The organism is Paraburkholderia gardini (assembly GCF_907164545.1).
Classification (GTDB): domain Bacteria; phylum Pseudomonadota; class Gammaproteobacteria; order Burkholderiales; family Burkholderiaceae; genus Paraburkholderia; species Paraburkholderia gardini.
The window spans coordinates 57,488-113,674 of the sequence record NZ_CAJQZB010000007.1 but is presented as its reverse complement, the minus strand read 5'-3'; the positions used below and the strand labels follow the sequence as shown (position 1 = coordinate 113,674).

At 63.1% G+C, this 56,187-nt stretch carries 54 protein-coding genes and 4 tRNA genes (2 of these 58 only partly in view); 38 read left to right on the top strand and 20 right to left on the bottom strand.

Annotation, left to right across the window (positions count from 1 at the left end; all coding sequences use genetic code 11):
• From LPA37_RS07765 to LPA37_RS07745, 5 genes are all read right to left on the bottom strand, one after another.
• Window positions 1-211: the 5' portion of a hypothetical protein gene (locus LPA37_RS07765; protein ID WP_090529165.1), read on the bottom strand. The gene continues 65 nt to the left of window position 1, outside the view; 211 of the gene's 276 nt are visible here — the first part of the coding sequence; the start codon lies at window positions 209-211; its stop codon lies beyond the left edge, outside the window.
• Between the two features lie 46 nt (window positions 212-257).
• On the bottom strand, window positions 258-1,556 hold the full coding sequence (gene moeA / locus LPA37_RS07760) for a molybdopterin molybdotransferase MoeA (protein WP_228975586.1): 1,299 nt from the start codon (window positions 1,554-1,556) through the stop codon (window positions 258-260).
• 90 nt (window positions 1,557-1,646) lie between these two features.
• Window positions 1,647-2,261 carry a molybdenum cofactor guanylyltransferase MobA gene (gene mobA, locus LPA37_RS07755; protein WP_229012188.1) on the bottom strand — a complete coding sequence of 205 codons (615 nt, stop codon included), beginning with the start codon at window positions 2,259-2,261 and terminating at the stop codon, window positions 1,647-1,649.
• Window positions 2,262-2,274: 13 nt separating this feature from the next.
• On the bottom strand, window positions 2,275-3,372 hold the full coding sequence (moaA, locus tag LPA37_RS07750; protein ID WP_229012187.1) for a GTP 3',8-cyclase MoaA: 1,098 nt from the start codon (window positions 3,370-3,372) through the stop codon (window positions 2,275-2,277).
• 192 nt (window positions 3,373-3,564) lie between these two features.
• On the bottom strand, window positions 3,565-6,777 hold the full coding sequence (locus tag LPA37_RS07745) for a ribonuclease E/G (protein ID WP_229012186.1): 3,213 nt from the start codon (window positions 6,775-6,777) through the stop codon (window positions 3,565-3,567).
• A gap of 746 nt (window positions 6,778-7,523) precedes the next feature.
• Here LPA37_RS07745 and LPA37_RS07740 point away from each other — a divergent pair.
• Genes LPA37_RS07740 through LPA37_RS07725 form a run of 4 tightly spaced genes read left to right on the top strand, consistent with a single transcriptional unit; the run spans window position 7,524 to window position 10,622 of the window.
• Window positions 7,524-8,573 (top strand): RluA family pseudouridine synthase, encoded by a 1,050-nt coding sequence (locus LPA37_RS07740; protein WP_229012185.1) that lies wholly within the window; start codon window positions 7,524-7,526, stop codon window positions 8,571-8,573.
• Window positions 8,554-9,213 (top strand): HAD-IA family hydrolase, encoded by a 660-nt coding sequence (locus LPA37_RS07735; protein ID WP_090529180.1) that lies wholly within the window; start codon window positions 8,554-8,556, stop codon window positions 9,211-9,213. Before LPA37_RS07740 ends, LPA37_RS07735 begins: the two co-directional genes overlap by 20 nt.
• Window positions 9,210-9,602 (top strand): Rieske (2Fe-2S) protein, encoded by a 393-nt coding sequence (locus LPA37_RS07730; protein ID WP_229012184.1) that lies wholly within the window; start codon window positions 9,210-9,212, stop codon window positions 9,600-9,602. Before LPA37_RS07735 ends, LPA37_RS07730 begins: the two co-directional genes overlap by 4 nt.
• An 18-nt stretch (window positions 9,603-9,620) precedes the next feature.
• The gene (locus LPA37_RS07725; protein WP_228975575.1) at window positions 9,621-10,622 is read left to right on the top strand and encodes a S49 family peptidase; all 1,002 of its coding nucleotides are present in this window, start codon (window positions 9,621-9,623) and stop codon (window positions 10,620-10,622) included.
• 136 nt (window positions 10,623-10,758) lie between these two features.
• Here the strand turns inward: LPA37_RS07725 and LPA37_RS07720 are convergent, their stop codons facing one another.
• Both LPA37_RS07720 and LPA37_RS07715 read right to left on the bottom strand, forming a co-directional pair.
• Window positions 10,759-11,478: an SAM-dependent methyltransferase gene (locus LPA37_RS07720; protein WP_228975573.1), complete on the bottom strand. Its 720-nt coding sequence runs from the start codon at window positions 11,476-11,478 to the stop codon at window positions 10,759-10,761.
• A complete protein-coding gene (locus LPA37_RS07715) occupies window positions 11,475-12,095 on the bottom strand; it encodes a Maf-like protein (RefSeq protein WP_228975572.1) in 621 nt (206 codons plus the stop codon). Before LPA37_RS07715 ends, LPA37_RS07720 begins: the two co-directional genes overlap by 4 nt.
• Window positions 12,096-12,320: 225 nt before the next feature.
• On the opposite strand from LPA37_RS07715, the gene LPA37_RS07710 reads away from it, so the two are divergent.
• From LPA37_RS07710 to nagZ, 22 genes are all read left to right on the top strand, one after another.
• Window positions 12,321-12,974, top strand: coding sequence for a DUF177 domain-containing protein (locus tag LPA37_RS07710; protein ID WP_229012183.1), 654 nt, complete (start codon window positions 12,321-12,323; stop codon window positions 12,972-12,974).
• Window positions 12,975-13,079: 105 nt separating this feature from the next.
• Entirely contained in the window at window positions 13,080-13,259 is a 180-nt protein-coding gene (gene rpmF / locus LPA37_RS07705) for a 50S ribosomal protein L32 (RefSeq protein WP_228975567.1), read from the top strand.
• Between the two features lie 140 nt (window positions 13,260-13,399).
• On the top strand, window positions 13,400-14,530 hold the full coding sequence (gene plsX / locus LPA37_RS07700) for a phosphate acyltransferase PlsX (RefSeq protein WP_228975564.1): 1,131 nt from the start codon (window positions 13,400-13,402) through the stop codon (window positions 14,528-14,530).
• Window positions 14,530-15,519, top strand: coding sequence for a beta-ketoacyl-ACP synthase III (locus tag LPA37_RS07695; RefSeq protein WP_228975562.1), 990 nt, complete (start codon window positions 14,530-14,532; stop codon window positions 15,517-15,519). Before plsX ends, LPA37_RS07695 begins: the two co-directional genes overlap by 1 nt.
• A gap of 100 nt (window positions 15,520-15,619) precedes the next feature.
• Window positions 15,620-16,552, top strand: a complete 933-nt coding sequence (gene fabD, locus LPA37_RS07690) for an ACP S-malonyltransferase (protein WP_229012182.1) — start codon at window positions 15,620-15,622, stop codon at window positions 16,550-16,552.
• A gap of 99 nt (window positions 16,553-16,651) precedes the next feature.
• The gene (fabG, locus tag LPA37_RS07685) at window positions 16,652-17,401 is read left to right on the top strand and encodes a 3-oxoacyl-ACP reductase FabG (protein WP_228975559.1); all 750 of its coding nucleotides are present in this window, start codon (window positions 16,652-16,654) and stop codon (window positions 17,399-17,401) included.
• 150 nt (window positions 17,402-17,551) lie between these two features.
• Window positions 17,552-17,791 carry an acyl carrier protein gene (acpP, locus tag LPA37_RS07680; RefSeq protein WP_014897657.1) on the top strand — a complete coding sequence of 80 codons (240 nt, stop codon included), beginning with the start codon at window positions 17,552-17,554 and terminating at the stop codon, window positions 17,789-17,791.
• 105 nt (window positions 17,792-17,896) lie between these two features.
• The gene (gene fabF / locus LPA37_RS07675) at window positions 17,897-19,135 is read left to right on the top strand and encodes a beta-ketoacyl-ACP synthase II (RefSeq protein WP_229012181.1); all 1,239 of its coding nucleotides are present in this window, start codon (window positions 17,897-17,899) and stop codon (window positions 19,133-19,135) included.
• Between the two features lie 4 nt (window positions 19,136-19,139).
• On the top strand, window positions 19,140-19,628 hold the full coding sequence (locus tag LPA37_RS07670; protein ID WP_228975555.1) for a hypothetical protein: 489 nt from the start codon (window positions 19,140-19,142) through the stop codon (window positions 19,626-19,628).
• 95 nt (window positions 19,629-19,723) lie between these two features.
• Window positions 19,724-20,323: an RNA polymerase sigma factor RpoE gene (rpoE, locus tag LPA37_RS07665; RefSeq protein WP_090529204.1), complete on the top strand. Its 600-nt coding sequence runs from the start codon at window positions 19,724-19,726 to the stop codon at window positions 20,321-20,323.
• Window positions 20,324-20,404: 81 nt separating this feature from the next.
• The gene (locus tag LPA37_RS07660; RefSeq protein ID WP_228975703.1) at window positions 20,405-21,019 is read left to right on the top strand and encodes a sigma-E factor negative regulatory protein; all 615 of its coding nucleotides are present in this window, start codon (window positions 20,405-20,407) and stop codon (window positions 21,017-21,019) included.
• A gap of 3 nt (window positions 21,020-21,022) precedes the next feature.
• On the top strand, window positions 21,023-22,066 hold the full coding sequence (locus LPA37_RS07655; protein WP_228975553.1) for a MucB/RseB C-terminal domain-containing protein: 1,044 nt from the start codon (window positions 21,023-21,025) through the stop codon (window positions 22,064-22,066).
• 19 nt (window positions 22,067-22,085) lie between these two features.
• Window positions 22,086-23,612, top strand: coding sequence for a DegQ family serine endoprotease (locus tag LPA37_RS07650; RefSeq protein WP_228975551.1), 1,527 nt, complete (start codon window positions 22,086-22,088; stop codon window positions 23,610-23,612).
• Window positions 23,609-23,881 (top strand): glutaredoxin family protein, encoded by a 273-nt coding sequence (locus LPA37_RS07645; protein WP_228975549.1) that lies wholly within the window; start codon window positions 23,609-23,611, stop codon window positions 23,879-23,881. The genes LPA37_RS07650 and LPA37_RS07645 overlap by 4 nt, the downstream gene beginning before the upstream one ends.
• 173 nt (window positions 23,882-24,054) lie before the next feature.
• Window positions 24,055-25,848, top strand: a complete 1,794-nt coding sequence (gene lepA / locus LPA37_RS07640) for a translation elongation factor 4 (protein ID WP_228975547.1) — start codon at window positions 24,055-24,057, stop codon at window positions 25,846-25,848.
• Between the two features lie 18 nt (window positions 25,849-25,866).
• A complete protein-coding gene (gene lepB, locus LPA37_RS07635) occupies window positions 25,867-26,760 on the top strand; it encodes a signal peptidase I (RefSeq protein WP_228975544.1) in 894 nt (297 codons plus the stop codon).
• Window positions 26,761-26,913: 153 nt separating this feature from the next.
• The gene (gene rnc / locus LPA37_RS07630) at window positions 26,914-28,065 is read left to right on the top strand and encodes a ribonuclease III (protein WP_228975542.1); all 1,152 of its coding nucleotides are present in this window, start codon (window positions 26,914-26,916) and stop codon (window positions 28,063-28,065) included.
• A gap of 67 nt (window positions 28,066-28,132) precedes the next feature.
• Entirely contained in the window at window positions 28,133-29,032 is a 900-nt protein-coding gene (gene era, locus LPA37_RS07625; protein WP_229012180.1) for a GTPase Era, read from the top strand.
• Window positions 29,019-29,912: a DNA repair protein RecO gene (gene recO, locus LPA37_RS07620; protein ID WP_228975538.1), complete on the top strand. Its 894-nt coding sequence runs from the start codon at window positions 29,019-29,021 to the stop codon at window positions 29,910-29,912. The genes era and recO overlap by 14 nt, the downstream gene beginning before the upstream one ends.
• Window positions 29,909-30,673, top strand: coding sequence for a pyridoxine 5'-phosphate synthase (pdxJ, locus tag LPA37_RS07615; protein ID WP_228975536.1), 765 nt, complete (start codon window positions 29,909-29,911; stop codon window positions 30,671-30,673). The genes recO and pdxJ overlap by 4 nt, the downstream gene beginning before the upstream one ends.
• A 31-nt stretch (window positions 30,674-30,704) precedes the next feature.
• Window positions 30,705-31,115, top strand: coding sequence for a holo-ACP synthase (acpS, locus tag LPA37_RS07610; RefSeq protein WP_228975535.1), 411 nt, complete (start codon window positions 30,705-30,707; stop codon window positions 31,113-31,115).
• A gap of 63 nt (window positions 31,116-31,178) precedes the next feature.
• Window positions 31,179-32,207, top strand: coding sequence for a beta-N-acetylhexosaminidase (gene nagZ / locus LPA37_RS07605; RefSeq protein WP_229012179.1), 1,029 nt, complete (start codon window positions 31,179-31,181; stop codon window positions 32,205-32,207).
• A 91-nt stretch (window positions 32,208-32,298) separates the two neighbouring features.
• On the opposite strand, the gene LPA37_RS07600 is transcribed toward nagZ, so the two are convergent.
• The 3 genes from LPA37_RS07600 to earP all read right to left on the bottom strand — a co-directional run bounded on the left by LPA37_RS07600 (window position 32,299) and on the right by earP (window position 36,010).
• On the bottom strand, window positions 32,299-33,681 hold the full coding sequence (locus LPA37_RS07600) for a sigma-54-dependent transcriptional regulator (protein ID WP_228975531.1): 1,383 nt from the start codon (window positions 33,679-33,681) through the stop codon (window positions 32,299-32,301).
• 370 nt (window positions 33,682-34,051) lie between these two features.
• Window positions 34,052-34,609, bottom strand: a complete 558-nt coding sequence (efp, locus tag LPA37_RS07595; RefSeq protein ID WP_090529246.1) for an elongation factor P — start codon at window positions 34,607-34,609, stop codon at window positions 34,052-34,054.
• Window positions 34,610-34,825: 216 nt separating this feature from the next.
• Window positions 34,826-36,010 carry an elongation factor P maturation arginine rhamnosyltransferase EarP gene (gene earP, locus LPA37_RS07590; RefSeq protein ID WP_229012178.1) on the bottom strand — a complete coding sequence of 395 codons (1,185 nt, stop codon included), beginning with the start codon at window positions 36,008-36,010 and terminating at the stop codon, window positions 34,826-34,828.
• A 110-nt stretch (window positions 36,011-36,120) separates the two neighbouring features.
• On the opposite strand from earP, the gene uvrC reads away from it, so the two are divergent.
• The 5 genes from uvrC (at window position 36,121) to LPA37_RS07565 (ending at window position 39,490) form a co-directional block, all read left to right on the top strand.
• A complete protein-coding gene (gene uvrC / locus LPA37_RS07585; protein WP_229012177.1) occupies window positions 36,121-38,238 on the top strand; it encodes an excinuclease ABC subunit UvrC in 2,118 nt (705 codons plus the stop codon).
• Window positions 38,239-38,372: 134 nt separating this feature from the next.
• Window positions 38,373-38,966 (top strand): CDP-diacylglycerol--glycerol-3-phosphate 3-phosphatidyltransferase, encoded by a 594-nt coding sequence (gene pgsA / locus LPA37_RS07580; protein ID WP_228975524.1) that lies wholly within the window; start codon window positions 38,373-38,375, stop codon window positions 38,964-38,966.
• Window positions 38,967-39,081: 115 nt separating this feature from the next.
• A tRNA-Gly gene (locus LPA37_RS07575) sits at window positions 39,082-39,157 on the top strand.
• 63 nt (window positions 39,158-39,220) lie between these two features.
• Window positions 39,221-39,296 (top strand) — tRNA-Gly (locus LPA37_RS07570).
• 120 nt (window positions 39,297-39,416) lie between these two features.
• Window positions 39,417-39,490, top strand: a tRNA-Cys gene (locus tag LPA37_RS07565).
• A 146-nt stretch (window positions 39,491-39,636) separates the two neighbouring features.
• Here the strand turns inward: LPA37_RS07565 and LPA37_RS07560 are convergent.
• The gene (locus LPA37_RS07560; RefSeq protein ID WP_229012176.1) at window positions 39,637-40,851 is read right to left on the bottom strand and encodes a DUF2252 domain-containing protein; all 1,215 of its coding nucleotides are present in this window, start codon (window positions 40,849-40,851) and stop codon (window positions 39,637-39,639) included.
• Between the two features lie 205 nt (window positions 40,852-41,056).
• Between LPA37_RS07560 and LPA37_RS07555 the strand changes: the two genes are divergently transcribed.
• Window positions 41,057-41,536 (top strand): GNAT family N-acetyltransferase, encoded by a 480-nt coding sequence (locus LPA37_RS07555; protein WP_228975520.1) that lies wholly within the window; start codon window positions 41,057-41,059, stop codon window positions 41,534-41,536.
• A gap of 54 nt (window positions 41,537-41,590) precedes the next feature.
• On the opposite strand, the gene LPA37_RS07550 is transcribed toward LPA37_RS07555, so the two are convergent.
• Genes LPA37_RS07550 through LPA37_RS07540 form a run of 3 tightly spaced genes read right to left on the bottom strand, consistent with a single transcriptional unit; the run spans window position 41,591 to window position 43,579 of the window.
• Window positions 41,591-42,475, bottom strand: coding sequence for a cytochrome c oxidase assembly protein (locus tag LPA37_RS07550; RefSeq protein WP_229012175.1), 885 nt, complete (start codon window positions 42,473-42,475; stop codon window positions 41,591-41,593).
• A 9-nt stretch (window positions 42,476-42,484) separates the two neighbouring features.
• Window positions 42,485-42,946 carry a copper chaperone PCu(A)C gene (locus LPA37_RS07545; protein WP_228975517.1) on the bottom strand — a complete coding sequence of 154 codons (462 nt, stop codon included), beginning with the start codon at window positions 42,944-42,946 and terminating at the stop codon, window positions 42,485-42,487.
• 21 nt (window positions 42,947-42,967) lie between these two features.
• A complete protein-coding gene (locus LPA37_RS07540) occupies window positions 42,968-43,579 on the bottom strand; it encodes an SCO family protein (protein ID WP_407672499.1) in 612 nt (203 codons plus the stop codon).
• A gap of 437 nt (window positions 43,580-44,016) precedes the next feature.
• Between LPA37_RS07540 and otsB the strand changes: the two genes are divergently transcribed.
• Both otsB and otsA read left to right on the top strand, forming a co-directional pair.
• Complete coding sequence (otsB, locus tag LPA37_RS07535) at window positions 44,017-44,766, top strand: trehalose-phosphatase (protein WP_229012174.1); 750 nt, start codon at window positions 44,017-44,019, stop codon at window positions 44,764-44,766.
• A gap of 58 nt (window positions 44,767-44,824) precedes the next feature.
• Window positions 44,825-46,258 carry an alpha,alpha-trehalose-phosphate synthase (UDP-forming) gene (otsA, locus tag LPA37_RS07530; RefSeq protein WP_228975511.1) on the top strand — a complete coding sequence of 478 codons (1,434 nt, stop codon included), beginning with the start codon at window positions 44,825-44,827 and terminating at the stop codon, window positions 46,256-46,258.
• Window positions 46,259-46,381: 123 nt separating this feature from the next.
• On the opposite strand, the gene LPA37_RS07525 is transcribed toward otsA, so the two are convergent.
• Window positions 46,382-48,217, bottom strand: coding sequence for an ABC transporter ATP-binding protein (locus tag LPA37_RS07525; RefSeq protein WP_228975509.1), 1,836 nt, complete (start codon window positions 48,215-48,217; stop codon window positions 46,382-46,384).
• Between the two features lie 747 nt (window positions 48,218-48,964).
• Here LPA37_RS07525 and LPA37_RS07520 point away from each other — a divergent pair.
• Both LPA37_RS07520 and LPA37_RS07515 read left to right on the top strand, forming a co-directional pair.
• Window positions 48,965-50,029, top strand: a complete 1,065-nt coding sequence (locus LPA37_RS07520; protein ID WP_229012173.1) for a glycosyltransferase family 4 protein — start codon at window positions 48,965-48,967, stop codon at window positions 50,027-50,029.
• A 242-nt stretch (window positions 50,030-50,271) separates the two neighbouring features.
• Window positions 50,272-51,129: a hypothetical protein gene (locus LPA37_RS07515; RefSeq protein ID WP_228975506.1), complete on the top strand. Its 858-nt coding sequence runs from the start codon at window positions 50,272-50,274 to the stop codon at window positions 51,127-51,129.
• A gap of 69 nt (window positions 51,130-51,198) precedes the next feature.
• On the opposite strand, the gene LPA37_RS07510 is transcribed toward LPA37_RS07515, so the two are convergent.
• A complete protein-coding gene (locus LPA37_RS07510; RefSeq protein WP_228975503.1) occupies window positions 51,199-52,200 on the bottom strand; it encodes a LacI family DNA-binding transcriptional regulator in 1,002 nt (333 codons plus the stop codon).
• Window positions 52,201-52,353: 153 nt separating this feature from the next.
• On the opposite strand from LPA37_RS07510, the gene LPA37_RS07505 reads away from it, so the two are divergent.
• Both LPA37_RS07505 and LPA37_RS07500 read left to right on the top strand, forming a co-directional pair.
• On the top strand, window positions 52,354-53,184 hold the full coding sequence (locus LPA37_RS07505; protein ID WP_229012172.1) for an NAD-dependent epimerase/dehydratase family protein: 831 nt from the start codon (window positions 52,354-52,356) through the stop codon (window positions 53,182-53,184).
• A complete protein-coding gene (locus LPA37_RS07500; protein ID WP_229012171.1) occupies window positions 53,184-54,113 on the top strand; it encodes an SMP-30/gluconolactonase/LRE family protein in 930 nt (309 codons plus the stop codon). Before LPA37_RS07505 ends, LPA37_RS07500 begins: the two co-directional genes overlap by 1 nt.
• 119 nt (window positions 54,114-54,232) lie before the next feature.
• On the opposite strand, the gene LPA37_RS07495 is transcribed toward LPA37_RS07500, so the two are convergent.
• The 4 genes from LPA37_RS07495 to LPA37_RS07480 form a co-directional block, all read right to left on the bottom strand.
• Window positions 54,233-54,307: transfer RNA gene (locus LPA37_RS07495), tRNA-Val, on the bottom strand.
• A gap of 48 nt (window positions 54,308-54,355) precedes the next feature.
• The gene (dnaQ, locus tag LPA37_RS07490) at window positions 54,356-55,102 is read right to left on the bottom strand and encodes a DNA polymerase III subunit epsilon (RefSeq protein WP_228975497.1); all 747 of its coding nucleotides are present in this window, start codon (window positions 55,100-55,102) and stop codon (window positions 54,356-54,358) included.
• Between the two features lie 48 nt (window positions 55,103-55,150).
• Complete coding sequence (gene rnhA / locus LPA37_RS07485) at window positions 55,151-55,597, bottom strand: ribonuclease HI (RefSeq protein ID WP_228975495.1); 447 nt, start codon at window positions 55,595-55,597, stop codon at window positions 55,151-55,153.
• Window positions 55,594-56,187: the 3' portion of a class I SAM-dependent methyltransferase gene (locus LPA37_RS07480; RefSeq protein WP_228975492.1), read on the bottom strand. It continues 234 nt past the right edge of the window; the window shows 594 of its 828 coding nt (coding positions 235-828); the start codon falls outside the window, past its right edge; the stop codon is at window positions 55,594-55,596. The genes rnhA and LPA37_RS07480 overlap by 4 nt, the downstream gene beginning before the upstream one ends.

Here is a 56,187-nt window from a genome sequence, read left to right as displayed (position 1 = left end):
TATACGCGTGGCACGCGATCCACAGCAGGATGAAACCGAGAATCGCGTTCAGCAGCAGCGCGCTGAACACGGTGCTCAGTTCGACGGAGCCATAGCGGAAGAATGCGACGAGCACGCCTAGCAACACGATCGGCACGCTGAACGTCAGATAAACCAGAATCAGCGCCTTGGCGGTTTGTCCCGGCGCGATGAAGGAGATCTGCTTTTTCATTTGAATCAAACCTGCTAGTCGTGATGGTTTCGTTGAGATGGGGTGTTCAGACGAGGCCGTCGAACAGCATGATGTCGACAGTGTCGCCTTCATCGATGTCAGATTGCTCGTGCGCGAGCATGAGGAAACAATTCGCTTCGCTCATCGAACTGAGCACGCCGGAGCCTTGCGAACCGGTTGGCGTGACGTGCCACTGGCCGTGCGGGTCGCGTGTCGCGATGCCGCGCTGGAATTCCGTGCGGCCAGGGCGTTTGCGGATCGCCTGCGTGCTGGTCGCCGAAATAACAGGTTGCGGCGAAACCGTCGCGCCGGACATGACGATGAGCGCTTCGCGCACGATCTGGTAGAAGGTCACCATCACCGCGACGGGATTGCCCGGCAGGCCGAAGAACAGCGCGGGGTGACCGGCGCCGGGCCGGCCGCCGGACCATACGCGGCCAAACGCCAGCGGGCGGCCTGGGCGCATCGCGAGACTCCAGAACGCGACGTCGCCGAACGTGCGTACCAGCTGCTTCGTGAAATCTGCTTCGCCAACCGAGACGCCGCCAGACGTCAGCACGACGTCCGCGCTTTCGGCAGCGTTGCGCAGTGCCGCTTCGAGCGCGGCTGGTTCATCGCGCACGACGCCAAGATCCAGCGCGGCGATGTTCATCCGGCGCAGCATCGCGAACAGCGTGTGACGGTTACTGTCGTACACGCAGCCGGGGTCGAGCGGCTCGCCGAGCGAGCGCAACTCGTCGCCGGTGGAAAAGAACGCGACGCGCAGTCGCCGGCGCACCGGCACTTCGCCGATACCCAGCGAGGCAAGCAGACCGAGATCGGATGCACGCACGATGCGGCCCGCGCGCAATGCGGGCTGGCCCTGTGCCAGATCCTCTCCGGCGAGGCGGCGATTCGCGCCACGCATCAATGCGGTCGCGGCGAAATGAACCGTGTCCGCTTCGCGGGTCACGGCTTCCTGCGGCACGACCGTGTCGCAGCCGGGCGGGATCAGCGCGCCGGTCATGACGCGCACGCATTCTCCAGCCGTGATTGCCCGCCCGAACGCGTGACCCGCGAGCGCCTTCCCCGCGACTCGAAGCGAAACCTGGGCGGCGACCTGTGCTTCGAGCGATGCGCCGTCGAACGCGTAGCCGTCCATCGCCGAATTGTCGTGCGCGGGCACGTTGATCGGCGAAACGATATCTTCGGCCAGCACGCGGTCGAGCGCGTCATGCAACGGCACGCGCTCGACTGCCGTCACCGGGCTCGCCCATTCGCGCACGATCGCCTGGGCCGAGGACACAGGCAGCGCGTGAGGGTCGTACTGGACGATACAACGGGAAAAGTCGTTAAACGTGGTCATTGGGTGAGATGCGTCGCGGCCCGGATGCGGATCCGGCGATCGTCTCGTGACGCGTGCGACCGGAGGCGGCTATAGCCGCTGCACAAGGTCTTATGCCCGTTCGAGATCGGCGAGTTCCCGCAAGGAGTTGGCATTGTAAAACGCGCGCCCGTCGGTAAAGCCGACTTCGACGGTCGTGTGGCGCGCGTACCACGCGCGTACCTTGCGCTCGCCGGCGGCGAGGAAAGTCGCCAGATCGTCGGCCAGCGACGTGCGTAGCAGTGCGATAACAGGATGCAGGACGGTTTCGCCGCTCGCGTCCCGGGTCGTGACGGTAGCGATATCGGCCGCGTTCGCTTCGAGCGCGTCGACCAGTTGCTGCGCGAGGCCGGCGGGAAGATTCGGCGTGTCGCACGGCGCGCTCAGCACGAAACCGGTTTGCGCCGCGCGCAGCCCGGCCAGCAGCCCGGCGAGCGGGCCTGGAAAACCGGGCAGGGAATCGCCGACGACCGTCGCGCCGAACGCCGCGCCCAGTTCGGCGTACTGCTCGATGTGACGGTTGGCGCTGATCAGAACCGGTCCGGTCTGGGGCGCGAGACGCCTGAGCACATGCAGCGCCAGCGGCTCGCCGTGCAGGGGTTGCAGGCCTTTGTCGAGGCCGCCCATGCGCGTGCCGCGTCCGCCTGCGAGAACGAGGCCGGTGATCTGTCCGGTGGGGATCGACATGAACGCGACGGCCTTAGCCGCCGATGTACGACATTTCAACGCGCCGCGCTTCCGACGCGCTCGCGCTGCCGCGCAACTGCGAGTAGCGATCGGCGCGCGTGTGCCAGATGCGGGCGACGGCGGTGGCAATCTCGGCATCGCTTGCGCCATTGCGCACGAGCGCGCGCAGATCGTGGCCGGACGAGGCAAAGAGACACAGATACAGCTTGCCTTCGGTCGACAGCCGCGCGCGGGTGCAACTGCCGCAGAACGCACGCGTGACGCTGGAAATCACGCCGACTTCGCCGCCGCCGTCGGCGTAACCCCAGCGTTGCGCGGTTTCGGCGGCGCTGTGCGCTTCGAGCGGCACGAGCGGGAAATGCGCGGCGATGCGCTCGATGACGTCCGCCGAAGGCAGGACTTCAGTCATGTTCCAGCCGTTCGACGTGCCGACATCCATGTATTCGATAAAGCGCAGCACCGCACTCGTGCCCTTGAAGTGCCGCGCCATCGGGATGATCTCGGTGTCGTTCGTGCCGCGTTTCACGACCATGTTCACCTTGATCGATGCGAGTCCGGCATCGTGTGCGGCTGCGATGCCCTTCAGGACGTCGTCGACCGCGAAATCGGCGTCGTTCATGCGGCGGAACAGCGCGTCGTCGAGCGCGTCGAGACTGACGGTAACGCGCGTCAGGCCAGCATCTTTCAGGCTGCGCGCCTTGCGGGCGAGGAGCGATCCGTTGGTGGTGAGCGTGAGATCGAGCGGCTGGCCGCCGGCGGTTTTCAGCGCGGCGAGGCGTTCGATCAGGAATTCGAGGTTCTTGCGCAGCAGCGGCTCGCCGCCCGTCAGACGGATTTTCTCGACGCCATGTTCGACGAACACGCGCGCGAGGCGCTCGATTTCCTCGAACGTGAGCAGGGCGCCGTGGGGCAGGAACGGGTAGTCCTTGTCGAACACCGCGCGCGGCATGCAATAGACGCAGCGGAAGTTACAGCGATCGGTCACCGAGATGCGCAGGTCGCGCAGCGGGCGCGCGAGCGTGTCCGTCAGCTCGCCACGGGGCGCGTGCGCGGGACCGGAGTAATCCGGAATCGCGCTGACATCGGCAACAGGAATGATGCGTCGGGACATGATCGCTTTTGTATCGTCTGGATGTCCATTCTAGCGGAAAGACAGGGGCCCGCCGTTGACCCCCGTCCAACCTGGGGACATACCTGGTATGGGCGCCGCGTCACCGGCTCGCGCCCGGAACAGCGTGCTACCCCCAGAAACAAAAAACCCGCCGGTGAGGGCGGGTCTTTTGCCTGTAACAGCCAGACTGGCTTATTGCGAGTGCTTTGCCGTTTCGACCTGCTGCATCGGCGCGCTGTCAGCCGGCGGAAGCGGCTTGCGCTCGCGCACGACGCGTGCTGGTTTGACGGTTTGAGCAGCGGCTTCCTGAGCGGCGCGCAGCTTGTCCGTGTCGGTGTTCACCCACACGAGGCCGGCCTGTTCAAGCACCGGCTGGAGGGCTTCAGGCGACAGGCCGTTCGGGCGCGATGCCTCGCGTGCCGGGGTCGCTGCTACCGGTGCCGCCGGCGCTGGCACCGCGGCAACGGGCGCTTCGACAGCGGCAGGTTGTGGTTCAGCGTGAACCTCAGCCTGCACCGCCGGTGCGACGGTGGCTTCGACAGCCGCTTCGTAGACCGGCGCGAGCGCCGGCTCGGCGTGCGCTTCGACGGCAGGCGCCGCCGTGTGAGCAACCGGTTCGACCTGCGTGAGCGTCTCGCTGACAGCGGGTGCGGCAGACGCAACCGGTACAACGGGCTCAGCGGGCGTCGCCGCGACTGCCGGTGCCGGTTCCGCGGCCACCGGTTCGAAGGACGGCGCAGCCGGCGCTTCGACTGCGGACCCAGCCTGCGCAACCGGTGCTTCGTCAGCCGGGACAACCGCTTCGGACTTCGCTGCCTTTTCGACGGCGAGAGCCGGCGTTTCGGCCGCAGCGTGCAGTTCGCTGACCACGGCGGTTTGCGTTGCAACGGCGGCAACCACGACTTCCACCGGCGTCACATCCTTCGCTTCGCTACGTTCCACGCGCGGCTCCGGCGCACGCACCGGTGCATCGGCTGCGACGTTCACGGTATCGCCTTCTGCTTCAGCAACGTCGGCGGCCAGGTTGACGTTCGAACCGTCTTCCTCGCGCTCGCGACGACCGCCGCGACGGCCGCGACGGCGACGACGACGCTCTTCACCTTCACGTGCAATCGCTTCCTGATCGGCCGGCGCAGCGCCTTCAGTCATGTCTGCCTGAACCGGCAGCGCGGTTTCGAGCGTTGCTTCCTGATTCAGCGCTTCGCCTTCCTGCGGCTGACGGTTGCGGCGCTCGCCACGTTCTCCGCGTTCACGGCGCTCGCCGCGTTCCTGACGCTCGCCGCGCGGTGTGCCTTCGTTGGCTTCCACGCGTTCGCCACGTTCCTGACCACGCTCGCCACGTGCATCGCGACCTTCACGTGCTTCGCGCGGTTCGCGGGCGTTGCGCGGTTCACGTTGTTCGCGCGGCTCGCGTTGCTCACGCGGTTCACGTGCCTCACGGCCTTCGCGTGCCTCACGCGGCTCGCGACCTTCGCGTTCCTGACGTTGCGACGGTTGACCTTGACGGCCGGCGCTCGCGCCTTCGGTGCGGCCAGCCGCATCGCGGCCACCTGCGCCGCCACGGCGGTTACGATTGCGATCGCCACCGCGTTCGCCGGTTCGCTCACCGCGTTCGCCGCGTGCCGGACGCGCCGGCTTTTCAGCCGGGGCAGGAGCCGGAGCAGGCGCTGCGGGCGCCACGCCAAACAGATTCTTCAGCCAGCCGATGAATCCACCGCCAGCCGGTGTTACCGCGACAGACGCGGGCGTCGCCGCAGCCGGCTTCACCGGAGCACTCGGCGCCGGCTTCTCGGGCGTGATGCCCTTGACCGCTGCTTCCTGCTTCGGCTTCACTTCTTCGGTGCGCTTGCTGTAGCCGGTTTCCGATTCCAGTTCGCGAGCCGCTTCTTCGGCCATTTTCCACGAAGCACGCGGTTCGTCGAGGCGCGCATCGTCGTGACGCAGGCGCTCGAGCTTGTAATGCGGCGTGTCGAGGTGCTTGTTCGGGATCAGCACGACGTTGACCTTGAAGCGCGATTCGATCTTGTTGATTTCCGCGCGTTTCTCGTTCAGCAGGAAGGCGGTCACTTCGACCGGCACCTGGCAATGGATCGCCGCGGTGTTTTCCTTCATCGCTTCTTCCTGAATGATCCGCAGCACCTGCAGCGCGGACGATTCGGTATCGCGGATGTGACCCGTGCCGTTACAGCGCGGGCACGTCACGTGGCTGCCTTCCGACAGGGCCGGACGCAGGCGTTGACGCGACAGTTCCATCAGGCCGAAGCGCGAGATCTTGCCCATCTGGACACGCGCACGGTCGTGCTTCAACGCATCTTTCAGGCGTTGCTCGACTTCGCGCTGGCTCCTGGCCGATTCCATGTCGATGAAATCGATCACGATCAGGCCGCCCAGGTCGCGCAGACGCAACTGGCGGGCGACTTCGTCGGCGGCTTCGAGGTTCGTGCGCGCGGCCGTTTCCTCGATGTCGGCGCCCTTGGTGGCGCGTGCCGAGTTCACGTCGATCGCGACGAGCGCTTCGGTGTGGTCGATCACGATCGCGCCGCCCGACGGCAGCGGCACCGTGCGCGAGTACGCCGTTTCGATCTGGTGTTCGATCTGGAAACGCGAGAAGAGCGGCACGTCGTCGTGATACCGCTTCACCTTGCTGACGTTGTCCGGCATCACGATGTCCATGAAGGCGCGTGCCTGGTCATGGATTTCCGTGGTGTCGATCAGGATTTCGCCGATATCCGGCTGGAAATAGTCGCGAATCGCGCGGATCACGAGGCTCGATTCGAGATAAATCAGCATCGGCTGACCTGACGAGCCGCTTTGCGACGCGGCTTCGATCGCGCGCCACAGCTGCATCAGGTAGTTCAGGTCCCATTGCAGCTCTTCGGCCGAGCGGCCGATACCGGCCGTGCGCGCGATGATGCTCATGCCTTCCGGCAGTTGCAGCTGCGCCATGGTTTCGCGCAGTTCCTGACGGTCGTCGCCTTCGATCCGGCGCGACACGCCGCCGCCGCGCGGATTGTTCGGCATCAGCACGAGGTAACGGCCGGCGAGCGAAATGAACGTGGTGAGGGCCGCGCCCTTGTTGCCGCGCTCTTCCTTTTCGACCTGAATGATCAGTTCCTGGCCTTCGCGCAGCGCATCCTGGATACGTGCCGAGCGCATGTCGACGCCGTCACGGAAATACTGACGGGCGACTTCCTTGAACGGGAGAAAACCGTGCCGGTCTTCGCCGTAATTGACGAAACAGGCTTCGAGCGACGGCTCGATACGGGTGATGACACCTTTGTAGATATTGCCTTTGCGTTGTTCGCGGCCGGCGGTCTCGATGTCGATATCGATGAGTTTTTGCCCATCGACGATGGCGACGCGCAGTTCTTCCTGCTGCGTCGCATTAAACAGCATGCGTTTCATTGAACGGCTCCAGAGCGGCTCTGCCTGCCCGCGTGCCGGTTGTCAGCCGGAACGTCGAGGGCAGCGGCATGCCGCGCCTTATTGTGTTTTCACAAGCACGCTGGAGCGGGAACGATGGTGGGAGAATTGCCAGATACGGGGCCGGTCCGGCATACGGACACGGTGCCGCTGGGCACACGCGAATACGGCTTCAAATAACGGCACGACACGCCGGGGGTTCTGGCAGTCCGACCTGCATCGCCTTCATGTGTCCTTCCGGCGCGCCAGCTGTGCGCAGGACCATCCGGACGAAGGCTGCGGCCATGCCGCAGCGGGAAGCTTGCTCAAAACGCCCGACTTCCCACTCGGGGTGTCTCGCCTCATTTTGACGTCGCCATGCCCCGCATTCTCTGCAGGACGCGCTCGGGCGCACGCCGTATATTCGCAACCAGGAGCATCACGCGGGGCCATCAGACCGCCCGCGACCTACGCTCACCGGATAAATTCTTTTTTGCCAACATTCCGTTACCGTCGGAGCCGACCGTGACCGAACGCGCCTGTGGGCGCCGTCCCTGCCGGGTGCTGGTTCCGTGCGTGCAACTCGCTGCATCTCATTTTCAGGGTGAGCAGCCAGACCCTGGCGCAAGTAAAATAGCGGTTTATCGCTTGCACCTGCGCAATCCGCCCGCATTCCAGTGTAATACACCGGTTGAATGCACCGGTCCAATGTGCCGGTCTTGCAGACTGCTGGGCAAATTATATTCATAATGAAAGAGTTAGGCAAAATATCCCAGAAATCGCTCAATAGCGCGGTCGCAGGCGACCAGGTCTCGATGATCGAGATCGACGACGGCGCGGCCGGTCAGCGCATCGACAACTTCCTGTTGCGTGTCTGTAAGGGCGTGCCCAAAAGCCATGTCTACCGTATCCTGCGCAGCGGCGAAGTACGCGTGAACAAGGGGCGGGTCGATGCGCAGTATCGTCTGCAACTGGGCGATCTGGTCCGTGTGCCACCCATCCGGATCGCGCAGGGCACCGAATCTGCCGCGCACGCGCCGGTGCCGTCGGCGGATTTCAAGATCCTCTTCGAAGACGATCACATGCTCGTGATCGACAAGCCCGCCGGCGTCGCCGTGCATGGCGGAAGCGGTGTTGCGTTCGGCGTGATCGAGCAGATGCGGCACGCGCGTCCACAGGCAAAATTCCTGGAACTGGTGCATCGTCTCGATCGCGAGACATCGGGCGTGTTGATGCTGGCCAAAAAAAGGGCGGCATTGGTCGGTCTGCACGAACAGATCCGCGAGAACCAGATGGACAAGCGGTACTATGCGTGCGTCCACGGCGAGTGGGCGAGCGACTGGGGGCGCCGGCGTACAGTGAAAGAGCCGCTGCACAAGTATCTGACCCCCGAAGGCGAGCGGCGCGTGCGGGTGCAGCCGGACGGCCTGCCGTCGCATACGGTGTTCAACCTGATCGATCGCTGGCCGTCGTACGCGCTTGTCGAAGCGGAGTTGAAGACGGGTCGCACGCACCAGATTCGCGTTCACCTGCAGCATCTGGAGCTGCCGATCGTCGGCGACGCCAAATACGGCGACTTCGCATTGAACAAGGCGCTGGCGCGCGCGAACGCGAATCCGGGGTTAAAGCGCATGTTCCTGCACGCGTACCGGCTCAAGCTCAGACATCCGGCCACCGGCGACGTCCTGCAGTTCGACGCGCCGCTGCCGGCCGAATGCCGGCGCTTCGTCGCCCAGCTCACCGCATTACGTGATCAACCCCAAAACGAGACGAACCCGCATGGCCCGAGAGCAATTTGACCTGATCGTATTCGACTGGGACGGCACATTGATGGATTCGACCGTGCACATCGCGCGCAGCATCCAGGCGGCGTGTCGCGACCTCGGTCTGCCCGTGCCCGCTGACGAGGCCGCGAGCTATGTGATCGGTCTTGGCCTGCGCGATGCGCTTCAGATCGCCGCGCCGACGCTCGATCCGGCTGACTACCCGCGTCTTGCCGAGCGCTACCGCTTTCACTATCTGGTCAAGGATCAGACCACCGAGCTTTTCGCGGGGGTGCGCGAGATGCTTCAGGAATTGCGGGACACGGGTTATCTGCTGGCCGTCGCGACGGGCAAGAGCCGCGTAGGACTGAACCGCGCACTCGACCAGAGCAGCCTGACGAGCCTCTTCGACGGCACGCGCTGCGCCGACGAAACGTTCTCCAAGCCGCATCCGGCAATGCTGCATGAACTCACACGCGAACTGGGGCAGGATCCCGTGCGCACGGTGATGATCGGCGATACGACGCACGATCTGCAGATGGCGATCAATGCCGGCGTGGCGGGCGTCGGCGTGGGCTACGGCGCGCATCCGGCCACTTCGCTGACGGCGCTGACGCCGAAATTCGTCGCGGACAGCGTGGGGTCGCTGTCATCCTGGTTGCGCGAGAACGCATGAGCGGCGCGACTCACGAGCCGGTCTGGATCTGCGCTTCCAGTGAGCTGGTGGACGGCGGCGCCGGCGTGCGCCACGCCGCGACGTATGGCGGTGGGGAGGCGGTTGTATTCTTCGTGCGTTACGATGGCCGCGCCTATGGGTACCTGAACCGCTGCGCGCATGTGGCGATGGAGCTCGACTGGTCCGAGGGCCAGTTCTTCGAATCGTCGGGTTTATACTTGATGTGCGCTACGCACGGTGCGATTTATGCGCCGGACACCGGTCGGTGTGTCGGCGGTCCGTGCCGTGGCGGCAGGCTGCGTCCCGTCGAGGTCGACGAACGCGACACGCCTGAAGGCCGCGCCGTGTTCTGGCTTCCGGACGACGAATTGCGTCCGGTCACCCCTTGATCCTTCATTCTGCGACGCATGGCCGATAATCAAAATCCTGATCCCATTGAACCCGCCGGTTCGGACCGCCGCCTGCCTGAACCGGAGCCGGGCTGGGAGCGCGCGGCGCTCGAACGCATCGCGCTTGCCGCGATCACCGAACAGCGCGCGGCCCGGCGCTGGAAGATCTTTTTCCGCTTCGTGTTTCTGGGTGTTCTCGCGCTGCTGGTCTGGGGCGTGTTCGACTTTAGCGGCGAACGCGTATCGACGACCGGGCGCCACACGGCGCTCGTCACGCTGGACGGCGAGATTTCGTCCGACACCAACGCAAACGCGGACGATATCGATACCGCGCTCGAGAGCGCGTTCGACGACGACGGCACGGCCGGCGTGATCCTGCGCATCAACAGTCCGGGCGGCAGTCCGGTGCAGGCGGGCATCATCAATCGCGAGATCCGGCGTTTGCGGGGCAAATATCCGTCGATTCCGCTTTATGTCGTGGTCGACGACATGTGCGCGTCGGGTGGTTATTACGTCGCGGCTGCCGCCGATAAAATCTATGTCGACAAGGCCAGCATCGTCGGTTCGATCGGCGTGCTGATGGACGGGTTCGGCTTCACGGGCCTGATGGACAAGCTCGGCGTGCAGCGCCGGCTGCATACGTCGGGTGAGAACAAGGGCTTTTTCGATCCGTTCTCGCCGGAAACGCCGAAGATGGACGCCCACGCGCAGGAGATGCTCGACCAGATCCACGCGCAGTTCATCGATGCCGTGCGTCAGGGCCGCGGCAAGCGGCTGCATGAGACGCCGGATATCTTCTCGGGTCTCTTCTGGACCGGCCAGCAGAGCATCGAACTGGGCCTCGCGGACGCGCTCGGCGACACCGATTACGTCGCGCGCGAGATCATCAAGGCGCCGGACATCGTCGATTACACGGTGAAGGAAAGCATCACCGACCGCGTTGCGAGAAAATTCGGCGCGGCAGTGGGCGCGGCCGGCGTGCACGCGATGATTGCTGGCGGGAAGTTCAGCCTGCATTGACCATGAGTGGCTGAGTGGCCGTTGACCGGTTTGACGCACTCCGCAGGCTTGTTCATACAGCGCGGCAGGGGAACCCGGCGGGTACCACGCCGGCACCGGGCTGGACCGGGCGGCCGTTATCGCCTTGATGCTTCGCCTAGACCGCCAGTAGCAGGAAAATCGCCGGTCGCTTGTGCAGATCGATGGCCGGTGCTTTTTTCCAGTCCGCCACGGAGCGGCTCGCGATGGTTTCTTCCGGCAGCGTCAAATCGACCGCGACGCAGACGAGCGTCGAAGGCGCGCAGGTTGCGATCAGCGTATCCACCAGTGCGCGGTTGCGGTAAGGCGTCTCGATAAAAATCTGGGTCTGCTTCGCCTTGCGCGACTGTTGTTCGAGTTCGCGCAGACGCTTCGCGCGCTCCGCTGCGTCGACCGGCAGATAGCCGTGAAACGCAAAGCTCTGGCCGTTCAGACCCGATGCCATCAACGCCAGCAGGATCGAACTTGGCCCGACGAGCGGCACGACCTTGACGCCGCGCTCATGCGCACGCCGTACGAGCAACGCGCCAGGATCGGCAACGGCCGGGCAACCGGCTTCCGAAACAAGCCCGGCATCCGTTCCGGCAAGAATCGGCGCCAGCAGCTTTTCGACCTCTCCGGCCGGCGTATTCACGTTCAGCTCGCGAATCTCGATTTCCTGAATCGGCCGGTCGGTGCCGACTTTCTTCAGGAACGCTCGTGTCGTCTTCGCGTTTTCGCCGATGTAATAGTGCAGCGCGGCGGCCTGTGCGCGAACCGGTGCGGGCAGTACGGCGGCGAGCGCGTCCGCGTCGCCTTCGCCGAGTGTATTGGGGATCAGGTAGAGAACGCCGCTCATCGTGCACCAAAAAGTGGGTAACCAGCCGCCAGCAGCATGCCCGTGAGTGCAATCAGCGGGAGGCCGATCAGCGCTGTGGGGTCGTCTGAATCGATTGCTTCGAGAAGCGCAATGCCAAGCCCTTCCGATTTTGCGCTGCCCGCGACGTCATAGGGCTTTTCGGCAAGGAGATACGCCTCGAGACCGGCGTCCGGCAGGTTGCGAAAGCGCACGTGCGTGACGACATCGACGGTTTGCGCCTGGCCCGATCCGCTGTCGAAGAGGCAAAGCGCACTATGAAACAGCACTTCGCGACCGCGCATGGCCTGCAGTTGCGCCAGCGCTTTTGCGTGCGTGCCGGGTTTGCCGATCTGCAGGCCGTCGTAAGTTGCGACCTGATCGGAGCCGATAACAAGCGTACGCGATGCGGCTGCCGCACTGGATCCGGCGACGGCGCGCGCCTTGGCTTCGGCGAGCCGCAACGCGGTGGTTTCGGGGCTTTCGCCCGCGAGCGGCGTCTCGTCGATGTCCGGCACGACGACGTCGAACGGAATCCGCAGGCGCTCGAGCAGTTCGCGGCGATACCGCGAACTCGATGCGAGAATCAGGCGGGGCGGGCGATTCGGGGGAGCTGGCATGGTCGACCAAAGGCAGTAAAGACGGACCGCAAACCGGTTTCGGGATGCGGACTTAAGTGTTTGACTCGAAAAGACAAAACGGATATGATTTTGGGCTTTTCATCGCTATGTTATTTGCGCGCGCACCTGTTGCGCATCGCATATGACATATGACATATGGCAACAGGCAACGCCCCGAGCATGCCGGATCATCCCGGCCGAAAGGCCATCCACGCAGGAGCGCACATGACTGAACATCCTGGCAAACCTGCAGGTCCCGCTGCCGTTCTCGATCCGCGCGAACTCGACCTGTTCGAATTCGCGCGAAGCGGCCGGCAGGCTGCGGGTGTGGTGCGCGTCTCGCAACTGCCGCGCATGTTAAACGAAGTCCCGGCCGAGGCGCCAGAGCGCGATACCGCGTTCACCTGGCAGGCGGAAGGGTCGACCCAGCCCGAATTGCAGGACGACGGCACCGAGGGTCCGCAGCCTTATCTGCGGCTCGCGCTTCACGGTTCGGCGTGGCTGGTGTGTCAGCGTTGTCTGGCCCCGTATGAGCAGGCGTTCAACGTCGACGCGATATACCGGGTAGTCAACACCGAGGAAGAAGCGGAAGAATTCCCGCTGGATGAGGATGAAGTCGAGGTGATCGTGGGCTCACGCCAGTTCGATCTCGTCGGGTTGATCGAAGAGGAATTGCTGCTTTCGCTGCCGCTGGTGCCGAAGCACGATGTTTGCCCCGAGGTTCACGAAAGTCTCGTCTCGGGCGTAAGCGGTGCGGATGGCGAGGGCGAAGAGGCAGCGCGGGACGAAGCTGGCGAGGGTGGCGAACCCGGACGGCCGAATCCATTTGCGGCGCTCGAAGGGCTCAAGCGGGGCGGTCCGGGCGGCGAAAAGCACTGAACGGTTGCATGGGAGCGCGATGGTATTTCGGCGTATTGGCCAGTCGGCCACTGCCGATTGCCTTGTCGGGCTGTGTTAGAATTCGGAAAATTTTTAGGAGTTATCATGGCAGTTCAACAAAACAAGAAGTCGCCGTCGAAGCGCGGCATGCACCGCTCGCACGATTTTCTCGTCGCAGCACCGCTGGCTGTCGAACCGAGCACGGGTGAAGTGCATCTGCGTCACCACGTTAGCCCGAACGGCTACTATCGCGGCAAGAAAGTCGTCAAGACGAAGAACGACTAATCGTTCCCGACTCGTCGCGTCTTCCGCGGTTGCGTTCAATGGCGTGTCGCGTGGCGATCAGCTCGCTTGACATTTTCCCGGCTCGACAAAAAGGCGGCATTCAACTGCCGCTTTTTTGTGCCTGAAATTCGTCGCATTCCATGACTGTAAAGCTCACGATCGATTGCATGGGAGGCGACCACGGCCCGTCCGTGACCGTTCCCGCAGCTGTCAACTTCGTTCGTTCGCATCCCGACGTGCACCTGATGCTTGTCGGCATCGAAACCGCGATCCGGGCCCAGCTGAAGAAGTTGAAAGCGCTGGACGAGCCGGCGCTGACGGTCGTCGCGGCCACCGAGATCGTCGCCATGGACGATCCGGTCGAAGTCGCCCTGCGCAAAAAGAAAGACTCGTCGATGCGCGTTGCGCTGAACCGGGTCAAGGAAGGCGAAGCGCAGGCCTTCATCTCCGCCGGCAACACAGGCGCGCTGATGGCGGTTTCCCGTTACGTGCTGAAAACGCTCCCGGGCATCGAGCGCCCGGCGATCGCGTTCGCCCTGCCGAACCGCACCGGCTACACGATGATGCTGGACCTTGGCGCCAATGTCGATTGCGAGCCGCAGCATCTGCTGCAGTTCGCCGAGATGGGGCACGCGCTCGTGTCCGCGCTCGAAGGCAAGGAGCGGCCCACCATCGGCCTGCTCAACATCGGTGAAGAAGTCATCAAGGGCAACGAGACGATCAAGCGCGCCGGCGAACTGCTGCGTGCAAGCACGCTCAACTTCCGCGGCAATGTCGAAGGCGACGATATCTATAAAGGTACCGTCGACGTCATCGTCTGCGATGGCTTCGTCGGCAATGTCGCGCTGAAGACGTCAGAAGGGCTCGCACAGATGCTTTCCGATATCATCAAGGAAGAGTTCGGCCGTTCGTGGCTCACGAAGCTGATGGCCTTTCTCGCATTGCCGGTATTGATGCGTTTCAAGAAGCGCGTCGACCACCGGCAATACAATGGTGCGGCGTTGCTCGGGTTGCGCAGTCTCGTGATCAAGAGCCACGGTTCGGCCGATGCCTACGCGTTTGAGTGGGCGATCAAACGCGGGTATGATGCCGTCAAAAATGGCGTGCTCGAACGCCTTGCATCCGCGATGGAAGAGAATGCGGGTCCTCTCGAACAGGCAGCGCGTGGGGCAGCCCCCGGAGTGAATCCGGAGACAGGCGGCGCGGGTCAGGCCAGCCCGGTCGCGGGCCAGCCAGCCGATCCCTACGCTGCGCAATCCTCGAAGGCATAATGGCTCAATCGACTATTTATTCCCGCGTGCTGGGCACCGGCAGCTATCTGCCGCCCCGACGCGTCACGAATCAGGATCTGGCTGAACGTCTCGCGAAACAGGGTGTCGAGACAAGCGACGAGTGGATCGTCGCGCGCACGGGTATTCATGCCCGCCATTTCGCAGAACCTGATGTCACCACGAGCGACCTCGCGCTGATCGCTTCACAACGCGCGATCGAAGCGGCCGACATCGACCCGCAGTCCATCGATCTCGTCATTGTCGCTACGTCCACTCCGGATTTCGTTTTTCCGAGCACGGCGTGTCTGTTGCAGAACAAGCTCGGTATCAAAAATAACGGCGCGGCGTTCGACGTGCAGGCCGTGTGTTCCGGCTTCGCGTACGCAGTTGCCATCGCCGACAGTTTCATTCGCAGCGGGCAGCATCGTACGGCGCTGGTGATCGGCGCCGAGACGTTTTCGCGCATTCTCGATTTCAACGACCGGACCACGTGCGTGCTGTTTGGCGACGGCGCCGGCGCAGTCATCCTGCAAGCGTCCGAAGAACCGGGCGTACTCGCGAGCGCGCTGCATGCCGATGGCAGCCACGCGAAGATTCTGTGCACGCCGGGGAACGTGAACGGCGGCGTGGTGGCGGGCAGCGCGTTCCTGCACATGGACGGCCCGGCGGTGTTCAAACTCGCCGTCAACGTGCTGGAGAAGGTTGCGATCGAAGCGCTCGCCAAGGCCAACCTCGCGCCTGAGCAGATCGACTGGCTGATTCCGCATCAGGCCAACATCCGCATCATGCAAAGCACGTGTCGCAAGCTCGGTCTTCCGCAGGAGCGGATGGTGGTCACCGTCGGCGAGCACGGCAACACGTCGGCGGCATCGATTCCGCTCGCGTTCGACGTCGCGGTTCGCGACGGGCGCATCAAGCGCGGTCAGAACGTCCTGATCGAAGGCGTGGGCGGCGGCTTTACGTGGGGCGCATCGGTCATCCGCTATTGATCGACAGGCTTGCGGCCAGCGCGACATTTCGCTGCCGGTTGCCCTGTCTCATGGCGATGTCGCGTGCGCGGCTCCACTTCTCATTGAATTTGAGGACGATATGATATTTGCGTTCGTTTTTCCTGGTCAGGGCTCGCAGTCGGTCGGCATGCTCAATGCATTCGCCGATCACGCCATCGTGCGCGAGACGGTTCAGGAAGCCTCCGACGCGCTCGGTCAGGATCTCGGCAAGCTGATTGCCGAAGGCCCGGCCGACGATCTGAATCTCACTACCAATACCCAGCCGGTCATGCTGACCGCCGCCTATGCGATCTATCGCGCGTGGCAGGCGGCCGGTGGCCCGGCGCCGGCGATCGTCGCGGGGCACAGCCTCGGCGAATACACCGCTCTGGTTGCGGCCGGCGCGCTCGCATTCCGCGATGCGGTTCCGCTCGTGCGCTTTCGCGCGCAGGCAATGCAGACGGCGGTGCCGGTCGGCCAGGGCGGCATGGCCGCGATTCTTGGTCTCGATGACGATACGGTGCGTGCGGTTTGCGCCGAAGCGTCGTCGGCAGGCGTTGTCGAGGCGGTGAATTTCAACGCGCCGTCGCAGGTCGTCATCGCGGGTCACAAGGCGGCCGTCGAAAAGGCATGTGAAGTCGCGAAGGCGAAGGGCGCGAAGCGCGCGCTGCCGTTGCCGGTTTCCGCGCCGTTCCACTCGTCGCTGCTGAAGCCGGCGTCGGACCAGTTGCGTGCGTATCTGGCGGACGTGGACATTCAGGTGCCGGCGATTCCTGTCATCAATAACGTTGACGTTGCCATCGTGGCCGAACCGGCCGGCATCAAGGACGCGCTCGTGCGCCAGGCCGCCGGGGCGGTGCGCTGGGTGGAGTGCGTGCAGGCAATGGCGGGTCAGGGCGTCACGCACGTCATCGAATGCGGGCCGGGCAAGGTGCTGGCGGGGCTGACGAAGCGCATCGACGGCAACCTCGTCGGCGCATCGATCGTCGATCCGGCATCGCTCGACGAAGCGCTCAAGCTCGCGACGGCGTAATTCGCCTTTGCGGTGGGTAGCGGGCGCAAGTCTGCTGCCCCGGCAGCAGATTCAACGATTATTTCAGCCCGGACTTTCACGGGCAATCCGGACATCAAGATGGAAAAGACTCTCGACAAGCAGATCGCTGTTGTGACGGGCGCTTCGCGCGGCATCGGCCGGGCGATCGCGCTTGAACTGGCGCGCCAGGGTGCGACCGTGATCGGCACGGCCACGAGCGAAGCGGGGGCGGCCGCGATCACCGAAGCATTCAGGGCCGAAGGCGTGAACGGCCGCGGCGCCGTGCTGGACGTGAACGACGCAGCGGCTGCGGAAGCGCTGATCGACGGCACGGTGAAGGAATTCGGCGCGCTCAACGTACTCGTGAACAATGCCGGCATCACGCAGGACCAGTTGGCCATGCGCATGAAAGACGACGAATGGGATTCGGTGGTCGACACCAATCTCAAGTCGGTTTTCCGTCTGTCGCGCGCCGTGCTGCGTCCGATGATGAAGGCGCGCGGCGGCCGGATCATCAACATCACGTCGGTGGTCGGCTCGGCGGGCAATCCGGGGCAGGTGAACTACGCGGCGGCCAAGGCCGGTGTCGCGGGCATGACGCGGGCGCTCGCGCGCGAAATCGGCAGCCGCAACATCACGGTCAATTGCGTGGCGCCAGGTTTCATCGATACCGACATGACGAAATCCCTGCCCGAAGAGCAGCAAACCGCGCTTAAAACGCAGATTCCGCTTGGCCGTCTGGGCAGCCCGGAAGATATCGCGCACGCCGTCGTGTTTCTGGCTTCACCGCATGCTGGCTACATCACGGGCACGACGCTGCACGTGAATGGCGGCATGTATATGTCGTAAAAGTTTTCGTTTTTCATCACCGGCTTATACCTTTCGGGTAAACGTGCCGTGGGTGGTGGGTCAGCAACCGTGCGCGCCGCTTTTTTAGCGTGTCAAACCTGATAAAATGCGCGCACCTGCATTTTTGAACTTATTTCCCTTGGAGGGGTAATGGACAATATCGAACAGCGCGTCAAGAAGATCGTCGCAGAACAACTGGGCGTTGCCGAAGCAGAAATCAAGACCGAAGCATCGTTCGTGAACGACCTCGGCGCTGACTCGCTCGACACGGTCGAACTCGTGATGGCCCTCGAAGACGAATTCGGCATGGAAATTCCGGATGAAGAAGCCGAGAAAATCACGACCGTCCAGCAAGCGATCGACTACGCCCGCGCAAACGTCAAGGCCTAAGGTCATTCGGACGATTTTGCCAGGTTAACAGCCACAGGGCTCACAGGGCATGTTCCTGTGGCCGCTGTGGCTTTTGCTTTTGTCATTTATGAAAACGAGGTTACCGTGAGCCGTCGTCGAGTTGTTGTTACAGGCCTGGGGCTGATTTCGCCTGTTGGCAATAATGTTGCCGACGGCTGGGCCAATCTGGTCGCCGGCAAATCCGGCATTGCCGACATCACGAAGTTCGACGCATCGAACTTCTCGACCCGCTTCGCCGGCGAGGTCAAGGGCTTCAATATCGAGGACTACATCCCCGGTAAGGAAGCGCGCCACATGGATACGTTCATCCATTACGGCGTCGCTGCCGGCATTCAGGCGATGCACGACAGCGGCCTCGAAATCACCGGGGAAAACGCGGAACGCGTCGGCGTGGTCGTGGGTTCGGGTATCGGCGGCCTGCCGATGATCGAAATCACGCAGACCGAACTGCTGAATCGCGGTCCGCGCCGGATTTCGCCGTTCTTCGTGCCGGCGTCGATCATCAACATGATCTCCGGCCATCTGTCGATCAAGTTCGGCCTTAAAGGCCCGAACCTCGCGATCGTCACGGCCTGTACGACCGGCCTGCACTGCATCGGCGAAGCCTCGCGCCTGATCGAATACGGCGACTGCGACGTGATGATCGCAGGCGGCGCGGAATCGACGGTATCGCCGCTCGGTGTCGGCGGCTTTGCGGCGGCGCGCGCGCTGTCGCAGCGTAACGACGATCCCGCGACGGCAAGCCGTCCGTGGGACAAGGACCGCGATGGTTTCGTGCTGGGTGAGGGTGCGGGCGTGATGGTGCTGGAAGAGTACGAACACGCCAAGGCACGTGGCGCGAAGATTTACGCGGAAGTGTCCGGTTACGGCATGAGCGGCGACGCGTACCACATGACCGCACCGCTCGAGGATGGCGACGGCGCACGCCGCTGCATGCTGGCTGCGATGAAGAACGCGGGTATCAACGCGGATCAGGTGACCTACCTGAACGCGCACGGTACTTCGACGCCTTTGGGCGATCTGGCTGAGACAACCGGCATCAAGCGCGCCTTCGGCGATCACGCGAAGAACATGGTCGTCAATTCCACCAAGTCGATGACCGGGCATCTGCTCGGCGGCGCGGGCGGGCTCGAATCGGTGTTTACCGTGCTGGCCGTGCATCATCAGATCTCGCCGCCGACCATCAACATCTTTAACCAGGACCCGGCCTGCGATCTCGATTACTGCGCGAACACCGCGCGGGAAATGAAGATCGACGTCGCGCTGAAGAACTCTTTCGGGTTCGGCGGCACGAACGGCACGCTGGTCTTCAAGCGCGCCTGACGGCTTGACGGTTCACGTTGAGACAGCCGGTCCGGCGTATCTTGCCGGATCGGCGCCGTCAGACGGATCGCACCGGCGCATCGCGCTGCGGCGTTCCCCGGCGGTGCGCTGGGCGATCGCGATTTTCGTCATGATCGCGACCTCGGCCATGTTCACCTGCCTCGCGCCGCGTCCTGGCGCCGGGCCGGCGCTACCTCTGGTTTTCACCGTTTTCATTCTGCTCGCGGCCAGCGCACGCGGTTGGGAGCGTACCCAGCCGCGATGGTTGAGAATCGGGGCAAATGGTCTGTGGTTATGGAACGAGCGCGATGCAACACCCGTTCAGGCCCGGATAACCGGCTGTTCGCAGTGGAGCAACCGGCTCCTCATTCTTGCGATTGCCGGGGAGACCGGGCCCCTCAAACCGTTGTTTATTGCGGCCGACGCAGTTCCGGCCAGCGTCTTCCTCGAACTGTCGGTCCTTGGCCGGCGCGGCTCCCCAACTTCACTATAAAGACTGTAACCACTGTTACCGGCGTAACGTGACGCGATGATGGGGACGCTACAATGGTGCCCCGCCATGCACCCTATAGCTAACGGATTTATCAGGTGAGCGAAAAAGAAATTGATCAGGTGCTGGTCGAGCGCGTCCAGAAGGGCGACAAGGCCGCGTTCGAGCTTCTGGTCACCAAATACCACCGCAAGATCATCCGGCTGATCTCGCGCCTCGTGCGGGACCCCGCCGAGGTCGAGGACGTGGCCCAGGATGCCTTTATCAAGGCATATCGGGCACTTCCCCAGTTTCGGGGCGAATCCGCGTTTTATACGTGGTTGTACCGTATTGCGGTGAACACGGCAAAGAACTACCTTGCGACCCAGAGCCGGCGCGCGCCGACGTCGACCGAAGCGGATGCTGAAGAAGCTGAAACTTTCTCGGATGCCGACCAACTAAGGGATATCAACACGCCTGAGTCGATGTTGATGAGCAAGCAGATCGCCGAGACGGTCAATGCTGCAATGGCGGTTTTACCGGAAGAGCTGCGCACTGCCATTACTCTTCGTGAAATTGAAGGTTTGAGTTACGAAGAAATCGCTGAGATGATGGGATGCCCTATCGGTACCGTCAGATCGCGAATTTTTCGCGCTCGCGAAGCCATTGCGGCAAAATTGCGTCCGTTGCTTGACACACCCGAGGGCAAGCGCTGGTAATAGCCAGCTAGCCGGACGGGCAAGGGCGCAGTATCTGGGTTAGGTGGTGTCACTATGAGTGTCAGCAAGATGGGGAGCATCATGGGGTCGGTCTCGATGCAATCGCAAGCAAGCTCGCGAGGCGAGCGTCTGTCCGCTTTTGTCGACGGAGAGCTGTCCGGCGAAGAGCATCTGAACAAATTTATCGCGGATCTGAATCGTGAAGACCGTGGGATGTGGGCGGATTACCACCTGATCGGCGACGCATTGCGTTCCGACGATCTGGCCGTCAGTCCGGCTGCCAGTCAGGCGTTCATGGCGGGTTTTGCGGCACGCTTCGAATCGGAAGCGCACGTGCTCGCGCCTGCGCCGATGCCAGTCGCGCAACGTTTGCTGGCGCTGCGCCGGCGGGTTTTGCCGACGTTTGCAGTAGCCGCCGCCGCGGCAACGCTCACGTGGATCGTCGTTCCGCAACTGCAAGGTGTCGGTACGTCCGGTGGCGCGCAGATGGCTTCGGTATCTTCCATGCAGCGTGTGGCGATGGCCTCGGTGCCGGTCGCGAACGTGCAGCCGGCCATGCAGGATGTGAACATCATCCGTGACGCCAATCTTGACCAGTATCTGGAAGCCCACCAGCAGTTCGCCCAGCAGCCGGTCGTTCCGGGCTCGATGCCGCTGATCCGTGCTGCCGCTGCCGTGACCTCGCAGGACCAATAGTTGATGCAGACTCCGCAGTTCAATAAAACGACAAACTGGGGGCGGCTGCCGGCATTTCTGTTCTGTGCAGCCGTACTGCTTTCCGTAACATCCCGCGTTTTCGCACAATCCCAGGATCCGGCGACCGACCATCGCACGGCGGCCGAGTGGCTCAATCGCATCCATCAGGCTGCGCAGCAGCAGAATTACGAGGGTGCGTTCGTCTATCAGCGCGGTTCGTTCGTGCAGTCGTCGCGCATCTCGCATTACGCGACGCGCAACGACGGCGAATACGAGCAGCTGGAAAGCCTCGACGGCAAGCCGCGCAAGATGCTGCGCCATAACGACGACCTCTATACGTTCGTGCCCGAACGTCATCTGTGCGTCGTCGAAAAGCGTCAGAACAAGGATTCGTTCCCCGCGCTCCTGTCCGCGCCGGTCGATCAGGTGCTGTCGGTCTATGAACCGAAGCTGCTTGGCGCCGATCGCGTGGCCGGAATCGACAGCCAGGTAATCGAACTCGATCCGAAGGACGCGTACCGCTACGCCTACAAACTGTGGGCCGACACGAAAACCGGGCTGCTGCTGCGTGCGCAGACGCTTGATCCGGCTGGTCAGGTGCTCGAACAGCTGTCGTTTTCGCAGATCCGCATCGGCGTGCCGGTCGACAAGGCTGCAATCGTCAACGGCATTCACAACACGGCCGGGTGGACGGTGGTGCATCCGCCAATCGAACCAGTCGACATGGAAGCGCAAGGCTGGCAGATGTCGCCGACTGTTCCGGGTTTCCGCAAGATTCGTGAGTTGCGCCGCCCGATGGCCGCGCGCGACGCTGGCGATCCGACCATTCCGGTCGATCAGGCGGTGTTTTCGGACGGTCTCGCGGCCATTTCGATCTTCGTCGAACCTGTCGAAAAGAACACGCGCAAGGAGGGGTCGGGCAGTAGTGGTGCAACGCATGTGCTCGTGAAGCGCCACGGCGATTTCTGGATTACCTTGCTCGGGGAAGTGCCCCAGGCCACGTTGCAGCAATTTGCGTCTGCCATAGAATACAAGGCTACAAAGTAATCCTCCGGCTCAAGACCTTATGACGAACTTCTCGGTGCGCAATTTCCTTGCAGCCGCGGTGGTGGCAGTGTGTCTGCCGCTCGTGCCGCACACGGCGCTGGCGGCGCCTGCAGCCAGTCTTCCCGACTTTACCGACCTCGTTGACAAGGTTGGGCCCGCCGTCGTGAACATCCGCACGACCTCGCGCGTGTCGAGTTCGACGCGAGGTCTGCCACCGGGCATGGACGATGGCGACATGTCAGAGTTCTTCCGGCGCTTCTTCGGTATTCCGATGCCGCAATCGCCGCAATCGCCTGATACACAGCCCCGCGGTGGTGGAGGCGGTAGTGGTGGCAACCAGGGCCAGCAGGACACGCCCGACAGCGGTGGCGGTGGCGATACCGAACAGAACAGTGGCGTCGGCTCGGGCTTCATCCTGTCAGCTGACGGTTACGTGATGACGAATGCGCACGTCGTCGACGATGCCGACACGATCTACGTCACACTTACCGACAAGCGCGAGTTCAAGGCGAAGCTCATCGGTGTCGACGATCGCACGGACGTTGCGGTTGTGAAGATCAATGCCGCGAACCTGCCGGCCGTCACGATTGGCGATTCGAACAAGGTGCGCGTGGGTGAATGGGTCGTCGCGATCGGCTCGCCGTTTGGGCTCGAAAACACGGTCACCGCCGGTATCGTGAGCGCGAAGGGCCGTGATACGGGCGACTATCTGCCGTTTATCCAGACTGATGTCGCGGTGAATCCGGGCAACTCGGGCGGCCCGCTGATCAACATGCAGGGCGAGGTGATCGGCATCAATTCGCAGATTTACAGCCGTACGGGCGGCTTCATGGGCATTTCCTTCGCGATTCCAATCGACGAAGCGATCCGCGTGGCCGACCAGCTGAAGACGACCGGCAAGGTGACGCGTGGCCGCATCGCCGTCGCGATCGGCGAGGTGACGAAGGACGTGGCCGATTCGCTCGGCTTGCCGAGGGCGCAGGGTGCGCTTGTGAGCAGCGTCGAGCCGGGCGGTCCCGCGGACAAGGCGGGTGTGCAACCGGGCGACATCATCCTGAAGTTCAATGGTCATCCGGTCGATACCGCGACGGATCTGCCACGGATGGTCGGTGACACGAAGCCGGGTACGCAGGCAACCATCACGATCTGGCGCAAGGGCAAGACGCGCGACCTGCCGGTCACGATCGCGGAGATGCAGCCGGACAAGACCGCGAAGGCCGATACGAAGAAAACGCCGCCGCCGAAGCAGCGCGCCACGAACGCGCTGGGTCTCGCGGTCAGTGATATTCCTTCCGATCAGCTGAAAGCATTGAAACTGCGCGGAGGCGTGCAGATCGACGCGGCGGAGGGCCCAGCCGCGCGAGTCGGGTTGCAGAAGGGGGACATCATTCTGCGTGTCGGCGATACCGACGTCTCGAACGCGAAGGAGTTCGAAGACGCCACGTCGCATCTCGACCCGCAAAAGATGACGGCGCTGCTCGTGCGCCGCGGCGACAATACGCAGTTCGTGCCGATCCGTCCGCGTTCGGCGCCGGCGCAGAAGTGACGATGGCGGCACCGCTGACGCTCTACGGGCGCACGTGGTGCCATCTGTGCGACGACATGCATGCAGCGCTCGAGCCTTTGCTGGCCGAGTTCGGCACGCATGTCGACGTGATCGACATCGATGCCGACCCGGTGCTCGAAGCCCGTTACAATGAGCACGTCCCTGTTCTGATCTGCGATGGCGTCGAACTGTGCCACTATCATTTCGACGAAGCGCGCGTCCGTGCCGCGCTCATGGCGCGCGTCACGCCTGACCGCTCCGCGCAGTGAAAGGGACCCGCGAGCTCCGCACGCGCATGCACACACCCTGGCCACCTGGCTGGCCGTCCCGCAAAAAGCGCCGGGCGAAGGCCTTTTCGGCTAAAATAGTCCGGTTTTTCACCTACTTACAAGGCGTGCTCCGCAATCGTCCGAGCGCGCCTTTTTTGCTTGATCGGTACTGAATGGATCATATTCGTAATTTCTCGATCATTGCGCACATCGACCATGGCAAGTCGACGCTCGCCGATCGCATCATCCAGCTGTGTGGCGGTCTCTCCGACCGCGAAATGGAATCGCAGGTGCTCGACTCGATGGATCTCGAGCGTGAGCGCGGCATCACCATCAAGGCGCAGACGGCGGCGCTCTCCTATCGCGCACGCGACGGCAAGGTGTACAACCTCAACATGATCGACACGCCGGGGCACGTCGATTTCTCATATGAAGTCAGCCGCTCGCTGTCGGCGTGTGAAGGCGCGCTGCTCGTCGTCGACGCCAGTCAGGGCGTCGAGGCGCAAACGGTCGCGAACTGCTATACGGCGATCGAGCTCGGCGTCGAAGTCGTGCCTGTGCTGAACAAGATCGATCTGCCCGCGGCGAACCCGGAAAGCGCGATCGAGGAAATCGAGGACGTAATCGGCATCGACGCGACCGACGCCACGCGTTGCAGCGCGAAGACCGGTCTCGGCGTCGAAGACGTGCTCGAAGCGCTGATCGCGAAAGTGCCGCCGCCGAGGGGCGACACCGCGGCGCCGCTGCAGGCGCTGATCATCGATTCGTGGTTCGACAACTACGTCGGCGTGGTGATGCTGGTGCGCATTGTGAACGGCACGCTGCGCCCGAAGGACCGCATCCGCATGATGGCGACCGGCGCGCAGTATCCGGTCGAGCACATCGGCGTGTTCACGCCGAAGTCGAAGAATCTCGAGGTGCTGTCGGCGGGGCAGGTGGGCTTCATCATCGCGGGCATCAAGGAGTTGCCAGCCGCGAAGGTGGGCGACACCGTCACGCTCGTGAACCGTCCAGCGGCTGAACCGCTGCCGGGCTTCAAGGAAGTGAAGCCGCAGGTGTTTGCCGGCCTCTATCCGGTCGAGGCGAACCAGTACGACGCCCTGCGCGAATCGCTCGAAAAGCTGAAGCTGAACGACGCTTCGCTGCAGTACGAGCCGGAGGTGTCGCAGGCACTGGGCTTCGGCTTCCGTTGCGGCTTCCTTGGCCTCTTGCACATGGAGATCGTCCAGGAACGGCTCGAGCGCGAGTTCGACATGGACCTCATCACCACGGCGCCGACCGTCGTGTACGAAGTCCTGCAGCGCGACGGCACGGTCATCATGGTCGAGAATCCGGCGAAAATGCCGGACCCGTCGAGGATCGAGGAAGTACGCGAGCCGATCGTCACGGTCAACCTGTACATGCCGCAGGAATATGTCGGTTCGGTCATCACGCTCTGTACCAACAAGCGCGGCAACCAGATCAACATGCAGTATCACGGTCGTCAGGTTCAGCTGACGTACGAAATTCCGATGGGCGAGATCGTGCTCGACTTCTTCGACCGGTTGAAGTCGACGTCGCGCGGTTATGCGTCGATGGACTACGAGTTCAAGGAATATCGCGCGGCAGACGTGGTAAAGGTCGACATGCTGATCAACGGCGACAAGGTCGATGCGCTGTCGGTGATCGTTCACCGTTCGCAGAGCCAGTACCGTGGCCGTGAAGTCGCGGCCAAGATGCGCGAGCTGATTCCGCGTCAGATGTATGACGTGGCCATTCAGGCAACGATCGGTGCGAACATCATCGCGCGTGAGAACATCAAGGCGTTGCGCAAGAACGTGCTGGCGAAGTGCTATGGCGGCGATATCTCACGCAAGAAGAAGTTGCTGGAAAAGCAGAAAGCAGGCAAGAAACGGATGAAGCAGGTCGGGTCGGTGGAAATCCCGCAAGAGGCTTTCCTCGCAATCCTGCGTGTCGAAGACAAATAAGAGAAGAAACGGAACCCCATGAATTTTGCGCTGATTCTTTTTGTGCTCGTCGTCGTAACGGGCATCGCCTGGGTCGCAGACAAACTGGTTTTCATCCCGCGAAGGCGCCGCGCCGCCGACGCTGCGGTCGCCGAGTTCGACCGCCAGCAGGCGCGTGTTGGCGAGCGTTTCGCCGATGAAAACGCGCCGCAAACGCGTGCGCGTCTGCGTGACGAAAAGTTGCGCCAGCCCTGGTGGCTCGAATATTCGGCGAGCTTTTTCCCGGTGATTCTCGTCGTATTCGTCGTACGCTCGTTCGTCGTCGAGCCGTTCAAGATTCCGTCGGGTTCGATGGTGCCTACGCTGGTCGTCGGCGACTTCATCCTCGTCAACAAGTACGATTACGGTCTTCGTCTGCCGATTATCAACACGAAAATCACGCAGGGCCGTCCGCTCGAACGCGGCGACGTCGTCGTGTTCCGCTATCCGAAAGACGAATCGGTCGACTACATCAAACGTGTGATCGGTTTGCCGGGCGATGTCGTCGCGTATCAGGACAAGAAGCTCACGATCAACGGCAAGCCGGTGCCTGAAACGGCGCTGCCGGATTACTTCGACGAAGAGCGCATTGGCTACGCGAAGCAGTTCGAAGAAGATCTCGACGGACGCAAGAACGCGATCCTGAACAATCCGGCGGTTCCGCCGTTCATCGTCGGCGCGGAAGATTACCCATATCGCGACAACTGCACGTATAACGCGCAGGGCGTGATCTGCAAGGTACCGCCAGGCAACTATTTCATGATGGGCGACAACCGCGATAACAGTGCGGACAGCCGCTACTGGGGTTTCGCGCCGGACAAGAACATCGTCGGTCGCGCGTTCTTCGTCTGGATGAACTTCAGCAGTCTCAAGCGCATCGGTTCCTTCAACTGATCGCGTGGCAACCGGGCCGCATCGCACGCCGCGCACAGCGCGCGGCGTGTTAGCACGCTACTTTAAGAACGTGCGGTAACGTCGCTTCACCACGCTTTTTCGTCGGCCGTCCCGCGTCTTCGCCGGGGCAGGCGCCCGCGTTATACTCTGCACATGCCCCTATCTCCGTTGGAAAGCCGTTTGCGCTACGAATTTCGCAATGCGGAATTGTTGCGTCAGGCTTTAACTCACCGCAGTCACAGTGCTACGCATAATGAACGGCTCGAGTTTCTCGGCGACTCCGTTCTGAATTGCGCGGTGGCCGCGCTATTGTTCCAACGTTTCAGCAAGCTGGACGAAGGCGATCTGTCGCGCGTCCGCGCCAATCTGGTCAAGCAGCAGTCGCTGTATGAAATTGCTCAGGCCCTGAATATTTCCGAAGGATTGCGTCTCGGCGAGGGCGAGTTGCGCAGCGGCGGTTTCCGTCGCCCGTCGATTCTTGCGGATACACTGGAAGCCGTGCTGGGCGCGGTTTTCCTCGACGGCGGTTTCGACGCCGCGCAGACAGTCATCAAACGTCTGTATGTGCCGATTCTCGACCACATCGATCCGCGCACGCTCGGCAAAGACTCCAAGACGTTGCTTCAGGAATACCTGCAGGGTCACAAGATCGCGTTGCCGACCTATACGGTTGTCGCGACACATGGTGCGGCGCACAATCAGCAGTTCGAAGTCGAATGCACGGTGCCGAAGCTGGATGTGAAGGTGTCGGGCTCGGGCGCCAGCCGTCGCGCGGCCGAGCAGGCCGCGGCCAAGAAGGCGCTCGACGAAGTCATGGCAGCCGCGCCCGCGCTGGTCACGAAACCGAAGCGCTCGAAGGGCGCCCGTGCTGCGAAGCGCGCGGAGCCGGAGATCGTGCCGGGCGTCGCGGGCGTGCAGACCGCGCTGGATCTACGCGCGCCGGATCATCGAAAATCGTCGGAGCGCGCCGGGCGTGGCGAAGCACGAGCGGCACAGACCGTGCCAGACGGCGCGAGCGCCGCGAACGAACCCGCGAGCGTGCCACCCTCGCTGCCGCTTGCCGTGATTCGCGCCGCTCATGTCGAATACAGCGAGCCCGCGCAGTCGCAGGACAAAGTCGATCGCAGCGATAAAGTTACCGACAAAGCCACCGACAAAGCCGACGTCAGTCGCATCGCCACCGACAAGCTCACGCTTCGCAGCCGCGAACCGGCGTCGGGCGTTGCCGGCACACCGGACGAAGCCGAACTCGAACCCGGTGTAGCAGGCGCGGTGCAAACGCGCGCCGCCGACGCCGGCCATTGATGCATCCAGCGCGCCGCACGGGTCGTACCCCTGCCGCGCGTCCACCCGAACCTGCTGTAGCCCGAATATGAACGCTCCCAATCCCCCTGGTTTTCGTTGCGGCATGGTCGCGATCGTCGGCCGCCCGAACGTCGGCAAATCGACGCTGATGAACGCGCTTGTCGGCCAGAAAGTCAGCATCACGTCGCGCAAGGCGCAGACCACGCGCCATCGCATCACCGGCATTCACACGCTCGAAGACGCGCAGTACATCTTCGTCGATACGCCGGGTTTCCAGACGAAGCACAGCGGCGCGCTGAACCGTTCGCTCAATCGCGCGGTCACCTCGACGCTGACATCCGTCGACGCCATCCTGTTCGTGATCGAAGCCGGCCGTTTCGGTCCGGACGACCAGAAGGTGCTCGACCTGATCCCGCCGTCGGTGCCCACGCTGCTGATCGCGAACAAGCTCGACCGCGTGTCCGACAAGGACAGTCTGTATCCCTTCATGCAACAGGTGAGCGCGCTGCGCCAGTTCAACGAGATCGTGCCGCTGTCGGCGAAGAACCCCGACGACATCAGGCGCCTGATGTCGACGGTGAAGCCGTTCCTGCCGGAAGGCTCGCCGATCTACGGCGAAGACGATCTGACCGATCGCAGCGAGCGTTTTCTTGCCGCGGAAATCCTGCGCGAAAAAGTCTTCCGCTGGACGGGCGACGAACTGCCGTACACGAGCACCGTGCTGATCGACAAATTCGAGACGGAAGGGCGCCTGCGCCGTATTTTCGCGACGATCATGGTCGAGCGCGACACGCACAAGGCGATGATCATCGGCCAGAAAGGCGCGAAGCTGAAACAGATCAGCACCGAAGCGCGTCTCGACATGGAAAAGCTCTTCGACGGCCCCGTGTACCTCGAAACCTTTATCAAGGTGAAAAGCGGCTGGGCCGATAACGAAGCCGGACTTCGCGCCTATGGGTACGAATGACGCCTGGGTGACGTTGCAACCCGGCGCCGATCCGGACGACGACGGCGAACCGGCTGCGCCGGCGCCAGCGCCTTCCCGGGCCCGCAAATCCTCTTCTGCGAAAAGCAGCGGCGAAGGCGAGGCGCGCAAGGCGCCCGCGCGCCGTCCTTCGCGCGCGTCGGCGTCCGATTACCGGGTCGCCGAACAGCCCGCATTTGTCCTTCATAGCTATCCGTATCGCGAAACCAGCTTGATCGTCGACGTGCTGTCGCGCGATCACGGCCGTCTCGCGCTCGTCGCGAAAGGCGCGAAGCGTCCGCATTCGGCGCTGCGCGGTGTCCTGCAGACGTTCCAGCCACTCGCGCTGTCGTGGTCCGGCAAGTCGGAAGTGCGCACGTTGACGGGCGCGGAGTGGGTCGGCGGCATGCTGCCGCTCGCGGGTGACGCGCTCCTGTGCGGCTTCTACGTGAACGAGCTGCTCGTCAAATTCTGCGCACGCGAAGATCCGCATCCGCAACTGTTCCATCACTATGTCGTCACGATGACGCGTCTCGCGCATGACGAGCCGCCCGTGCAGGTGCTGCGTTCGTTCGAGCGCGTGCTGCTGCGGGAAACTGGCTATGCGATGGCGCTCGATCGTACCGTCACGCGTCGCGCGGTCGTGGCGGACGGACGCTATGTGTTCGATCCGGAGCGCGGCGTGCGTGAAGCGTCCGGTGAGCTTCCCGCGCAATGGCCGGTGATTGCCGGACAGACATTGCTCGACATGGAGCAGGACGATTACCATCGTCCTCAGACAATCTCGCAGAGCAGGACACTGATGCGCTTCCTGCTCAATACCTACCTTGCCGGCACGCCGCTCGCGACGCGCCAGATATTGATCGACCTGCAGAGCCTATGAGCTTCTTTCTGACGTCTCCTGGCGTGATCGACCTCGGTGTGAACATCGATCACGTCGCCACGCTGCGTAACGCGCGCGGCACCTCCTATCCCGACCCGATCCGCGCGGCGCTCGCGGCCGAGGAAGCCGGCGCCGATGCGATCACGCTGCATCTGCGCGAAGACCGCCGCCATATCGTCGACGCCGACGTGCGCACGCTGCGCCCGCTCCTGAAAACGCGGATGAATCTGGAATGCGCCGTCACGCAGGAAATGCTCGACATCGCATGCGAAGTGAAACCGCATGACGTCTGTCTCGTGCCCGAAAAGCGCGCGGAACTGACGACCGAAGGCGGTCTCGACGTCGCCGGCCAGTTCGAGGCCGTGCGCGCGGCGTGCCGTCAACTCGCGGACGCGGGTTCGCGCGTGTCGCTTTTCATCGATCCGGACGAAACGCAGATTCGCGCGGCGCATGAAGCCGGCGCGCCGGTCATCGAGCTTCACACAGGTCGTTACGCCGACGCGCACGACGCGGGCGAGCAGCAGCGCGAATACGAACGCGTCGTGCGTAGCGTTGCGTTCGGACGCTCGCTCGGCATCAAGGTCAACGCGGGTCATGGCCTGCATTACACGAACGTCCAGCAGATCGCGGCGATCGAGGGCATCGTCGAACTGAATATCGGTCACGCGATCGTCGCGCATGCGATCTTCGCCGGCTGGGACAACGCAGTGCGCGAGATGAAGGCGATCATGGTCGCCGCGCGTCTCGGCGCCAGCGCGTGATTCCTTCGATAACTGAAACGGCGACCACGGCATGACGATCTACGGCATTGGCACCGACATCGTTCAGGTAAGCCGCGTGGCGGCGGTCATGGAGCGCACCAACGGCCGCTTTGCCGGGAAAGTGCTCGGCGCGGACGAACTGCGCATCTATCACGCCCGCCATGCGCGATCGGCGGCACGCGGTCTTGCGTTCCTCGCGACGCGCTTTTCGGCGAAAGAAGCGTTTTCGAAAGCGATCGGTCTCGGCATGCGCTGGCCGATGACCTGGCGCGCGCTGCAGACGCTCAACGAGCCGAGCGGCAAGCCGATGGTCGTCGCCTCGGGCGAACTGGCCGAGTGGCTCGACGCGCGCGGCATCACGGCGCGCGTGACGATCAGCGACGAACGCGACTATGCCGTGTCGTTCGTGATCGCCGAAGTCGCCGGTCCTGCTGCTTCCTGAACTTCACCCGAATCCATCCAGCGCGGCGTCAGGCCGCGCTTCATACCTGTTGCCACAAATCAGATGAAATATGCTCCTGGACCCGTGATGCTCGATGTGGTCGGCAAACAGCTGACCGCTGACGATGTGCGCCGTCTCGCGCACCCGATGACCGGCGGTGTGATCCTGTTCGCGCGGCACTTCGAGGGCCGCGCGCAACTGCATGCGCTCACCGATGCGATCCGCGCGGTGCGCGACGACCTGCTGATCGCCGTCGATCACGAAGGCGGCCGCGTGCAGCGCTTTCGCACCGACGGCTTCACGGTGCTGCCCGCGATGGGCAGGCTCGGCGCGCTTTGGGACAGGGACGTGCTCCACGCGACGAAGGTCACGACGGCAGTCGGCTACGTGCTCGCGTCGGAGTTGCGCGCGTGCGGCATCGACATGAGCTTCACGCCGGTGCTCGATCTGAACTACGGCCAGTCGCAGGTGATCGGCGACCGCGCGTTTCATGGCGATCCGCGCGTCGTCACGATGCTCGCGAAAAGCCTGAATCACGGGCTTGCGCTGGCCGGCATGGCGAACTGCGGCAAGCACTTCCCGGGGCACGGTTATGCCGGGGCCGACTCGCACGTCGCGATGCCGACCGACGATCGTCCGCTCGAAGCGATTCTCGCGGACGATGTCGCGCCTTACGACTGGCTCGGAATGTCGCTGGCGTCGGTGTTGCCGGCGCACGTGATCTATACGCAGGTCGACGCGAAGCCAGCCGGCTTTTCGCGTGTGTGGCTGCAGGACATCCTGCGCGAGCGTCTGCGCTTCCAGGGTGCGATTTTCAGCGACGATCTCTCGATGGAAGCCGCGCGTCAGGGCGGCACGTTGACCGAGGCCGCCACGGCTGCGTTGCAGGCGGGCTGCGACATGGTCCTCATCTGCAACCAGCCCGAAGAAGCCGAAAAGGTGCTGGATGCGCTGCGCTTCACGCCGTCGAAGGAATCGCGTCAGCGACTGAAGGCCATGCGCCCGCGTGGCAAGGCGCTCAAATGGAGCAGGCTGATGGCCGAGCCGGAATATCAGCAGGCAAAGACGCTGCTACGTAACACGTTCCCCTGAGGCGAAGTTCGCGCGTAAAAACGCCCGCGTCAGTTCACCAGTTGTGAGCTGACGCGGGCGTTTTGTCGTTCACCGTTGCGGGACCACAGTCCTAATTCAGACGCATCCGCTGCAGCTTGTTGTAGAGCGTTTTCGGACTGATACCGAGCAGCGATGCCGCTCGATGTCGTGTACCGCCCACTGCATCGAGCGTCGCGCGGATCAGCATTTCCTCGACGTCCGCGAGCGGTGTGCCGACGGTCACCTGCACGCGACTGCCGTTGAGTTCGCGTGTGCCGGATGTGCCGGCTTCGTCGGCGTGCAATGACTCGAGCACGTCGCCCGATGCGATGTACGCGCGCTTCACGCGATCCTGCAATTCGCGGACGTTGCCCGGCCAGTCATACGCGAGACATTCGCGGATGAAGTTTGGCGCAATCAGCTTCGTCGTCCCCGTGAGGCCGCGAGCATGGGCCTCGTGATTGAGCTGGTCGACGAGCGCCTCGGCGAAGAGTGCGGCATCGTCGCCGCGTTCGCGCAGCGGCGGCAGGCTGAGCGCGGCGGCATCCAGACGCAGCCACAGGTCTTCGTTCAGCGAGCCTTCGGCGACCGCCGCGCGCGGCACCTTGCGGGTCGACGCGATCAGGCGGAAATCGGTCACGAGCTGATTCGTGCCGCCCACGCGCATGAACGTCTGCGAATCGAGTGCGCGCAGCAGCGCTTCCTGCTGCGGCTGCGGCAACCCGGAAATTTCGTCGATAAACAGCGTACCGCCGCTGGCCTGCTCGAAGAGGCCCGGTTCACGTTGATCCGCGCCGCTGAACGCGCCGCGCTCGTGCCCGAAGAGCTGGCTGTCGAGCGGCCGGTCGCCCGCCGTCGCGGCGGCCGTCTGGCAGTCGAACACGACAAACGGACCTTTGCGACGCCGGCTCATCTCGTGCAGCGTGCGCGCGGCCACTTCCTTGCCCGCGCCGGATTCGCCCGAGATCAGGACGGCGGCTTCTGTTGGCGCGATGTGCTCGATCGTGTCGTAGACATGCTGGATCGCGCTGCTGCGGCCGACCATCGGCCCGAACCGGCCCATGAGACGCAGCGCCGCGCGCAGCGTCTGAACCTCTTCGGTCAGCTCGTAAGGACGGGGGATGCGCGCGAGCAGGCTGCGCAGACGCGGAATGTTGACCGGCTTCAACAGGTAGTCCCAGATGCCGTGCCGCAAGCCCTCGATCGCACTTTCGACGGTTGCGTTGCCGGTCATGACGATGACGGGCAGGGCGCCGCCGGGCGGTTGCGCGGGCAGATGCTGGAGCAGGTCGAGCCCGCTGCCGTCCGGCAGGTTCAGGTCGACGAGAACGACGTCGGGGATAAAGCGCGCCAGCGCGGCGCGCGCTTCAGCGAGCGTCGTGGCGGTGTCGACGGAGAAACCGTCGGCGGCCAGGATGGCGGACAGCCCGGACAGGCTATTGGGATCGTCTTCGACAATCAGGGCGTGTGGCATGGCGGACGCACTTTTCAATTGATCGGAAATCCCTGCCGGCACGCGCTTCGCTCAGACATCACGCGCGTGTCGACAGGTGCGATGGCAACTGCTTTGGATCAGGCAAACTTCACCGGCTCTGATTGCGCCGTGCAGTCGGGAGTGACTTCTTTGATAAGCAGAGAGCGTGCCAAAGAGAAATATTCATATTTATCAACGTTTTGTCTGCCCCGGACAGATATCGGTTGTATCGACACCGGAAAATTTTCACGTCGGGCCGGTAAAGTTTGCTTAAACCATACACGGTCGTGCAAAAAAGAAAAAGCGCCCCGAGGGGCGCTTTTCGCGATTCGCCGCTTCGAAGAAACGGCGGGGCAGATCCGGCGCTCAATCAGGCGCGGCTACGGTACTCGTGCGTACGCGTATCGATTTCGATCTTGTCGCCGATGCTGCAGAACAACGGCACTTGCAGTTCGAAGCCGGTGTTCAGCTTTGCTGTCTTCAGAACCTTGCCCGACGACGTGTCGCCCTTGACAGCCGGTTCCGTGTACAGAATTTCGCGGACCAGCGTGGTCGGCAGTTCGACCGAGATGGCCTTTTCGTTGTAGAACACGACTTCGCAAGCCATGCCGTCTTCGAGGTAGTGCAGCGCATCACCCATCATTTCGGCTTCGACTTCGAACTGGTTGTAGTCGGCGTCCATGAACACGTACATCGGGTCGGCGAAGTACGAGTACGTCACTTCCTTGCGTTCGAGCAGCACGACGTCGAACTTGTCGTCGGCCTTGTAGACCGATTCCATGCCTGCGCCCGTCAGCAGGTTCTTGAACTTCATCTTCACGACGGCGGAGTTGCGGCCCGATTTGTTGTATTCGGCCTTCTGCACGACCATCGCGTCTGCGCCGATCATCACGACGTTACCGGTGCGGAGTTCCTGTGCGATCTTCATAAAACTGTCCTGTACGAAATAAGTAGCTTCAACTTTTGTGCTCAACGGCATACGACGCAAACGCGTCCGGTGCCCGGTGCTTACCCCGGCGGTTATCCCGGGGTTACCCATTCAGGCGCATACGAATGGCGCCGATCCAGCAAAAAGCGCCGGTTTCAGGTCTCGCGCGTCGCTGCAATCGGGCCGCGCTTGAGTCGTCGGCCGTTGGATAACCGCTTATTTTAACTGACTTTTTGCAAATCCGGCCAGATTTCCAGCGAGATCGCCGACGCCCGCAAGTTCGCGCCCCCATCCGGCGGCGCGGGCTTCGAAGGCTGCCTGGTGGCGCTGGAATTTCGCCCAGTCCGGCGTGCCCACGCCGTTCCACGCGTGCCAGAAGCGGGCGAGCGCTTCGCGGGACGTGTCCGGCAGCGGGCCGGCATAGTGGGCGAGGGCGGCGTCGAGCTTCGGCAGATGGGCGTCATCGGCCTGCGGATAAATGTGCCAGATGAACGGTTTTGCCGCCCATTGCGCGCGCACGAACGAATCTTCGCCGCGCACGAAGTTGACGTCGCTCGCCCACAGCAACGCGTCGTATCCGCGCTGGTCGGTGAAGGCGAGCGCGTGGGCGGTGAGGTGCCCGCGCCGCGCATGCGTGCCCGCCGCGAACGACGGCAGCCCGAAAAAGCGCGCGACCGCGCCTGAAATACGGCCTTCCGGCACGAGCAGGACGATTTCGCCCGGGTTATCGCGCCATTGTTCGAGGAGGCTGTCGGCGGCCGGGTTTTCGTAGGCGAACAGCGAAATGACCGTCGCCTCCGGTGCGGGGGGCCGTACGCCCGCTGCCTGCTGCCACCATGCGGCGCGCGCGGCGTCGGAGGATTCGAAGGCGATGCGGGCCGCGTCGAGCCCGCGCTCTTTCAGGACGCCGCCGGTTCCCGGGCCTAACCCGGGGAAAAAGAACGTCTTCCTGAGCGCATGGCGCGGATGCGGCGACGGGCGCAGATGGAAATCGGCGACCCAGTCTTCCGCGCTCAGGTATTCGAGGTTCAGCCAGACCGGTGTGCGCTCACGTCCGGCCATCGCCGCGACATACGCGGACGGCAGCTCGCAACCGAACGCCTCGATGACGACATCCGCGATTTCGAGCGTATCGCCGGCATGCGATGGCGTGTGCCAATGCTCGATCACGATGCCTTCGATGGACTGGCGCGTGCGCTCGACGACGAGCGAAGGGCAAAGTTTCTGGAACGCGTGGAGGTCGTCGACGAACACGCGCACCTGCCAGCCGTGTTCCCCGGCGAGTTGCCGCGCGAGGCGCCAGCAGACGCCGATGTCGCCGAAATTATCGATGACCGCGCAGAAGATATCGCACGCGATATCGATGGACGGAGGGGAACTGGAGACAGTCGGAGCGGACATGGCGGCCGGCGGACGTTGTTCGGACGCGCGCGGAATGTTCTAAACTGGCGATTCTAAAGCACTTGCCCCCGATTCCGCGTGCTTGCGCGCGGCGCCCAGCCTGATCCTGCATGACCGATTCCGACGCTTTCGAGCCCAAGAAAATACTGGCCCAGTTACCGCACCTGCCGGGCGTCTACCGTTATTACGACGCGCATGGCGCCGTGCTGTATGTCGGCAAGGCGCGCGATCTCAAGAAACGTGTGTCGAGTTACTTCACGAAGACGCTGCTGTCGCCGCGTATCGCGATGATGGTGACGCGCATCGCGCGCATCGAGACGACCGTCACGCGTTCGGAAGCCGAAGCGCTGCTGCTCGAGAACAATCTGATCAAGGCACTCGCGCCGCGCTACAACATCCTGTTTCGCGACGACAAGTCCTATCCGTTCCTGAAGCTGACGGGTCACAGGTTTCCGCGCATGGCGTATTACCGCGGCGCCGTCGATAAAAAGAACCAGTATTTCGGTCCGTTCCCGAGTGCGTGGGCGGTGCGCGAAAGCATCCAGATCCTGCAGCGTGTGTTCCAGCTACGCACCTGCGAAGACTCCGTGTTCAACAACCGGACGCGGCCCTGTCTGCTGCATCAGATCCAGCGCTGCACCGCGCCATGCGTCAACGCGATCAGCGAGGAAGACTACGCGCGCGACGTGGCGAACGCGTCGCGCTTCCTGCTCGGCCGGCAGAAAGAAGTGATGCAGGAACTCGAACAGAAGATGCATGCGTTCGCCGTCGATCTGAAGTTCGAACAGGCGGCGGCGGTGCGCAACCAGATGAGTTCGCTCTCGACTGTGCTGCATCAGCAGGCGATCGAAACCGGCAGCGAGAGCGACGTCGATATTCTTGCGGTCGTCGCGCTGGGCGGGCGTGTGTGCGTGAATCTCGCGATGGTGCGCGGCGGCCGCCATCTCGGCGACAAGGCGTATTTCCCGACGCATGTCGAAGCCGCGCTGACGGCCGGCGAAGGCGGCCTCGCCGTGGAAAGCGCCGACGTCGCGCTGACCGCGCCGGCTGTTTCCGTCGAAGCCGATGCTTCGGATGTGCCGGATGCGCTTGTCATGGCGCAGGCGCTTCCTGCGGAAATGGATATAGATGCCGATACAGATACGGCGGATACGGATGCAGGCGACACGCCACGCGGCCCAGGCATCGAAGGCGAGGTGATCGACGCGTTTATCGCGCAGCACTACCTGGGCAACCGGATTCCGCCGGTGCTCGTCGTAAGCCACGCGCCTGCCAACCGCGAGCTGATTGATCTCCTGAACGAACAGGCGGGCCACAAGGTCACGCTGCTGCGGCAGCCGCAGGGCCAGAAGCGTGTCTGGCTCGCGATGGCTGTGCAGAATGCGCGGCTCGCGCTTGCGCGGCTGCTTTCGGAGCAGGGCTCGCAACAGGCGCGCACGCGGGCGCTCGTCGATACGCTGGGTCTTGAATGTGAAGATCTCGCGCATCTGCGCATCGAATGCTTCGACATCAGTCACACGATGGGCGAGGCCACACAGGCATCGTGCGTCGTGTATCACCATCACAAGATGCAGTCGGGCGAGTACCGGCGCTACAACATCACCGGCATCACGCCCGGCGACGATTACGCCGCCATGCGCCAGGTCCTGACGCGGCGCTACGAGAAGATGGTCGCGCAGGCCGCGCAGAATGCCGCCGATGAAGCGGCCACGCTGCAACCCGAAGACACCGCCGGCCCAGCCGTCACGCCCGATGCCGCCGAACCCGTCGCCGCGGGCGGCACGTTGCCGACGATCGTGCTGATCGACGGCGGCAAGGGCCAGGTCGAGATCGCACGCCAGGTGTTCACGGAGCTCGGGCTCGATACCGACATGCTGGTGGGCGTCGCGAAAGGCGAAGGGCGCAAGGTCGGGCTCGAAACGCTGATCTTCGTGGGCGGCCGCCTGCCGCTCGAACTCGGCAAGGAAAGCGCCGCGCTGATGCTCGTCGCGCAGATCCGCGACGAAGCGCACCGTTTCGCGATCACCGGGATGCGCGCGAAACGCGCCAGGACGCGGCAGACGTCACGGCTCGAGGAACTCGAGGGCGTGGGCGCGAAACGCCGTCAGCGGCTGCTCGCGCGGTTTGGCGGGCTGCGCGGCGTGGTGGCGGCGAGCGTTGACGATCTGGCGAGCGTCGAGGGCATTTCCCAGGCGCTTGCCGAGCAGATTTACCGTCAACTGCACTGATTCCGCTGCTGACATTGGCACCGTGAAACCCCATGCCCACGGGCCGAAGCGTGCGTGCCGCGCGTCCCTTTGCTTGTGGCATATCCGGCGACACGGCACAATTGCATCTCCCTTGTCTGACGTGGCCCCCGCCCATGCCGTTTAATTTTCCGATTTTCCTGACGTGGCTGCGGATCGTACTGATCCCGCTCGTCGTGGGCGTCTTCTATCTGAATGACTCGGTGATGAGCCTCCCGCACCGCAATCTCGCGGCCGCGGTGATCTTCATCCTGGCGGCGCTGACCGACTGGTTCGACGGCTATCTCGCGCGTAAATGGAACCAGACGTCGGCGTTCGGCGCGTTTCTCGACCCGGTCGCCGACAAGCTGATGGTGACCGCCGCGCTCCTCGTGCTCGTGCAGCTCGCCCGGCTCGACGCGGCGATCGCGCTCGTGATCGTCGGCCGCGAGATCGCGATTTCCGCGCTGCGCGAATGGATGGCGCAGATCGGCGCGTCGAAAAGCGTCGCGGTGAATTCGCTCGGCAAGTTCAAGACGGCATGCCAGATGGTCGCCATTCCGATGTTGCTGTTGTGGGAGCCGGTGCCGCTCGTCGCGGGATTTTCGATCGATACGCGCGTGTGGGGCTGCTGGCTGATCTATCTCGCCGCTGTGCTGACGATCTGGTCGATGCTGTACTACATGAAGCTGGCATGGCCGCAGATTCGTGAGCGGGGCGGGATCGTTTAAATCACGCGCGATCTCTCGTTGGAAAGGGGTTGACACGTTTCAGCGCCTTGTACATAATCTCGTCTCTCCGGTGCAAGCGGTTCTGCAGCGGAAGGCAGCAAAGCAGCAGCACAACGCGGGAGTAGCTCAGTTGGTAGAGCGCAACCTTGCCAAGGTTGAGGTCGCGAGTTCGAGCCTCGTCTCCCGCTCCAGATTTTGACGCAGCGTTTTGCAGCAGTGAAAATGGCAGGGCGTTGTTAGCAGTGAAGTACAACGCGGGAGTAGCTCAGTTGGTAGAGCGCAACCTTGCCAAGGTTGAGGTCGCGAGTTCGAGCCTCGTCTCCCGCTCCATACACAAGGGGAAGCAGCGCTTCCCTTTTTGTTTGGAAGGCCGGTTGGTCATCTGGTCATCGCACAAATCTGCGAATCGTTAAAATGCAGTACGTTTTCACGGTTCGGCAGTCCGCTTACGGCGCGATAGCAAAGCGGTTATGCAGCGGCCTGCAAAGCCGTTTAGGCCGGTTCGACTCCGGCTCGCGCCTCCAGCATTGAAAGAAAAGCCCCGAAAAATCGGGGCTTTTCTTTTTTCCGCATATCTTCCTTCGACGCAGGTCAATCCGAAGCAGTACGACGCGAAGTGCCATGCTGACTCCGCACGCGCATCACGCAGGCTCGAAATTCGACGCGATCGCTAGCGCTTCGCGCTCGCCCCAAAAACACCACGGTCATACGCATCCGAATACGCGTGCCAGTCGGCTTCCACCTGGGCCTCGCATTGCACCGCGAGCTGGATGAGCGGCATCTGCCAGTCGGTACGGTTGCCAAATGCAATCAGCTCATCGGCGATGGCGGAGCCCTGGCGACCGCCGCTGCGTAGCTGCGACCACGCGCTCAATTCCGCCATGTTGTTCACGACCGATTCGAGCCGCGACAGCTTGCCGTTCCAGTTCGCGAGCGTCACTCGATCTTCCGACGGTTGCAGGCTTCGCAATACATACGGCTTGCCGTTGAATTCGACCACGTGCAGGAACGCCTGCGAGACCGCTTGCGCGCGCTGCTGGATCGCGACGACGCGCTGCGCTTCGGTGTCCCACGCAGGTTGCTTCGTCTTCACATGAGGCGCGACCGAAGAAGGCAACGCTTCCTTCAGGTCGAGCAGATAGTTGCCGTCCGGCGATCCTTTGCCTTCCACGAGCATCACATATCGATCGACGCCAAGACTGCCTGTGCCCGCGATGCGTCGCGCGATATCGATCATCCTGTAGAACGACGGGTCCGGCTCGCTCGCGGCGAACGCCTTCATGAACGCGGTTACGGCGGCGCGCGTTTTATCGTCGATGGGCAACGCTTTTTTCCCGTCGACCTTTAACGTCCGTTTCTTGCCTTTCAGATCCGTGCGCCGGTTCAGGTGGTCGACGCGCGTGCGTTCGTGCAGCGCGTCGAACAGCTCACGCACCATGCCGGTCGCCAGTTCCTCTTCGATCCAGCGTGCCTTGCCAAAGCGCAGTGCGGCGCTGTATGCGTCGATCGCGGTGTGGCAGAGCGCGAGTGCTTCGGCACGGCTGACGTGCAGGCCGTCCGCGGCGGTGAGCACGCTCGTGAGCAGACGCACGAGTTCCGCGAGGCACGGCGCGAGGCAGGCTTCGTCGAAGTCGTTGATGTCGAAATAGATGAGGCGGTTGTCGGCCTTGTAGCTGCCGAAATTTTCCAGATGCATGTCGCCGCAGATCCACGTCTGCGGGATATGGTCGAGTACGCCGCCCGTGGGCATCCGCGCGTAGAACAGGTGACACGTGCCGCGCAGAAAGACGAACGCCGATGTGCGCATGCTCGCGTACTTCATCGCGAGCCGTTCTGGATCGCGCCCGGCGTTAAAGCGTGCAATTTCAGTGATGACGTCGGTCATGGCAACTCCTGCTCCAACAGGGTGGGCAACGTGCTGTCCTTCATCGTTATAGGCCGGTTTGTTCAAAACTGACTTGCGCACGCACCAGCCGTTCAAAATGACCTGCGATCGGCATACAGGGTGACACCATATTGGCCTTCAGACGCGCGGCGCGGCATAATCCGGCTTTGATGTGCGCGCAAGCGCCTCCTCGAAACAGATTGATATGGATCAGACCTTGTCGCAACCGATGATCGAATGGCGCTGGAAAGCCTTCGACGACCTGACCCCCGCCGAGGTCTACGACATGCTGGCCGCGCGTAGCGCGGTCTTCGTCGTCGAGCAGAATTGCCTGTATGGGGACATCGACGGCCTCGACACCGAGGCCTGGCATCTCCTTGCGTACGGTCCGGGCGCGCCGCGCGCGAAGCTAGCCGGTTACCTCCGCGTGCTCCTGCCGGACGAAAGCGAAACCGATATCCGTATCGGTCGCGTGCTGACCACCGCGGATTTTCGCGGTCAGGGGCTGGGTACGAGAATGCTCGAATGCGCGCTCGAATATATCGCCAGGCAATGGCCGACCACGCCGATCCGTCTGCATGCGCAGGCGCATCTGCAGCCGTTTTACGGCGCGTTCGGCTTTGAAGCGATTTCAGACGTCCACGAAGAAGACGGCATCCCGCACATCTGGATGCGCTCCGCCTGAGCAGAATGCGCTCACCTGAGCCGCGCGCGTCGCGAATCGGGCCGTCAAGTCAAGTCAAGGCTGGCCGGCGGGCGAGGCGCGCGAATGCGCGGGGTTCGCAGCCTTCGCCGGCGCCTTACGCCCGTCGCGCAGTCGCCCGCGGCCTGAAAGCCGCATCCAGTGACGCAGTGCGATGAGCGCGCCGATCACGCTCATCATCGAACCCGGAATCCACACCAGCAGGCCGCCGATCTGCTGGTCGCGCATCGGGCTCAGCCATGTGAACGCGCGTCCGCAGATCGAATACACCGGATACAGTTCGTGCGACGAAAAGAAGATGAACGCGCCAAGCAGGATTTGCGGCGGAATCGCCGCGATCACGATGAGCACGCGCCGGCCGGGTGAGAGCCGCGCCGGCGGCGCCGCGCGCGAGTCGAGGACGAGCCACCAGAACAGCAGGCCGTCGATCACCATGCTCCAGTTCATCACGCGATAAAGCCGCCAGTCGAGCATCGCGACGAAATGCACCGGCGAGAGCAGCCAGAAATAGATCAGTCCGACGAACAGCACAACCGCGACGACCGGATGCATGACCACGTCGAGCGTCGCGCGCACGGCACGCGTTTGCAGAACGGGACGCACGAAACGCTGGCGCCAGGAAAACGGAATGCCCGCGCGGATCGCGGCACCGGGATACGACAGCGCGATGAAGAACGGCCCGAGATGATGCAGCACGAGATGCTGCGCGCGATGCATGAAAAATTCATGCTCAAAGAAATAATCGAGTCGCGTATGCAGCGCGACGTACAGCGCGATCAGCCCGAACCAGAACGACAGCTGTCGCGCGATCGACACCTTCGCCTTGCTCACGCCGCGGGCAAACAGCACGGCCGTCAAGACAACCGCGACGACGACCGTCGGCGAAAACTCCCAGGGTTCGAGCCAGACAAGCAGGTTCATCGCGCGGCGTTACTTCGTCTGTGAGGGCGACTTGACGGCGAACGGCGTGTTCAGCGTCTCGCCATCGGAGAACGTCAGTTTCAGATGCACCGTGTCGCCCGGCGCGATCTTGTGCTTCGGTTCCTCGAGCATCACGTGATAGCCGCCGGGCGCGATCTTCGCCTCGCCGTGCGCCGGTACGGTGAGCTTGTCCACCATCACCATTTTTTGCGTCGAGCCGTTCGAGACTGTCTCGTGCAGCATCGCGCTGCCGTAGTCGTCGCTCGAAACATCGACGAGATCGATGGGTTTGTCGCTTGCATTCACGAGCGTCACGTAACCGCCGGCAGGCAGGTTGTTCGGCAGCCAGCGAACCCATGCGTTTTGCGTCGTGATGGCTTGCACGCCGGCCGCGTGGGCGGTGGCGGCGAGAAGCGTGGTGGCCGCGAAGAGTGCAGCCAGTGTGGTCGAAATGGAGGTCTTGGTCGGCATGAGCGTCATGGTTGGCGTAGGTCAGGAACGAGCGTCAATGATACGGCGCAGATCGTGGGCGATAGCGTCGGGCGAATCGTGATCGGTGGCAAGCAGGCGCGCGTGGCCCGCTGCATCGAACACGTAGACGGCGGAACTGTGGGTGACTTCGTAATTGCCTTTCGGGTCGCGCTTTTCCATCTGGTACGCGACGCGATAGCGCTTTGCGAGCCCTTCGATTTCGGCGTCGCTGCCCGTCAGTCCGTACGCGTGCTTCGCATCGAACGCGCCGACGTAATCGTGCAGCGCCTGCGCCGAGTCGCGGGCGGGGTCGACGGTCACGAACAGGATGCGCACCTGCTGCGCATCCGGGCCGAGCCGGTCGATCACCTGCATCAACCGGCCCATCGTTTCCGGGCAGACATCCGGGCAGTGCGTATAACCAAAATAGAGGAGCGCCGCGCGGCCCTTGAAGGTGTCGCCGGTGACGGGCTTGCCGTCGTCCCCGGTCAGGGCGAACTGCAGGTCGGGAAGGTGGCCGGTCACGTTCGTCAACTGCCACGGCGTGCTGTCGTGCGAGCAGGCCGTGAGTGCGCCGGCGGCCAGCGTGGTGAACGCGGTGGCAAGCAGCGCAAGCAGGCCACGCGACACGATGCGCTTCGCGCGCGGCCGGTTTGCGGCCTCGTGCGACAGGTCACGCTGGCGCTGTGTCTGGCGGCTGGATGGGGCGGAAGGGAACAAATGGGATCTCGATAACTCGATCAGGCAATGCGGAAGAAAGGTGCGCTGTTGCAGTTTCCAGGACAACGGCCGCGTTCCGCGCAACGCGCGGTGCCTGCGACTTTATCGCAATTCGTCGGACAATGCGTCCGTGCGCCTGTTTGCACGGGGCGACCAGGGCAAAATGCCACATGTGGCTGAAAGCTGCATGAAACCGGATTGTTCTGTTTTTGAACGAAATCGGTTTGACGGACGGGCGCCGATGTCCGGCCAGCCAGCGCGTGAACCTTACCTTCTCGAAAAATTGGCGGATGCGCGGTAAGATGCGCACACTTTTCCGGCTGCAAGCGGCTGAAAGGCAAGACAACACGATGCGAGCACTCCCGGCTGTTCTGTCTCCGAGCGAGACGGCTTTTTTCTTCGACTTCGACGGCACGCTCGTCGAGCTGGCGCCGACGCCCGACGGCGTGCTGGTGCAACCCAGGGTCATCGAACTGCTGGGCGTGCTGCAGCGTCTCACGAACGGCGCGGTCGCGATCGTTTCGGGGCGCAGCATCGACAGCATCGATTCGTTTCTCGGCATGCCCGACATGCCGATCGCCGGGCTGCACGGCGCCGAGCGGCGTGACGCGAACGGCGACACCCAACGCACGGGTTTTAACGACGACCGGCTGCTGCGCATGGAGCAGGAACTCGCCGGGGTCGTCCGCACGAATCCGGGCATGCTGCTGGAGATCAAGGGCGCCGCGGTCGCGCTGCACTATCGCAATGCGCCCGAGCGTGAACCCGTCGCTCGCGAGGCCACCCGTCGCCTCGTCGCCGAATATCCGGATGCGTACGTGCTCCAGCCCGGCAAGATGGTCTATGAAATCAAGCCGAAGGACGTCGACAAGGGTCGCGCGTTGTGCGCCTTTCTCGACGAGCCTCCGTTCACCGGTCGCACGCCCGTATTCGCCGGCGACGACCTGACCGACGAGAAAGGCTTCGTCGTCGTCAACGAGCGCGGCGGCGTGTCGATCAAGGTCGGCGGCGGCGATTCGGTCGCCAGAACGCGGCTCGACTCGGTCGGCGCGCTGATCGACTGGCTCGCCGCGGTTGTCGCGGCAGGCGGCAAGGCGTGACGTTCATGCGGCACTTCCGTCGCAGTGACTGTTTTTTTCAGCGTGAGAATTGCGCTTCATGAGTCGACTGATCATCGTATCGAACCGGGTCGCGCCGATCTCGGAAGGGGGCCCCGCGGCGGGCGGGCTGGCAGTCGGCGTCTATGACGCGCTGAAGGAAACCGGCGGCATGTGGTTCGGCTGGAGCGGCGACGTGCTGCCGTCCGGTCAGCCGCGGATCAGCGTCGAGGAGCGCGGACCGGTGACGTTCGCGACCATCGGCCTCGTGCGGCGCGATTACGACCAGTATTACCGCGGGTTTTCGAATGCAACGCTCTGGCCGGCGTTCCACTATCGCGCGGATCTCGTACAGTACGACCGGCACGATTTCGAAGGCTATTGCCGCGTCAATACGTGGCTCGCGCAGCAACTCGTGCCGCTGCTGCGCCCTGACGACGTCATCTGGGTACACGACTATCATCTGATTCCGTTCGCGAAGGCGCTGCGTGCCGCGGGCGTGAAGAACCGCATCGGCTTTTTCCTGCACATTCCGTTTCCCGCTTCGCAGGTGCTGCTCGCGGTGCCGCCGCATCGCGAGCTCGTCGAGTCGCTGTGTTCGTTCGATCTGCTCGGCTTCCAGACGGAACCCGACCTGCGTTCGTTCTGCGATTACATCGTGCATGAGGCGAACGGCACGGCCGACGCACCGGCAAACGGCCGTCCGACGACGGTTCAGGCATTCGGCCGCACGCTTCACGCGGCGGCCTATCCGATTGGCGTGTATCCGGACGAAATCGCGGAACTGGCGAGAGCAGGCGAGAGCGGTAAACCGGTGCGCACGATGCGCGCGACGTTGCACGCGCGCAAGCTGATCATGAGCGTCGACCGGCTTGATTATTCCAAGGGACTGGTCGAGCGTTTCCGCGCGTTCGAGCGTCTGCTGGAACAGTCGCCGGCGCAGCGCAACAAGGTGTCGTTCGTGCAGATCGCGCCGCCGACGCGCGCCGACATGCACGCGTATCAGGACATCCGTGTGCAGCTGGAAGGCGAATCGGGCCGCATCAATGGTCGTTTCGCCGAACTGGACTGGACGCCGATCCGTTATATCCACCGGCAATACGAGCGGCAGGTGCTGGCGGCGCTCTTTCGCGCGTCGCACGTAGGCTACGTGACGCCGCTGCGCGACGGCATGAACCTCGTCGCGAAAGAGTATGTGTCGGCGCAGGACCCGGACGATCCAGGCGTGCTGGTGCTTTCGCGCTTCGCGGGCGCGGCGCAGGAGCTGAACGGCGCGCTGATCGTGAATCCGGTCGATATCGACGGCATGGCCGAAGCGCTGGCCACCGCGCTTGCGATGCCGCTTGCCGAGCGTCAGTCGCGCTACCGGGAGATGATGGCGCAACTGCGTGAGAACAACGTCTCCGTGTGGCGCGACAATTTCATGCGCGACCTGCAGGCAGCCGGCTCGGTGGAGCCCGTGCGAAAGCACGCAGGGGTTTCGCTCGCCGATTGACGCGCGCGACGTCGCGCGGTTTGCAGCAGACGCTGCGCATGGCGTCCAGTAAAAAAGCCGCTCCTTTCGAAGCGGCTTTTTGCTTTACATCACCCGTGGCAACGCTGCGGCCTTGCGCGTTGCTCAGGCCACGTGCTGTTCGTCGACCTTCTTGCCGCCGATGTGCAGCGTCGTTCCCTTGCCGTACTGCTTCGACAGCAGATCGCGATAGAGCCCCGGACGGTTGCGCAGTTCCTCCGGCGTGCCGTCGTCGACGACCTTGCCCGTACTCATCACGATGATGCGATCGAAGTTGTGCAGCGTCGACAGGCGGTGCGCGATCGCGATCACCGTGCGGCCCACCATCAGCCGGTCGAGCGCGATCTGGATGGCTTCTTCCGACGCGCTGTCGAGCGCGGATGTCGCTTCGTCGAGCAGCAGGATCGGCGCGTTCTTCAGGATCGCCCGGGCGATGGCGATGCGCTGGCGCTGACCGCCCGACAGCTTCACGCCGCGATCGCCGACGATCGTGTCATAGCCTTCCGGCATCGCATCGATGAAATCGGAGCAGCGCGCTTCGCGCGCGGCGGCCAGCACCTCGTCGCGGGTTGCCTCGGGGCGGCCATACGCGATGTTTTCATACACCGAGCGATGGAACAGCGAAATATCCTGCGGCACGAGCGCAATCGAGTGGCGCAGGCTGTCCTGCGTAATGCCGCCGATGTCCTGGCCGTCGATCTTGATCTGTCCGCCCTGGGTGTCGTAGAAACGCTGCAGCAGCGCGAGCACGGTCGATTTGCCCGCGCCCGACTTGCCGATCAACCCGACGCGCTGGCCGGCTTCGATATGCAGGTCGAAGTGATCGAGAATCGGCCGGCGCCGCGGATACGCGAACGTCACGCGTTCGAAGTCGACGCGCCCCCCTTGCGGCACGAGTTCCACGGCATCCTTGCGATCGGGCATGCCGTGCGGTTCGAGCAGCGTCTTCACGGCTTCGGCGAGACGCGCCACGTGTTGCGTGACGTCGACGAGCGCGACGGCAAGATCCCGCGTGCCGTGCAGGATCGTGAAACCGAGCGAGCTGACGAGCACGATGTCGCCCGACGTCGCGCGGCCCTGATCCCAGAGCCACAGCGCCCAGCCGAGCAGCCCCGCCGACAGCAGCGCCGTGATGACCGCGTGCAGCAGGCGCAGCTTCTCGAGATAGAGCAGGCTTTGCTGGCGCGCATCCATCTCGGCCTTGACCGTGGCGCCGAATCGCTTCTGTTCGCGCAGCGTCATGCCGAATGCGCGCACGAGGCCCATGTTGCTGATCACGTCGACGAGCTCGCCGTCGACCGACGCCGCCTTCGACGCGAAGTGATGGTGACGCGCCGAACCGCGCCCCGCGAGCTTGTAGAGTACGATCGAGAGGATCGCCGAGCAGAGCATCAGGCCGCCCGCCATCAGCGGATTGACGGCGATGATCATCACGATGGCGCCGAGCACGGCGATGCACGGCGGCAGCACGTTCCACGCGGTGGTGTTTTCCGCGGTATAGACCGCGTTCGAGGTTGCCGTGATCCGGCTCGCCAGCATGCCCGGCTGCTTTTCCGAGTAGTAAGTGGGCGAATGGCCGCTCAGATACTGGAACAGATCGCGCCTCAGGTCGCCCGTGACGGCGACGAACGTATGCGCGGCGACCCAGCCGCCGATCCGCCACAGCATGTTGTCGGCGGCGATCAGGCCGACCAGGATCGCGAACGCGCCCCACAGCGGGCCCGGGTGATGACGGCCTTCGCCAAGCACATCGATGAGATGCTTGATCGCGTATTGCGACGCGAGCGCGCATCCCACGGCCGCGAACACGCTGCACAGGACGATCGTATGTGAGACCGGATGGCGGCGGATAAAGCGGAAAAGGAACGCAAGCGGCCGGTTCGCATAGCTCGCGAGCTTTGCGTTGTGGGCATTACGCTGGGCGATGGTCAGATGTTCCAATGTGTTCGAGTGTCGGTAGTCGAGGAGGTGACGGCGTTGCGGCTGGCCATCCGTGCATGTCGCCATATCGCGACAAAAATGCGCACCTTCTCGCATTGTAAACATGCAGAGAACTTTCTGAGACTGCAAAAAATGGAAACGGCGCGCAATGACAGGCAACGAAGCGGTGCCGGTTGCTCAACTTCGCGCAATAAAAGTTCGCAAACTATGTGTTGCGAGACCCGCTCGAATAGCGGTGGTTCATCTCGGCACGGGAAAAATTTCGAGATATAATTACAAATTGCATACAGTTGCGTCGCATTGGCAGATGGTTCAACCCGTTGATCACCCGGCGCCGGGAAAGACGCGTCACGAGATGGATCGGCCGGGCGTTCGAGCGCCTCTGTCACTGCAGGCCTTTCAATGTAAAACTGTCTTGTAAAACAAGGGTTTGCAAAGTGTTTCCTCTTTGTAACAACATAAAGACTTTGAAAGGTTGTGCGTCGCGGGTGCCTCCCGGCGCCGATAATGCCTGCTCGGTTTGGCCCACTAAAATCTGACAGTTTGTCAACGAGTGGGCAGTCCGTGCGTTTTAAACCGGATGCGCCGCCTGGTGACGATGACCAGTTCGGGCAATCCAGCCAGCGTTCAATCGCAGAATTTCCCGAATGAAACGGGCCAGCGCCTCTGGTGCGAGCCGCACGGGGTGGGCGGGCGAGTCGCTTTTAACAAACTTGTAGTCTTGATCTTTACCAGGAGTTCACCATCATGCGAATCGCTCAAATCGCTCCGTTACACGAAGCGGTTCCTCCCAAGCTGTATGGCGGCACGGAACGCGTGGTTTCGTACCTGACCGAAGCACTGGTCGAGCTGGGACATGACGTTACGCTTTTCGCGAGCGGCGATTCGCAGACTTCGGCGAAACTCGAAGCCTTCTGGCCGCAGGCACTGCGCCTCGACCCGACCATTCGCGACACGATGGCGCCGCACATGCTGCTGCTTGAAGAAGTGCGCCGCCGCGCGCACGAATTCGATGTGCTGCACTTCCACATCGATTACTACCCGTTCTCGCTGTTCTCGCGCCAGCCGACACCGCATCTGACCACGCTGCACGGGCGTCTCGACCTGCCGGAACTGCAACCGGTTTTCAACACGTTCAACGACGTGCCGGTGGTCTCGATCTCGGACAACCAGCGCTCGCCGCTGCAACAGGCCAACTGGCTGTCGACCGTCTATCACGGCCTGCCGGAAAACCTGCTGAAGCCGATTCCGGATGTGAAACCGGGCTACCTCGCGTTCCTCGGCCGTATTTCGCCGGAAAAGCGCCTCGACACGGCTATCCGTATCGCCGGACAGGCCGGCATGCCGATCAAGGTGGCCGCGAAGCTCGACAAGGCCGACCGCGCCTACTACGAAGAAGTCATCAAGCCGCTGATGTCGCTGCCGCACGTCGAATACATCGGCGAAATCAGCGAAGCCGAAAAGACCGAATTCCTCGGCAACGCGCACGCGCTGCTGTTCCCGATCGACTGGCCGGAGCCGTTTGGTCTCGTGATGATCGAGGCGATGGCATGCGGTACGCCGGTTATCGCGTTCAAGCGCGGTTCGGTGCCGGAAGTGATTGAAAACGGCGTGTCGGGCTTTGTCGTCGAAGACGAAATCAGCGCGGTTGCCGCTGTGAAGCGTCTGCACACGCTGCCGCGCGAAAACGTCCGTAAGGCGTTTGAATCGCGCTTCTCGTCGAAGGTGATGGCGCAGAACTACCTTGCCTCGTACGAAGAACTGCTGCGCCGCAAGCGCCGCACCGTGCTGCGCGAAGTCAACGCAGGCTGAAACGGCTGAACGCGGGCCGTATCCCTCCGGGAACGCGCCCGCCGGCACGCCGCTGTCAGCCTCGCTGCAGCCATGCAACGCCCCGCGTGCAAATTGCATGCGGGGCGTTGTTGCATGTGCGCTGCGTCCAGGGCGAACGGGCGTGGTTTCGGTGTTGCGGAGCGTGAGGCAGCGCAGCAATATCCCTATAATGGCCGTGCCGCAAAATTCCCCCGCGGTGCCGCCGATGACAGGAGGATGCCTTGGCGAGAACGAAAGAAACGCGTGCGAACGCGGCGCCGGGCGCCGGGACGGTTTTCGCGCTGCGCGCCATCGGTCTCGTGATTCTGGCCCGGTGGCTCTTTTCGATGTCCGACATGGGTTTCGGGCTCGCCACGCTGCGCGCGATGGCGTCCTCGCCGTGGGTCTGCATCAACCTCGTGTTTCTGTTCCTGATCATCTTCCTGCCGGGCGCCCACCCTCGCGCCGAGCGTCCGTTTCATCCGTTGCCGCAGTGGCTGCGTCAGGCGTTGCGCCTCTTCGCGCTGCTTGGGTTCGTGTTCGCAGTCTGGTCTGTCGGCGCGTTTGTGTGGGTAGCCGGCTGGCGGCGTGCCGTCAGCACGATCGCCGCGACTAACGGCTGGCTCGTGGCCGCGCCGGCGCTGTACGCCGCCGTCATGTGGATCTGCCGTCCGCGCGCGCTGTGGCGCACGAACACCGCCGCGCGGCGCTATGCAATCGGCCGCTATGCCGTCGCGCTCGATCTCGTGACACGTACCGCGATCGTCTGGGCCGAGAGCCGCAAGCTCGGCCAGTACGATTCGCGCGAACTGTCGGTGCGCTGGCCCGACATTGCCGCAACCGATACCGGCCCGCCGTCGACGGGCGTCGCTGAGCTTGCGACCGAACCGCCCGTCGCCGGCGTCACGCACGCCGCGCTGGCCGCTCCGGCGCCGCACGTGCGCCTTGCTGCGTGGCGGCGTCGTCCGAAGGTCGAACTGCTGTGGGATTCGCCCGCCGCAGCCGGACATAACCGGCAGACCGTATTCCGCGCGCCGCTTCTGACCGAAGGCGATCGTGTGGCCGCCCGTGCGCTCGATTCGATATTGCGGCAGGTCTGATTTCTCGGGAAACACGTCGATTGAACCGGGTGGGCCGCGTGTCCCATCCCGATGTGCCGCGCCGCACGGTCAGGGCGTCTCTTCGCGTCGTATCGTGGAGTCGCGCACGATCAGTCGCGGTTCGAGCGTGACGTGACCGATGTCGCGCTTGCCGGACAGTACGTCGATCAGTTTGAGCATCGCGGTTTCGCCCATCTTTTCGCTCTGCATATCGACGGTCGTTAGCGCCGGAACGGCGTATTCGCCGTACGGCACGTTATCGAAGCCTGTCACCGAGAGGTCTTGCGGCAGCTTGAAGCCGAGCGCCAGCGCTTCCTTCATGAAGCCGAGCGCGATCAGGTCGTTGTAGCAGATGAGCGCCTCGGGCCGTTCCGGCCCCAGCATGACCGATGAGCAGGCGGCCTTGCCGGCCAGCGTCGATGGCGCGTGCGCGTCATACACGTCGAGCTTCATGCCGGTTTCCGAAAGGCACGTGCGTGCGCCGCGGATGCGCTCTGCGTCCCAGCGGGAACTCGCGAACCCGAGATACGCGATGCGCCGGTGCCCCAGATTCAACAGGTGTCGCGCCAGCATGTAGCCGGCGAGATAGCTGTCGTGGCTCACGCTCGGAATCGGACATTGCGCGTTGCGGCCGAGCAGGACGACGGGCTTGTTCAGCTTCGTCATCCAGTCCATGGCGTCTTCCTGCATCCGCGAACTGATGATGACGCCGTCCACCCGTTGCGCGAGCGCCTCGATCAGCGGCCGCTCGCGCTCCTGGTTTTCCTCGGTATCCACCAGCAATAGCGTGTAGTCGTGACGCAGCGCGATGCGGTTCGCACCCTTCACGATATTGGTGAAGTACGGGTTGCGGATATCGAGGATCGCGAGGCCGATCGTGCGTGTCTCGCCCGTGATCATCGAGCGGGCGAGCGGGTTGGAGCGGTAGCCGAGCTGCTCGATCGCCTCTTTCAGGCGGGCTTCGACAGGCGCGGAAAAGCGTTGCGCGCCGTTCATGTACTTCGACACAGTCGCCACCGAGACACCCGCTGCAGCGGCGACATCGCGAATCGTGGGTGTAGTTCTTTTCATTTAAGGTAAACGTTTTTCATAGAATGTGGTCCGAATTTCAGGCAAATTTCTTGACTCGATGGTGCCTGAAAAACTATAGTAGGAAAACGTTTTCGCTCGCCAGTTTTTTTGCTGGCTGACCACCGATCATACGCAATCAGAGGACACCCCAACATGAGCAATCAATCGGACGCAGCACGCAAACCATTCCATCGCATTCTCCTGACGGGTGCCGCCGGCAACCTCGGCGTCCAGATGCGCGGGCCGCTCGCGGACTGGGCCGACATCGTGCGCGTGACCGACATTGCGCCGATGGGCGAGGCGGCGTCGCACGAAGAGGTTGTCGTGCTGGATCTGGCTGACCGGGCGGCTGTCGATGCGCTGGTCGAAGGTGTCGATGCGATCGTGCATCTTGGTGGCATTTCGGTCGACGCTCCGTTCGACGATCTGATCGAAGCCAATATCTGCGGGCTCTACAACCTGTATGCGGCCGCGCACAAGCATGGCGTGAAGCGCATCGTCTTCGCCAGCTCGAACCATGCGATCGGTTTCCACCCGACCACGACGGTGCTCGACGCCGATTCGCCGACGCGCCCCGACAGCCTCTACGGCGTGACGAAATGCTTCGGTGAATCGCTGTCGCGCTATTACTACGACCGTTTCGGGCTGGAAACCGTGTGCGTGCGGATTGGTTCGTCGTTCGAGGAACCGCGCAATCCGCGCATGCTCGTCACGTATCTGAGCTATCGCGATTTCATCGAACTGGTGCGCTGCTCGCTGTTCACGAATCGTGTCGGGCACGCGATCGTCTACGGCGCTTCGAACAACCCGGTGAAATGGTGGGACAACACGAAGGCGGCGTTCCTCGGTTTCAACCCGCAGGACAGTTCGACGCAGTTCGAGTCCCGTTTCCCGCTGACTGCACCGACCGACAATCGCGACGACGCCGCGCAGCTGTATCAGGGCGGTGCATTCGTGCTCGGCGAGCCGATGGAGCGCAAGTAATGGCCGTGGGCGTACCGGTCGAAAGAATCGACGTGGCAGGGCAGGCGTCGGTTGGCGAAAGCCCAGTGTGGCGTGCGGCGGAAGAGGCGTTCTACTGGGTCGACATCCCCGCGCGGAAGATCGTGCGGTTGCACGTGGCCACCGGCGTGCGCTCGGAATGGGTGTTGCCCGAGAAGGTCGCGTGCATCGCATTCGATCAGGCGGGCCGCGTGCTCGCAGGCATGGAAACCGGCTTGTTCTCGGTGACGTTGCCCGAGGCCGGCGGTTCGGCCGGTGCGAGTGTGATTGTGCCGCCGTCGCGGGTCAGGAAACTGGCTGCGCCGGTGTTTCCCGGTCAGGACATGCGCTTTAACGATGGACGCTGCGATCGTCAGGGGCGCTTCTGGGCCGGGACGATGGTCCAGGATATGTCGCTCGCGAGCCCGCTCGGCGCGTTATTCCGCTTCGACGCGCAGGGTGTTTTGTCAGCGCCGGTGATCGACGGACTGATCACGCAGAACGGTCTTGCGTGGTCGCCGGACGGCGCGACGATGTACCTGTCGGATTCGCATCCGTTGAAGCGTCTCATCTGGGCGCTCGATTTCGACGTCGAAAGCGGTACGCCGCGAAACCGGCGCGTCTTCGCTGATCTTCACGATCACGCGGGCCGTCCGGACGGCGCGGCGGTGGACGCGGACGGCTGTTACTGGACGTGTGCCAACGATGCAGGTTTGCTGCTGCGTTTCACGCCGCAAGGCGCGCTCGACCGGAAGATCGAAGTGCCGGCCGTGAAGCCTTCGATGTGCGCGTTCGGCGGGCGCGATCTCGATACACTGTTCGTGACGTCGATCCGTCCGGGTGCTGGCGCAACCGATGATGACGGTGCGGTGTTCGCGATCCGGGCAGGCGTGAGTGGGCTGCCCGAGCCGGAGTATGCCGGGGCGTTGTGAGTGACGGGCGGCGTGTGTAGCCGCCCTGACTGCGCGGGTCGGATGCCCGGGTCGAGCTCGTCGGACGAGGTTAACGAAAAAAGCCCAGGTCGTGAGACCTGGGCTTTTCGCGCACATTCTGGTGGGTAGTACTGGGATCGAACCAGTGACCCCTGCCGTGTGAAGGCAGTGCTCTACCGCTGAGCTAACCACCCGAAGAGAGCCGAATTATGTCAGACGCCTGAGAAGCCGTAAAGTATTTTTTAAGCAGACTGCGTATCGACGGCTGTACCGGCCTCTGATACCGGCGCGAGACGCCAGACGCTCGTGCCCTTGACCGCCTTGTCGAGACCATCCAGCACGGCCTGATGTTCCGCGAGTTCATCGCTGCTCGCCGTCAGCACGACCAGGTCGAGTGCGTCGAGCTTCACGCGCGGCGCATGCGCATCGCCGCCGCCGGACACTTCGCCCATCATGTCGATCACGAGGCTTTCCTGGCCGCGCGTCATCGCGAGAAAAACTTCCGCGAGCAGTTCCGAATCGAGCAATGCGCCGTGAAGCGTACGGTGCGCGTTGCTAATGCCGAAACGGTCGCACAGCGCGTCGAGCGAATTGCGCTTGCCCGGGAAAATCGACTTCGCGCGCACCAGCGTGTCGATCACCTCGCCGCAGTGCTGGCTGAACGGCGGCAGCCCGAGCAGAGTGAATTCCGCATCGAGAAAGCCGATATCGAACGGCGCGTTGTGAATGATCAGTTCTGCGTCCTGCACGAAATCGCGCAACGCATCGGCGATTTCAGCGAACTTTGGTTTGTCGCTGAGGAATTCGGTTGTCAGGCCGTGAACGGCGAGCGCGCCCGGATCGCTGTCGCGTTCCGGGTTGACGTAGAAGTGCAGGTTGTTGCCCGTCAGCCGGCGGTTGACCAGCTCGACACAGCCGATTTCGATGATGCGATCGCCCGTGCGCGCATTGAGGCCTGTGGTTTCGGTGTCGAGAACAATTTGACGCATATCGGATCAGCCCGCGTTGAAATTAGCGATAAAAAGAGGGACCGGAATTCAGGTCCCGGCGAGCGACGCGACGCCGCGATTCGCAAGCGCATCGGCGCGCTCGTTTTCCGGGTGTCCGGCATGGCCTTTCACCCAGCGCCATTCGATCTCATGCTGCTGGACGAGCGCGTCGAGCCGTTTCCAGAGGTCGGCGTTTTTCACCGGCGTTTTCGCCGCCGTCATCCAGCCTTTCTTTTTCCAGCCATGAATCCATTCGCTGATGCCTTTCTGCACATATTGCGAATCGGTATGCACGACGGCCTTGCATGGACGCTTCAACGCTTCGAGCGCTGCGATCACGCCCATCAGTTCCATGCGGTTGTTGGTGGTGAGCGCTTCGCCGCCGAACAGCTCTTTTTCCTGTGCGCCGAAGCGCATGAGCGCGCCCCAGCCGCCAGGGCCAGGATTGCCCTTGCAGGCGCCGTCGGTGAAAATTTCGATGATTTCTTGAGTCATTTGCGGTGGTTACGGGTATTCGGAGTGGCGGCGGGCGCAAGCCCGGCGGCAAGAACAGGCTTTTTCACCTTCAATGGACCGACGAGCCGCATGCCGCGCACGCGCTTGATCGCGGTCACCATGTAGGACGCGCCGAAGATCGGCCACCAGCGGTCGCCGGCGGCTTCCATGAAGGCATAGCGAGCGAGCCACTGATCGCTCGCGAGCGGCGGACGATAACAGCCGAAGCGCCCGCGTTCAAGGTCGAAGCCTAACAGCTTGATCCAGTCCTTCAGGCGCGTGAACGCGATCAGGTCATGCTGGGCGGGCACGAACGGCCGCCCCGTAACCTTGCCGAGCGATTGCCGCGCGCCCCACAGCGATAGCGAATTGAAGCCCAGAATGATCAGCTGGCCTTCCGGCATCAGCACGCGTTCGGCTTCGCGCAGCAGGCGGTGCGGGTCGCTCGTGAATTCGAGCGTATGCGGCATCACGATCAGATCGACGCTCTGCGCTTCGAACGGCAGGTCGAGCAGATCGCACCAGACGGTGCTGCGGCCGGCGGGCGCGTGGCGCTCGGCGAGGCTGCGGACGGGGCCGGGCATCGGGCC

Bases quoted from the DNA above. Each gene is read 5' to 3' on its own strand.
- moeA (WP_228975586.1), bottom strand. From the start codon at position 1,556: ATGACCACGTTTAACGACTTTTCCCGTTGTATCGTCCAGTACGACCCT.
- mobA (WP_229012188.1), bottom strand. From the start codon at position 2,261: ATGTCGATCCCCACCGGACAGATCACCGGCCTCGTTCTCGCAGGCGGA.
- moaA (WP_229012187.1), bottom strand. From the start codon at position 3,372: ATGTCCCGACGCATCATTCCTGTTGCCGATGTCAGCGCGATTCCGGAT.
- LPA37_RS07745 (WP_229012186.1), bottom strand. From the start codon at position 6,777: ATGAAACGCATGCTGTTTAATGCGACGCAGCAGGAAGAACTGCGCGTC.
- LPA37_RS07740 (WP_229012185.1), top strand. From the start codon at position 7,524: ATGAAAGAGTTAGGCAAAATATCCCAGAAATCGCTCAATAGCGCGGTC.
- LPA37_RS07735 (WP_090529180.1), top strand. From the start codon at position 8,554: ATGGCCCGAGAGCAATTTGACCTGATCGTATTCGACTGGGACGGCACA.
- LPA37_RS07730 (WP_229012184.1), top strand. From the start codon at position 9,210: ATGAGCGGCGCGACTCACGAGCCGGTCTGGATCTGCGCTTCCAGTGAG.
- LPA37_RS07725 (WP_228975575.1), top strand. From the start codon at position 9,621: ATGGCCGATAATCAAAATCCTGATCCCATTGAACCCGCCGGTTCGGAC.
- LPA37_RS07720 (WP_228975573.1), bottom strand. From the start codon at position 11,478: ATGAGCGGCGTTCTCTACCTGATCCCCAATACACTCGGCGAAGGCGAC.
- LPA37_RS07715 (WP_228975572.1), bottom strand. From the start codon at position 12,095: ATGCCAGCTCCCCCGAATCGCCCGCCCCGCCTGATTCTCGCATCGAGT.
- LPA37_RS07710 (WP_229012183.1), top strand. From the start codon at position 12,321: ATGACTGAACATCCTGGCAAACCTGCAGGTCCCGCTGCCGTTCTCGAT.
- rpmF (WP_228975567.1), top strand. From the start codon at position 13,080: ATGGCAGTTCAACAAAACAAGAAGTCGCCGTCGAAGCGCGGCATGCAC.
- plsX (WP_228975564.1), top strand. From the start codon at position 13,400: ATGACTGTAAAGCTCACGATCGATTGCATGGGAGGCGACCACGGCCCG.
- LPA37_RS07695 (WP_228975562.1), top strand. From the start codon at position 14,530: ATGGCTCAATCGACTATTTATTCCCGCGTGCTGGGCACCGGCAGCTAT.
- fabD (WP_229012182.1), top strand. From the start codon at position 15,620: ATGATATTTGCGTTCGTTTTTCCTGGTCAGGGCTCGCAGTCGGTCGGC.
- fabG (WP_228975559.1), top strand. From the start codon at position 16,652: ATGGAAAAGACTCTCGACAAGCAGATCGCTGTTGTGACGGGCGCTTCG.
- acpP (WP_014897657.1), top strand. From the start codon at position 17,552: ATGGACAATATCGAACAGCGCGTCAAGAAGATCGTCGCAGAACAACTG.
- LPA37_RS07660 (WP_228975703.1), top strand. From the start codon at position 20,405: ATGGGGTCGGTCTCGATGCAATCGCAAGCAAGCTCGCGAGGCGAGCGT.
- LPA37_RS07655 (WP_228975553.1), top strand. From the start codon at position 21,023: ATGCAGACTCCGCAGTTCAATAAAACGACAAACTGGGGGCGGCTGCCG.
- LPA37_RS07650 (WP_228975551.1), top strand. From the start codon at position 22,086: ATGACGAACTTCTCGGTGCGCAATTTCCTTGCAGCCGCGGTGGTGGCA.
- lepA (WP_228975547.1), top strand. From the start codon at position 24,055: ATGGATCATATTCGTAATTTCTCGATCATTGCGCACATCGACCATGGC.
- lepB (WP_228975544.1), top strand. From the start codon at position 25,867: ATGAATTTTGCGCTGATTCTTTTTGTGCTCGTCGTCGTAACGGGCATC.
- rnc (WP_228975542.1), top strand. From the start codon at position 26,914: ATGCCCCTATCTCCGTTGGAAAGCCGTTTGCGCTACGAATTTCGCAAT.
- era (WP_229012180.1), top strand. From the start codon at position 28,133: ATGAACGCTCCCAATCCCCCTGGTTTTCGTTGCGGCATGGTCGCGATC.
- recO (WP_228975538.1), top strand. From the start codon at position 29,019: ATGGGTACGAATGACGCCTGGGTGACGTTGCAACCCGGCGCCGATCCG.
- pdxJ (WP_228975536.1), top strand. From the start codon at position 29,909: ATGAGCTTCTTTCTGACGTCTCCTGGCGTGATCGACCTCGGTGTGAAC.
- acpS (WP_228975535.1), top strand. From the start codon at position 30,705: ATGACGATCTACGGCATTGGCACCGACATCGTTCAGGTAAGCCGCGTG.
- nagZ (WP_229012179.1), top strand. From the start codon at position 31,179: ATGAAATATGCTCCTGGACCCGTGATGCTCGATGTGGTCGGCAAACAG.
- LPA37_RS07600 (WP_228975531.1), bottom strand. From the start codon at position 33,681: ATGCCACACGCCCTGATTGTCGAAGACGATCCCAATAGCCTGTCCGGG.
- efp (WP_090529246.1), bottom strand. From the start codon at position 34,609: ATGAAGATCGCACAGGAACTCCGCACCGGTAACGTCGTGATGATCGGC.
- earP (WP_229012178.1), bottom strand. From the start codon at position 36,010: ATGTCCGCTCCGACTGTCTCCAGTTCCCCTCCGTCCATCGATATCGCG.
- uvrC (WP_229012177.1), top strand. From the start codon at position 36,121: ATGACCGATTCCGACGCTTTCGAGCCCAAGAAAATACTGGCCCAGTTA.
- pgsA (WP_228975524.1), top strand. From the start codon at position 38,373: ATGCCGTTTAATTTTCCGATTTTCCTGACGTGGCTGCGGATCGTACTG.
- LPA37_RS07560 (WP_229012176.1), bottom strand. From the start codon at position 40,851: ATGACCGACGTCATCACTGAAATTGCACGCTTTAACGCCGGGCGCGAT.
- LPA37_RS07555 (WP_228975520.1), top strand. From the start codon at position 41,057: ATGGATCAGACCTTGTCGCAACCGATGATCGAATGGCGCTGGAAAGCC.
- LPA37_RS07550 (WP_229012175.1), bottom strand. From the start codon at position 42,475: ATGAACCTGCTTGTCTGGCTCGAACCCTGGGAGTTTTCGCCGACGGTC.
- LPA37_RS07545 (WP_228975517.1), bottom strand. From the start codon at position 42,946: ATGCCGACCAAGACCTCCATTTCGACCACACTGGCTGCACTCTTCGCG.
- otsB (WP_229012174.1), top strand. From the start codon at position 44,017: ATGCGAGCACTCCCGGCTGTTCTGTCTCCGAGCGAGACGGCTTTTTTC.
- otsA (WP_228975511.1), top strand. From the start codon at position 44,825: ATGAGTCGACTGATCATCGTATCGAACCGGGTCGCGCCGATCTCGGAA.
- LPA37_RS07520 (WP_229012173.1), top strand. From the start codon at position 48,965: ATGCGAATCGCTCAAATCGCTCCGTTACACGAAGCGGTTCCTCCCAAG.
- LPA37_RS07510 (WP_228975503.1), bottom strand. From the start codon at position 52,200: ATGAAAAGAACTACACCCACGATTCGCGATGTCGCCGCTGCAGCGGGT.
- LPA37_RS07505 (WP_229012172.1), top strand. From the start codon at position 52,354: ATGAGCAATCAATCGGACGCAGCACGCAAACCATTCCATCGCATTCTC.
- LPA37_RS07500 (WP_229012171.1), top strand. From the start codon at position 53,184: ATGGCCGTGGGCGTACCGGTCGAAAGAATCGACGTGGCAGGGCAGGCG.
- dnaQ (WP_228975497.1), bottom strand. From the start codon at position 55,102: ATGCGTCAAATTGTTCTCGACACCGAAACCACAGGCCTCAATGCGCGC.
- rnhA (WP_228975495.1), bottom strand. From the start codon at position 55,597: ATGACTCAAGAAATCATCGAAATTTTCACCGACGGCGCCTGCAAGGGC.